This window comes from Streptomyces sp. NPDC054813 (assembly GCF_053611365.1).
This window is the reverse complement of record NZ_JBSHAF010000022.1, coordinates 136,633-192,725: the sequence shown is the minus strand read 5'-3', so window position 1 is coordinate 192,725 and position 56,093 is coordinate 136,633. Positions and strand designations below refer to the sequence as shown.

Genomic DNA, 56,093 nt, shown 5'->3' with positions numbered 1-56,093 from the left:
CCGGGCGGGGGCGGGGCGCCCGGGGGCGGGTGTAACCCACCCCGCCCCGGCGTGGGCCCCCCGCCGTCGCGCGCGGGGGGGGGGGGGCCCCCCCCGCCCCCCGGGCCCCCGCTCGCTGTCGTGTTGCCCGGCGGCCTCACCCGCCGCGGCTCATGCCTCCTCCTGGCACTCGCGGCACTCCTCTTCGGGGCACTCGAGAGTGGTGAGGGTCTGGTCGACCTGCCGGGCGGTCAGCGGAGGCTCCGGCAGCTCATGGGTACACTGCGCACGGAACGCGTCAAGCATCAGGTGCAGGTGGCGGCGCCAGGCGTTGGGGGCGACGGCACGGGTGGCCTGGATGATGCCGGCCTGGGACCAGATCACGAAAGCGAGGTCTTCCGGGGTGACGTCGTCACGGAGGACGCCCTGCTCCTGCGCGTTGCGGAAGATCTGGGCGGCCCGTTCCTGTGTGCGCTCGAAGATTCCCCTGCCGAGCGCATGGACCGGCAGCCGGGCCGAGACCAGGTCGTTGAAGGCGCGGTCGCAGGCCTGCAGTTGACAGAGCTTCTCCAGGTAGTGGCAGAACCCTGCCCAGGTGTCGTCCATGCCCGCGGCCTCTTCGGCCGCGGCCAGTAGATCCGTGAACTTCGCGGTGAAAAGCTCTTCGACCAGGTCGAGCCTGCGGGGGAAGTGCCGGTAGAGCGTCCCGATCGCGACGCCCGCCTCGCGGGCAACACCCTCCAGGGACGCGTCCAGCCCCTGCTCGGCGAAGGCCTTGCGGGCGGCGGCCACGATCGCGTCCCTGTTGCGCTGCGCATCACGGCGCAGTGCCTTGGCCGGTGCCTGAGGCGCGGACAGGACGTGCTGCTGACTCATGCGTCCAGACTAACATGAGGGGCCCCTCGAATTCGGGATGTGGCCATGCTCACGCCACGCAAGCGGTCTCAGCGGAACCGGAAGGCGGCCTCGGGCTGCACGGCGCCTTTCGAACCGGAAGACACCGGCAGCCCGAAAATGGGGCTGACGCCCCTGTCGTTCTCGGAGGCGGTTTGCCGGTCCGGGGCTCGGCAACCCGGGGTGCATGACGTCGACGACTTCTCAACAGGAGCTGTACGGATACCTTGAGGATCGTTTCGCCTGCGCGCAGGCCTGTACGGAATGTGCTCGACTGTGTGCGCTGGGCGCCAGCGTGCTCGATCCGGAGGGCTCGGTCGAGCTGGAGCGGGTACGCCGTACGGGCATCATGTGCGCCGAGGTGTGCGACGCGACCTGCCGGGCGCTGACCGAGGAGAACGTCCAGGACGAGGCCGGTCTGCGCGTCCAGCTGGAGTGGTGCCGGACGATCTGCCTCCAGTGCGCCCAGACCTTCGACAGTCGGCCCGGCGCCGAGAAGAGCGCGGCCGCGTGCCGGGCATGCGCCGCGGCCTGTACGGAGTTCATGGCGGTGATGGCCTGAACGGCCTAGCCTTTCCGCGGGGTGTCACCGCCGACGGGGAGCCGAGATGCCATCGCCTGAGACGCCGTTACGCCGACGGCTGACCGTCGGCACCGTCCTGGGCGGCGCTGCCTTCACCGTCCTGCTGGCGTTCCTGAACTTAGTCACCGGCGTCTACACCTGGCTGGCCTTCGCACCGCCCCGGGCGTTCCCGTTCGACAATCTCGTCGCCGGCTACATCGCCTGCCTCCTGGCGCCCCTGACCGCTCTGGTCACGCTGATCCCGGTGGGCAAGCGCTGGTTGAGCATCTGGTTTCTCGCCCCGCCCGCGGCGTTCTTGGCGACGGTACTGGGTCGGCTTGTGTACGTCCTCGCCGGCTAGGCCGGGGGCTCTCCCGCGCCGCGACGCCCTGGGGGCAGCCGGTTGGGCGCCGCGGGGTGCCGGTCGTGGTGCCGGGTCCGGGGTCAGTCGAGGGTCGGGTAGTCGGTGTAACCGGTGTGGTCGCCGCCGAAGCTGGTGGCGCGGTCGGGGGCGTTGTAGGGGCCGCCCCGGGCGAGGCGGGCGGGCAGGTCCGGGTTGGCGAGGAAGAGGGCGCCGTAGGCGATGAGGTCGGCGGTGCCGTCATCGAGCAGCGTCAGTGCGCCCGGGCCGGTGGGCTCCATGCCCGTGAAGGGGTTGAGGATGAACGTGGTGGGCCAGGCCTTGCGCAGGCGCAGGGTCAGGTCGCGGATCTCGGGGGCTTCCATCTGGTGGAGGTAGGCGAGGTTCAGGGGAGCGAGGGCGTCGACGAGGGTGGTGTAGGTGGCGTCGACATCGGTGCGGTCGCTCTCGTCGATGTCGTTGTACGGGTTGCCGGGGGAGATGCGGAAGCCGGTCCGGTGGGCGCCGATGGCCTCGGCAACCGCCTTGGCGGTCTCGACGGCGAACCGGATCCGGCCCTCGGGGCTGCCGCCCCATGCGTCAGTACGGGTGTTGGAGTTCGGCGCGAGGAACTGGTGGATGAGGTAGCCGTTGGCGCCGTGCAGTTCCACGCCGTCGAAGCCTGCCTCGACGGCGTTGCGGGCCGCGTCGGCGTAGTCCGCGATCGTGTCCCGGATCTCTTCCTTGGCGAGCTCCTTCGGCGTGACGAAATCCTGCGGACCGGCGTGGGTGTAGACCTGGCCCGCAGCCTTTACGGCGGAGGGGCCGACGGGGGTGCGGCCCATCAGGGACGGGTGGCTGACGCGGCCGGTGTGCATCAACTGGAGGTAGATGACGCCGCCTTGGGCGTGGACGGCGTCGGTGACCTTGCGCCAGCCGGCGACCTGCTCGGCGGAGTGGATGCCGGGAGTGTCGGGGTAGCCCTGGCCGATCACCGACGGCTGGGTGCCCTCCGTGACGATCACGCCGGCCCCGGCGCGCTGGGCGTAGTACTCGGCCATCAGATCGGTCGGGGTGTTGCCCTCGCCGTAGGCGCGGGAGCGGGTCATCGGCGCCATCACGATCCGGTTGGCGAGGCGCCTGCCGCCGAGTTCGGTCGCTTCGAAGGCCTTCGGCATGATCATCATCCTTGGTTCACGGGAACACCTGCCGCTGAGGGCGGCCGCTTGCGGACAGGGCTCGGCGTGTGACGGTCCGCCCCTGTCCGAGCCATTTACTGTCCGAACAAGTAAACTCACTGTCGCTTCCAGAAGTGGTGTTGTGATGTGGGTCACTTGCGGGGGTGGTGGGGGCTGTGCTGCGACCCTGAGAAGGCATCTGACCTTGGAGTTTCCATGCGCCTGAGGGTCTTGCTCGCGCAGGGTGTCGGAATCTCTTCCGACGTGCGAGAAATAAATGGTCGGCAAATGTTACCGGCGGCCGTGCGGGTGGCTCAGTCGCTCTCTGTGCTCGTGTGGAGATGGACGGTGATGTCCTGATGTGTCGGGGAGGGCGGCAGTGGACGGGGGTCGTTCGGGCGCAGGCCGTCCACGAAGATGCGCACATGGCGGGTGGCCAGGGCCTTGGCCTGTTCCGTGGGCAGGTACGGCATGGGGCGGCAGACCAGCGCCCCGGTGGTGATCAGGTCCATGTGCGTGACATCGGATCGGATCGCGCCCCGGGAGCGGGCGTGGCTGAGTACCTCGTCCAGGAGCGGCGCGATCCGGCCCTGGAGTTCGACCGCGTCGGGGCTGGTGGCGACCGGCCCGCCGATCAGGGGGAGTACAAGCGTGTCCCGTTCGTCGACCAGGTGGAGCAGGAACCCCTCGACGGCCGCCAAGGGGTCCTGCTCGGCGGTGTCCAGGGCGCGGCGAGCGGCCTCGGCCACCGTGGCGAACCCGTCGAGGACGACCTGCTGGACGAGGGCCTCCCGATCGGGGAAGCGGCGGTAGAGCGTGGCGATGTTCACGCCGGCGCGGCGGGCGATCTCGTCCAGGGGGGCGGCGGTGCCCAGTTCACGGAAGGCGGTGCGGGCGGCGGCGAGGATCTGCGCCCGGTTGCGGGCCGCGTCCGCGCGCAGCCGTGGTCTGCCGCTGTCGCCAGGGGTGCGGGAAGCCACCGTGTGCCCGTCCTTTCTCGGCCGCGCCGACCGGCCGTGATCATCGCGGGTCGACGCGTCGAGGTTACGTCAGTCGGATTCTCGTGAGGCGATAAGCGAAGGATTTCCTGCGCTTGATGTTACGGTGGGCATGCCGTCGTAGACCGACGACGTCCGGACGCACACGCCCGGGCGCGGTGCACGCTCCCGTCGGGTCAGGGCGCCGCGGCCGTTGCCCACAGAGACAGTCGGCGACGTTTCCTTGGAGAAGAGCAGTGGTGTCATCCGCGCAGAAGGCACGATTCGAAGGCAAGGTGGCGGTCGTCACCGGGGGCAGCCGTGGCATCGGCGCCGCGGTCGCCAGGCGCCTGGTCCAGGAGGGTGCGGCGGTGGCCATCGGCTACCGGGGCAACCAGGAGGCCGCGGCCGCCCTGGTCGCCGAACTCGGTGACGGCGGCGGTCGGGCCGTCGCCGTCCAGGCCGACGTCGCCGACCCGGAGCAGACCGGAGCGCTGATCGAGCGGGCGGTCGCCGAGTTCGGCCGGCTGGACGTGCTCGCGTCCTGTGCCGGTATCGAGCACTTCGACGCGCTGGAGAAGATCACGCCGGCCGACTTCGACCGTGTTTTCGCGGTCAACACACGCGGGCAGCTGTTCGCGGTCCAGCACGCCGTCGCCCACCTGGGCGAGGGCGGCCGGATCGTGCTGACCTCGTCGGTGAGCGCGTCCAAGGCGTTCTTCGGGCACACGCTGTACGCCGCGAGCAAGGCGGCGGTGGAGTCGATGGTCCTGAACCTGTCCGCGGAACTCGGACGCAAGGGCATCGCCATCAACGCCATCGCTCCGGGCGGCACCGCCACGGACATGGCGCGCGAGAACGGCGCGAGCTATCTCCACCCCGACCTGGCCGGGAAGCAGGACCTGTCCGAGTGGCTGAAGGTCGGCGTCGCGCTGCGGCGGCTGGCTGAGCCTTCCGAGGTCGCCGCCGCATACGCCTTCCTCGCCTCCGCCGACGCGGCCTACATGACCGGCCGCACGCTGCAGCTCGACGGCGGGATGTTCTAGGACGGCGGGATGTTCTGGACGGACAGTCCGAAGAAACGGCAACGGCGAACCCGCCCCACACCCCGACCATCAGCGGCAGGCCACGAAGCCCCAGCGCCCCGCCCGACCCCGGAAAGCTCTCGCCCATGCACCACGGCATACAGCCCTCTGTCAGCGTGCCGCCCCAGGCGGCCCCGTACCCCCCGGGTGCCGACCCCGCCGTCGATCACGTCCGGCACGCCAGGCACGCGCTGGTCGACTCCGAACCCGGGCTGCCCGCCCCGGTGCTCGCGGCGGCCGCCGGCGCCCGGAAGGCGGTACTCGTGCCGGTGCTCACCGCGCTGGCGATAGGCACCGTGTTCGTCGCCGTGTACCTCGCGGCCTTCCACTCCCCGACGGCCCGTCACCAGCCGGTCGGCATCGCCGCCTCCGACAAGGTGGCCGCGCACACCGAACTCGCCCTCAACAACGCGGCCCCGGACGGGTACACCTTCTACCGCTACCCGGATGCCGCGGCCGCCCGCCGGGCGGTCACCCACGACCAGGTTCCGGCCGCCCTGGTCGCCGACGGCCGGGGCACGCGCCTGCTGGTCGCCGGCGCGCAGGGGCCGTCCACGGTGTCCAGCCTCGCCACGGCGCTGACCACCGCGGTCGGCAAGCCGGTTCCCGTCAAGGACGTACTGCCCCTGGCGGCGGGGGACTCCCGCGGACTGTCGGTGTTCTACGCCGCCTTCGGCGTCGTGCTCGCCGGCTTCCTCTTCGCCGTCTCCTCCTACCAGATAGCGCCACGCCTGGGGCTGGCCGTCCGCGTCGCCTCGATGCTGGTCTTCGCCGCCGCCTCCGGCTTGATGGTGGCACTGATCGGGCACAGCGCCCTGAGCGCGCTGCCCGCCCCGTTCGCGGTGGTCGCCCTCGTGGTGGGCCTGCTGGCGTGGGCCGCCGCCGCGGCCGCCGGAGTGCTGCTTCGGGTGTTCGGGCCGCTCGGCATGCCGGTCGCCTCCGTGGTGCTGCTGATCCTCGGCAACGCCACCTCCGGCGGCATCCTGCCGGCCACCTTCCTGCCCGCCTGGCTCTCCCCGCTCGCCTCGGTCCTGCCGCCGGCCGCGGCGGTACGCGGACTCCGGGGCGCCGCCTACTTCCACGACGCGCATCTCACCGGCGCCGTGACGACCCTGGCCGCCTGGGGCCTGGGCTGCCTCACCCTCCAGTACGTACTGGACCGGGTCGCCGCCCGTCGTAAGCCGGCCGGTTCCGCGGACCTCGCGGTCGCACGCTGACGGCCCGTCACCCCGCCGTCGCAGACCGCCCGGCCTCGCCGCGGATGTCGGCCCCGATCCTGTTCAGGTCTGCTGCGACGTCGCGCGGGCGAGGCTCTCCTCGATGCGGTTCAGGACTTCGACGGCCTCGGCCTGCCGGGCCGGGGTCATGCCCTCGGCGACCCTGGCCTCCAGGTCCGTCCAGACCTGCTCCACCTCACCGCGCAGGGCGTTGCCGGCCGCCGTGGGCTCGATGATGGAGACCCGTTTGTCGGTGGCGCTGGGGTGCCGGCGGACGAAGCCCGCGTTCTCCAGCCGCCTGACGGTACGGGTCATGGTGGCGGCGTCGGAGCCGAGCAGCCGGACGAGGTCGGTCTGCCGCTGCGGGCCCCGGTCCCACAGCTGCATCATGACCAGTTCCTGGCCGGGGTGGAGCCCTACCCGGCGCAGTAGCTGGCCGGCCAGCATGCGGTGCAGACGGGCCACGCGGAGGATCGCGTGATTGAGCGTGCCGGCCGCTACGGAATCCGGCATGTGTACGTCCGCCGGTGCCGTGGTCCCGGCGCTGGGCTCCGGCTGGCTCATGGGGTTCCTCGCGTGACCTGTGCGGTTGATCGAACAGGGAGAGGCTACCGCGAAGCGGTTCCCCAAGAGGGGCGCCGGCCATGCCCCGGAATAGGGGACTGCCCAGTGATCCACGGCCGGAACTACCGTCGGAGCGCGCGTGAGTGGCCGCTTCCGGGTCTTCCACGACCGCCAGTGGCGCGCTCCGTGGTCACTCCTCATCGGCTTTCCTTCCCTAGGAGCCCATCGCCGTGAACAGCGGTCTTCTCACCCCGCCCGCGGCCGGTGCCGGCGGCGCGGCGACCCGACCCCCCGAAGCGTCACTCACCTGGAGGAGGTCAGGGAGCTGGCGGCGGCGATGAGCGTGAAGGAGGCGCTGCACTACGACCCCACGGGCCGCTACCTCCCCATGGGCGGCGCAAAGGGCGGGATCGACTGCGACCCGCTCAGCAGCGAGGCGCGCGGTGTGCTCTCCCGCTTCCTCGCCTTCATCCGGCCGTAACTGGAGAACAACTGCGCGACCGGTGACGACCCCGGTACCACCACGGAACTCATCGAAGAGGTGCTCGGCGAGCTGGGCGTGGACGGCTGCATCGCCCCGGTCGTGCGCACCCTCGACGACCCCCCGGCGGCGCGGAAACGATTCGCCGACGCGTTCGCCGTCGAGGTCGACGGCATCGGACTCGCCGAACTGGTCGGCGGCTGCGGGGTCGCGGAGGCGGTGCTCACGCTCCTGGACCGGGACGGTGTCTCCCGGACGTCCGCCACCGCCGTCATCCAGGGCTTCGGCGCCATGGGCGGCTCCACGGCCCGCTTCCTGCACGAGGCGGGGATCCGGGTGGCCGGGATCTCGGACGTCCACGGCACCGTCGCCAACCCGCGCGGCCTGGCCGTCGACGACATGCTGCGCCACCGCCGGGCGTACGGCGCCATCGACCGCAGCCGGCTCGGTCCGGACGACGTCCTGCTGGAGCGGGACGCCTGCCTGTCGCTCGCGGCCGACGTGCTGGTCCCCGCCGCGACCTCCTACACCGTCCACGAGGCCAACCAGGACCGGGTCGCGGCCCGCTACATCGTGGAGGCGGCGAACCTGCCCGTGACCGCGGGCGCGGAGGAGATGCTCCGCGCCCGCGGCCGCGTCGTGGTACCCGACGTCGTCGCCAACTCGGGCACCAACGCCTGGTGGTGGGTGCTCTACGGCGATGTCGCCCCGACCGCCGACTCCTCCCTGTCCAAGGTCCGGGGAGCCCTGCGCGACCTGGTGACGGAGACGCTGAAGCTCGCCGAGGACGCGGTGTGCACGCCCCGCCAGGCGGCCTGCTACCTGGCCGACGCCAGACGCGATGTGCTGCTGAGCCGGACAGGTGCCTGATGGTCACCACACTGCTGGCCGCCGTGGCGGCGCTCGGCTGGGGCGCGGCGGACTACTGCGGCGCCAGGACCTCGCGGAACATACCGGCCGCGCGGGTCGTGTTCCTCTCCCAGGTGCTGTCCCTCCCGGTGATCGCCGTCTGGCTGGCGGCGATCCGATACCCGCCGCATGGCAGTCCCGTAACTGGTCTTTGACGTGAGGGTGGTTGGTCAGGGCTGGATCCTGGGGACCATCGGTGGGAGGCAGAGTCCCCCTGGTATGTTGCGCCGATGTCAGCGATCAAGAAGTTCCAAGTCACCTTTGACTGCGCAGAACCTGAGCGCCTGGCTCGCTTCTGGTGCGAGGTGTTGGGGTACGTCGTACCGCCGCCACCGGAGGGGTTTGCCACTTGGGACGACTACAAGGGCTCGTTGCCACCTGAGCAGCAGGATTCATGGTTCGCCTGCAGTGATCCCTCGGGGGTGGGCCCGCGACTGTACTTCCAGCGTGTTCCCGAGGGGAAGGCCGTCAAGAACCGGGTGCATCTTGACGTGCGGGTCGGCACCGGCCTCGTGGGCAAGGAGCGCCTTGCCGCACTTGAGGCCGAATGCGCACGACTGGTCCCGCTCGGGGCGGTACACGTGCGAACGCTGTACGACGGCAATGACGCGTGCATCCCGATGCTGGACATCGAGGGCAACGAGTTCTGTATCGACTGAGCATTCCGAGCAGGAGGGGTTGGAGGCCGCCCCCTTGGGCCGTTGGGGGGGCGCCTCCCTTGAGCCTCTCTGGCCGTGTACGGGGCGGGAGTTGTCCCGTGGGGGCGAGGTTGCGCAACCGGCCGACGACGGCGAGTTGGGTGTGCGAGCGACGGCCCGAGGCGGCCGATGATGCCGTTGGCGGCCGACTCGACACCCCTGACGGCAGGGTGAGCGGACGCAGCGCCCGGTCGGACACCCATCTGTCGTCACATCAAGTCCCTTGCGATGCCCGGAAGTTCTGGCATGCCTGCCGTCCTGCCGCCCCGCGCCGGGACGCCGTCCGCCGGGTCCCGGGGACACCGGAATGGGGATCTGTCGGCCTCTCGTTGCCGCTGCGACGCTGAACTGGACCGGTATCAGTCCACCCGGACAGGAGCTGTACGGTGACCGACTTCAAGGTGACACCGGAGCAGATCTCGCTGGCCGCGACGTCGTGCGACAGCACGGCGGCCGAGATCCAGGGGCAGCTCTCGGACCTCAAGACCTACGTGGTCAACATGGAGGGCTGGTGGCAGGGCATCGCCCAGGACACCTTCCAGGCCCTGATGCAGGAGTACGACATCTACTCCCGCATGCTCCACGACGCACTCACCGACATCGCCGGCGGGCTGCGCGGCAACTACGTCAACTACACCGACAGCGAGCAGCAGAACATCACCTCGATCAACAACATCGAGGCCGGGCTGCCGAGCGCCAACCTCAGCTGACTCGTCGTCAAATCAACGGCACCCGAAGGCCCCACTCGGCATCCGCCACCACCAGGGAGTGAATCATGGCAGGAAACGTCGACGGCGCGAACCTCATGGTCAAGGAGGAACTCGCCGGCTCGGGCACGCGCATCAACGGCGTCGCCCAGACCATCGCCGACGAACTCCACGACCTCATCAACAAGCTCCAGCCGGTCCTCGCCGGCGGGGACTGGAACGGCGCCGCTACCTGTCCCTGGGGTCTTTGGGGTCTCTGGACACCCGGCTCCTCCAGCACCTCGTGGACGTCGTGGCCCGCACCGGACACCGCACCGTTGTCTCCATGGGCCCCTGCCACCATGAGGTCACCCTCGGCCCGAACATGTACGGCGAGCCGTTCCTGCCGCAGCCCAGCGTGCTGCCCGACTGCGATCTCCTCATCACCCACGGCGGCAGCAACACCCTGGGCGAGGGGGTCACCGCGGGCCTGCCGATGATCGTCCTCCCGCTGTTCCGGGACCAGTACGACAACGCGCAACGCGTCGCCGACCTCGGCTTCGGCGTCCGGAAGGACACCTACGGCTTCGACCCCGACGCCCTGGTGGACACGATCGAGGACCTGCTCGCCGACGACGACCGCCGGCAACGCCTCGCGGAGGTCCGCGAGAACACCCGTCGCGCACCGGGCCGCGAGGCCGGCGGCACCCTGATCGCCGACCTCGCCGCCTCGCTGACCGGCTCCTCGCCCCCGCCGCGACGGCCGTCTCGACGGTCCCCGTCTCCTTCGCCTTCCTAGGTCCCGCCGGCTCCGGCACGGACCTGTCACACGTGCCGGCGCGCAGATCGCCCCCGCGCCCGTTCGGGGCGCGGCCCGTGGGCCCGCTCGTGGCCACCATCGGCATCGGGCCGGCCCGGTTCGCCGCGGTGTTCCTGGCCGGCTCCGTGTCGGTCCTCGCCCTGGCACCGAAGCGGGTCGCACGGACGTGGGCTGAGCCGGGCGCCACGGCTGACCGGAACGGGCCGGGTCGCGCACTCGCGTCGCCATTCCCAATTTCTGGAACACGTTCTACGGTGTGCGCCGTCAGGACCGCCCGTCGGGAGCCTGGAGGCGCCGTGCACCTCGACCACACGCCCGAGCAGCAGCGGCTGCGCACCGAACTGCGCGCCTACTTCGCCGGCCTGGTGCCGGACAACGCCTATGCCCGCTACGCCGACCCGGCCGCGCAGAAACGCTTCTACCGGGAGACGATCCGCCGGCTGGGCACGGACGGCTGGCTCGGCGTCGGCTGGCCGAAGGAGTACGGCGGCCGGGGCCTGACCGCCATGGAACAGTTCATCTTCTTCGACGAGGCCGCCCAGGCGGGCGTACCGCTCCCGCTGATGGCGCTGAACACGGTCGGCCCGACGATCATGCGGTACGGCACGGACGAACAGAAGGCGTACTTCCTGCCCCGCATCCTCTCCGGCGAAATCGACTTCGCCATCGGCTACAGCGAGCCAGACGCAGGCACCGACCTGGCCGCGCTGAAGACCCGGGCCGTACGGGACGGCGACGAGTACGTGGTCGACGGCCAGAAGATCTGGACCACCAACGGCGACACCGCCGACTGGGTCTGGCTGGCCACCCGCACCGACCCCGAGGCCCCGCCGCACAAGGGCATCACCATGCTCCTGGTGCCGACCTCCGACCCCGGCTACTCCTGCACCGTGATCAACACCCTCGCCTCGCACGACACCACCGCCAGCTACTACGAGAACATCCGCGTCCCCGTATCCCGCCGGGTCGGCGAGGAGAACCAGGGCTGGCGGCTGATCACCAACCAGCTCAACCACGAGCGGGTCACCCTCGCAGCCCACGGCACCATGGCGATCCGTGCCCTGCACGACGTCCAGCGCTGGGCCATGGAGACCAAGCTCGCCGACGGCCGCCGTGTCGTCGACCTGCCCTGGGTGCGCCGCAACCTCGCCCGCACCCACACCCGCCTCGACGCCATGAAGCTGCTGAACTGGCAGATGGTGACCGCCGTCCAGGAGGGCACCCTCACCCCGCACGACGCCTCCGCCGTCAAGGTCTACGGCTCGGAGGCCCGCCGCGACGCCTACGCCTGGCTGATGGAGATCGCCGGTGCGGCGGGCCCGCTGAAGGAGGGCTCGGCCGGCGCGGTCCTCCACGGCGACCTGGAACGTGGTTACCGCTCGGCGGTGATCTTCACCTTCGGCGGCGGCAACAACGAGATCCAGCGCGAGATCATCTCGTGGATCGGACTGGGGATGCCACGGGTCCGGCGTTAGTCTGCGGTCATGGGCGGCGACCCCGGGCTGTTCACCCCGGACTCCGTGACCTGGCAGGTGCACGGCGACCCGATGATGTGGGTCGCCGGTGTCCGCGCGCTCTACCTCCAGGCCCTGCACCCGCGCGCGGTGCGCGGCGTGATGGAGAACTCGGACTTCCGGCGCGACGCCTGGGGCCGGCTGATGCGCACCGCGAACTTCGTCGGCACCACGACCTACGGCACGACTGAGGCCGCCGAGCGGGCCGGGGCCCGGGTACGGAAGATCCACAGCCTGCTGGGCGCGACGGACCCGGACACCGGGGAGCGGTACGGCGTGGACGACCCCGCACTGCTGCTGTGGGTGCACTGCGCCGAGATCGACTCGTATCTGCACGTCCTGCGCCGCTCTGGTTTCCCCCTCACCGACGCCCAGGCCGACCGCTACCTCGCCGAACACCGGGTCAGCGCCCGCCTGGTGGGCCTCGACCCCGCCGCCGTACCGGCCGACCGGGCGGACATGGCGGCCTACTTCCACGAGGTACGGCCGCTCCTCGCCGCCGGAGCCGACGCACGCGCGGTGGACGACTTCCTGCTCCGCCCCCCGACGCACCCGCTCCTGATACCGGCGCGCGAGGTGTTGTGGCGGCGCGTGGCCCACCTGGCGTACGCCTCTCTGCCGCCGTACGCCCACGAGTTGTACGGCAGACCGGCCCCCGAACCCGCCGTCGTGACCCGGCGACTGCGCGCCACCGGCACCCTGCTGCGCGGTGTTCCCGCACGTCTGCGCTGGCAACTCCCGCCCAAACACATCCTGCGCGCCATGGCGAGGCTCGGCCCCGACGCACGCCCGGCACCGTACAAAGTCGGGCATTAGACCGCCATACTGGACGACCAGGGGAGTGTGTCACGGAACGGGCCGGTTCGGCGCGGCCACACCTTGACCGCGACCCCCTGGGGAGGGCGGGGCTGTAGCGACGGGGGGCGACGGCGCGCGATGGCTGACACCAGGCTGGTCCAGGGGCGGTACCGGCTGCTCGACCTGATCGGACGGGGCGGGATGGGCGAGGTGTGGCGGGCCCGCGACGAGTCCCTCGGCCGCCAGGTCGCCGTCAAGTGCCTCAAACCGCTGGGCCCGCACCACGACCAGGCGTTCACCCGCGTCCTGCGCGAACGGTTCCGCCGGGAGGCGAGAGTGGCCGCCGCCCTCTCCCACCGCGGGGTGACCGTCGTCCACGACTTCGGCGAGCACGACGGCATCCTCTACCTCGTGATGGAGCTGCTGGACGGCCGCAACCTCAGCCAGCTCATGGAGGACAACAAGCACCATCCGCTGCCCGTCGGCGACGTCGTCGACATCGCCGAGCAGGTCGCCGCCGCCCTCGCCTACACCCACCAACAGGGCATCGTGCACCGGGACCTGAAACCCGCCAACATCATGCGGCTCACCGACGGCACGGTGAAGCTCTGCGACTTCGGCATCGCCCGCCTCGGCCACGACATCGGCCTCACCTCCCGGCTGACCGGCACCGGCATCGCCATGGGCACCCCGCACTACATGTCACCCGAACAGATCGGCGGCACCGAGGTCGACCAGCGCAGCGACCTGTACTCCCTGGGCTGCGTGCTGTACGAGATCGCCACCGGGGCACCGCCGTTCGACCTCGCCGACGCCTGGGCGATCCTCATCGGCCACCGTGACACCCCGCCCGCTCCACCCCGCGACCGCCGCGCCGAGCTGCCGGGCTGGTTGGAGAAGGTCGTCCTGGACCTGCTGGCCAAGCGGCCCGAGCAACGGCCCTACGACGCCAAGGAGGTGGGCCGCCGGATCACCTCCGGGCGTACGACACCCACGTACGTCCCCACCGTCGTCACCGCGCAGCCCCGACTCGGGTCCCCGGAGACGGCGTTCCGCGAGCCCCGGCTGCCGTCCTGGACTCGCGGTATGACCACCGGCCACAAGGCGACCGGCACCGGCCTGCGCACCACCCCGCCCGACCCCGCGGCCGGGCTCACCGGCGAGTGGACGACCCGCCCGGGCGCCGGCCCCGCCGAACCCCTCCCCGCGGTCCCGGCCCCGGCCCCGGAGGCCATCACCGCGCTGGCCGGGCGGCACAACGCCGGGCTCAGCCTCGGCCGCCTCGGGCGCTGGGCCGAGGCCGGCGAGGTACATCGCGCGGTCGCCGCCGAGCGCGCCCGCCTCCTCGGCCCCGACCACCCGGACACCCTCGCCAGCCGATACGAGATCGCCTTCACCCTGAGCCGCACCGGGCACGCCGCCGACGCCCTGCGCGAGTACACCGAGGTCGCCCGTGCCCGGGAACGCGGGCTCGGGGCCGACCACCCCGACACCCTCGCCGTCCGCCAGGAAATGGCCTATGTCCTTGGTCAGTTGGGCCGCCACTTCGAAGCCCACCAGGCGTACACGGCCGTACTCGCCGTCCGGCAGCGGCTGATGGGTCCGGACCATCCCGACACCCTGCGCTGCCGCCACAACCTCGCCTTCAACCTCAGCAGACTGGGCCGGCTGGAGGACTCGTACCGCATGGCCCACGACGTGGCCGTCGCCCGCGCGCGCGTCCTCGGCCCACAGCACCCCGACACCCTGGTCACCCGCTACGAAGTCGCCTACGCGCTGGGTCAGTTGGGGCGCTGGGAAGAGGCCCTGCGGACCTACCGCGAGGTCGCCGAGGCACGCTCGCGGGCCCTCGGCCCCGACCACCCGGACACCCTCGCCGCCCGCTACGAGGTCGGCATCAGCCTCGGCCGCCTCGGCCGCAGCGCCGACGCGCTCACCCTCTACCGCGCCCTGATCGACGACCGTACCCGCGTCCAGGGCCCTGCCCACCCCGAGACCCTGCGCGCCCGCCACGGCCTCGGCGTCAACCTGGGCCGCCTCGCCCGCTGGGAGGAGGCCCTCGCGGAATCCCGGGACGTATGCGCCATCCGCGAACGCGTGCTCGGCCCCGACCACCCCGACACCCTGGTCAGCCGCCGCGAGGTCGCGGTCGGCCTGGGCTGGCTGGGCCGCTGGACGGACGCACTGACGGAGTACCGACGGGTGGCCACCGCCCGGGAGCGGGTCCTCGGCCCGGACCACCCGGACACCCTGGCCAGCCGAAACGACGAGGCGCACTGTCTGGAGCAATTGGGCAGAGGTGCCGAGGCGGTCGAGCTTTACCGACGCGTGGCGGTACTACGTCAACAGCAGGCATCGGGCGGACGCCTGTAGGACGAGCGCGCCCGTCAGGGGCGCGGGGCTGTGCCCATATACGGCTCCGCCGCGTGGGCGGGACAACCCCCGCAATCCGCACTGTCCGAACGGCCCTCCCCGCACAGCGAACCGGCAAGCCTCTTACCCGCCTAGATCATCATGTGTTACGAAGAACCATGCCCCCTGCCACCGAACCATCCAGGACCTACGACGCCATCATCGTCGGCGGCGGCCACAACGGCCTGGTCGCGGCGGCCTATCTGGCCCGGGCCGGACGCACCGTACTGGTGCTGGAGCGGCTGGCCCGCACCGGTGGCGCCGCCGTCTCGACCCGCCCCTTCACGGGTGTCGACGCACGGCTGTCGCGCTACTCCTACCTGGTCAGCCTGCTGCCCAGGAAGATCGTCCGCGACCTGGGCCTGGACTTCCGGGTCCGCGGCCGCACGATCTCGTCGTACACGCCCGTGGAGCGCAACGGCCGGCCGACCGGACTGCTGGTCGGCGGCGGCGAGCGACGCATCCGCGAGGCGTTCGAACGGCTGACCGGGGGCAAGCAGGAGTACCAGGCCTGGCAGCGGTTCTACGGCATGACCGGCCGGGTCGCCGAGCGCGTCTTCCCGACACTCACCGGACCGCTGCCCTCGCGCGAGGAGCTGCGCCGCCGGATCGACGACAAGGAGGCCTGGCGGGCCCTGTTCGAGGAGCCCATCGGGGTCACCATCGAGGAGACCTTCACGGACGACCTGGTGCGCGGGGTCGTCCTCACGGACGCGCTGATCGGCACGTTCGCCGACGCCCATGACCCCTCGCTGCGCCAGAACCGCTGCTTCCTCTACCACGTCATCGGCGGCGGCACGGGCGCCTGGGATGTGCCGGTGGGCGGCATGGGCGCCCTCACCGACGCACTGGCCGCCGCCGCGCGCTCGGCGGGCGCGGTGCTCGCCACCGGGCACGAGGCGGTACGGATCGAGACGGACGGCCGGGCCGCCGAGGTCACCTACCGCACCGCCGACGGCGAGGGTGTCGTCGCCGCCCGGCACGTGCTGGTGAACGCCGCCCCGCAGGAACTCGCCGCCCTCACCGGCGACCCGGCCCCGGAGCCCGCCGAGGGCGCCCAGCTCAAGGTGAACATGCTGCTGAAGCGGCTGCCCCGGCTGCGTGACACCGCCGTCGACCCGCGCGAGGCGTTCTCCGGCACCTTCCACATCGCCGAGGGCTACGAGCAGCTGGCCACCGCCCACGCCCAGGCGGCGGCCGGCCGGCTCCCCGCCGCCCCGCCCTCGGAGATCTACTGCCACTCCCTGACCGACCCCACGATCCTCGGCCGGGACCTGGTCGAACGCGGCTACCAGACACTCACCCTCTTCGGCCTGCACACCCCCGCCCGGCTCTTCGCCGCCGACAACGACGCCGTACGCGCCGAACTCCTCAGGTCCACCGTCGCCCAGCTCGACGCCCATCTCGCCGAGCCCCTCGTCGACTGTCTCGCCCTCGACGCGGACGGCCGCCCCTGCATCGAGGCCAAGACCCCTCTGGACCTCGAACGCGACCTGCGCCTCCCCGGCGGCAACATCTTCCACCGCGATCTCTCCTGGCCCTACGCCCAGGACGGCGCCGGCCGCTGGGGCGTCGAGACCCGGCACGCCAACGTCCTGCTGTGCGGGGCAGGCGCGGTGCGCGGGGGAGGGGTGAGCGGGGTACCCGGGCACAACGCGGCGATGGCGGTGCTGGAGGGGGAGTGACGGGCGCCTCGCCCGACCCGGTGGACGCCGGAGAATCCGGCAGGGCGGGAATCCGGCAGGGCACAAAACTGACAGAGCGGAAAACCGACAGAGCTGAAAACAGGCGGAGCAAAAGCCGGCGGAGCAGAAATCTGACGGGGCATCAGGAAAACTCTTCCGTCGGCCGGTCGACTGCGGCATCCTGCGCCCATGCAGACGGAGCTGAGCAAGACCCTGGGAGTCGAGCACGCCGTCTTCGGCTTCACGCCGTTCCCCGCCGTCGCCGCGGCCATCAGCCGGGCCGGTGGGTTCGGGGTGCTCGGCGCGGTCCGCTACACCGCCCCCGACGACCTCAGACGCGACCTCGACTGGATCGAGGAGCATGTCGACGGGAAGCCGTACGGACTCGATGTCGTGATGCCCGCCAAGAAGGTCGAAGCCCCGAAAAACAGAACACTGAGTGAGGCCGACGTCGAGGAGATGATCCCGGACGGGCACCGGCAGTTCGTGCGGGACACCCTCGCCAAGTACGGGGTGCCCGAGCTGGCCGACGGCGAGGCGTCCGGATGGCGGATCACCGGCTGGATGGAACAGGTCGCCCGCACCCAGCTCGACGTCGCCTTCGACTACCCGATCCGGCTGCTCGCCAACGCCCTCGGCTCCCCGCCCGCCGACGTCATCGACCGTGCCCACGAACAGGACGTCCTGGTCGCCGCACTGGCGGGCAGCGCCCGGCACGCCGTCAAGCACCGGGACGCGGGCATCGACATCGTCGTGGCGCAGGGCTATGAGGCCGGCGGCCATACTGGCGAGATCGCCACCATGGTGCTCACCCCGGAGGTCGTCGACGCCGTCGCCCCGCTTCCCGTGCTGGCGGCGGGCGGCATCGGCAGCGGCCGGCAGGTGGCGGCCGCACTCAGTCTCGGCGCCCAGGGTGTGTGGCTGGGCTCCATCTGGCTGACCGTCACAGAGGCCGACCTCTCCTCGCCCGCCGTGACGCGCAAACTGCTCGCCGCAGGCTCCGGCGACACCGTCCGCTCCCGGGCCCTCACCGGGAAACCGGCACGTCAGCTGCGCACCGAGTGGACCGACGCCTGGGACGACCCGAACGGCCCCGGCACCCTCCCCATGCCGCTGCAGGGCCTGCTGGTCGCCGAGGCCGTCACCCGCATCCAGAAGTACGAGGTCGAACCCCTGCTCGGTACCCCCGTCGGCCAGATCGTCGGCCGGATGACCAGCGAACGCAGCGTCCAGGCCGTCTTCGACGACCTCACCCGCGGCTTCGAGCAGGCCGTCGACCGCATCAACCGCATCGCCGGAAGGAGCGCCAAGTGACCAGCACGCCCCCCGCCGGATTCTGGGCCCAGGCCGCCAGCGAGCCCGACCGCACGGTGCTCGTCGCACCCGACGGCGAGGAGTGGACCGCGGGCCGTCTGCACGCCGCCGCCAACAGACTCGTCCACGGACTGCGCGCCGCGGGACTGGAGCGCGGCGACGCCTTCGCGGTCGTGCTGCCCAACGGGCCCGAGTTCTTCACCGCGTACCTCGCCGCCACCCAGGCCGGCCTCTACCTCGTGCCCGTCAACCACCACTTCGTCGGCCCGGAGATCGCCTGGATCGTCTCCGACTCCGGCGCCAAGGTGCTGCTCGCCCACGAACGGTTCGCCGGCCCCGCCCGGCACGCCGCCGACGAGGCCGGTCTCCCGGCCACCCACCGGTACGCCGTCGGCGAGGTCGAGGGCTTCCGGCCGTACGCCGAACTCCTCGACCAACAGCCCGAGTCGGCCCCCGCGGACCGTGAGCTCGGCTGGGTCATGAACTACACCTCGGGCACCACCGGCCGCCCCCGCGGCATCCGCCGCCCGCTGCCCGGCAGGCTCCCCGAGGCGGCCTACCTCGGCGGCTTCCTCGGCATCTTCGGCATCCAGCCCTTCGGCGACAACGTCCACCTGGTCTGCTCGCCGCTCTACCACACGGCCGTACTGCAGTTCGCGGGCGCGTCCCTCCACATAGGCCACCGCCTGGTCCTGATGGACAAGTGGACCCCCGAGGAGATGCTCCGCCTGATCGACGCACACCACTGCACCCACACCCATATGGTCCCCACCCAGTTCCACCGCCTGCTCGCCCTCCCCGAACAGGTGCGTTCCCGCTACGACGTCTCCTCCATGCGGCACGCCATCCACGGCGCCGCCCCCTGCCCGGACCACGTCAAGCGGGCGATGCTCGACTGGTGGGGGCCCAGCGTCGAGGAGTACTACGCGGCCAGCGAGGGCGGCGGCGCCTTCGCGACCGCCGAGGACTGGCTGAAGAAGCCCGGTACGGTCGGCAAGGCCTGGCCGATCAGCGAACTCGCGGTTTTCGACGATGACGGCAACCGGCTGCCGCCCGGTGAACTCGGCACCGTCTACATGAAGATGAACACCGGCGGCTTCTCGTACCACAAGGACGAGGCCAAGACGGAGAAGAACCGCATCGGCGACTTCTTCACCGTCGGCGACCTCGGCTATCTCGACGAGGACGGCTACCTCTTCCTCCGCGACCGCAAGATCGACATGATCATCTCGGGCGGGGTCAACATCTACCCCGCCGAGATCGAGTCCGCGCTCCTCTCCCACCCCGCCGTCGCCGACGCCGCCGCCTTCGGCATCCCGCACGACGACTGGGGCGAGGAGGTCAAGGCCGTCGTCGAACCCGCTCCGGGACACGAACCGGGACCCGACCTCGCCCGCGCCCTTCTCGCCCACTGCGCGGAACAGCTCGCCGGCTACAAACGGCCCAAGACCGTCGACTTCATCACCGAGATGCCCCGCGACCCCAACGGCAAGCTGTACAAGCGGCGGCTGCGCGACCCCTACTGGGAGGGCCGCACCCGCCCGGTGTGAGCCCCGACGGCCTCAGGGGTGCCGGCGAGGACGGTCCTCCAGGAACCCCGCGAGGCCGGCGGCATCGGTACCGATCTTGCGGTAGACGCGGGACAGCAACTGCCGTACGCCCTGCTCGGTGAGGCGCAGCTCCTTGGCGACCACGGCCACCGGGTGCCCCTGCACGGTCAGTTCGGCGGTACGGAGTTCCTGGGCGGTCAGTGTGTCCGCCTGCACATAGCGCAACGGCAGCGGGCGCAGCCCGGCCGCCGACAGCTCACCCCTGGCGCGGGCGGCGAGCGCCTCGGCCCCGCAGTGGACGGCTCCTTCCAGGCCCTGGTAGAGCCGGTCGGCGGCCTCCTGGAGCCGCCCGTTGCGGGACAGCGCGGCACCGTGGCCGACCTGGGCGCGGGCGAGTTCGTAGGCGGCCGGCGACTGCTCCAGGCGGCCGACGGCCTCCGCGTACAGATCGACGGCCGCGGGCCCGCCGGTCACCTCGGCGAGGGTGTGCAGGGCCTGGCCGATGGCGGAGGCGGCCCCGAAGTCCCGGGCGCGCCGCACGGCTTCCTGGGCGTGACCGATCGCCTCCTGGGGGGCGGTGGGGGCGAGCGCGGAGGCCAGATGCAGCTGCCAGGGGCACCAGGAGGGGTTGCGCCAGGCCCGCCCGTCCAGCCACTCGCCGACCGAGGACAGCAGCAGCGCCGCCTCGGCATGCCGTCCCTCCGCCAGCAGCAGCTCCGCGTACACGGTGCGGGGGTCGGGATAGGTGACGGCGTTCGGGGCCGTCTCACCGAAGTGGTGCCGGTCGGCGAGTGCACGTGCCTCCGCCACCCGCCCACGGGCGACCAGGGTCTGGATCAGGATGCCGACGGCGAACCACTGGGCGGGCACGGCCCCTTCCACCCTGTCGGCGATCCGCAGACCCTGCAGTTCGAGGTCCTCGGCCTCGGCCAGGCAGCCGCGTCGGTAGCGGATGTAGCCGGCGAGGGTGTGGCCGAGGGCCAGATGGGAGCCGCACCACCCCTTGGCCACACACTCGGCGATCCCCTTGCCGAACAGCTCCTCGGCCTGGCGCGGCTGGTCCCCGTACATGAAGACCAGCGCCACCGAAGCGGGTACCTCGAAGCCCCGGTTCTCGTCGGTCCAGCTCATGCCGCCGTGCAGGGCCTTCTCGGCATACCCGAGGGCGGTCTGCCGCGGTTCGCCGCGCATGATCGCGTCCCAGGCCCGCAGGCCCAGGATGTAGCGCTCCTCAAGGCTGCGGCCGGGCAGGTGCTCGGCCAGCCGCGCCAGCCTCCGCGAGCGGGCGGGTGAGTCCCGGTCGTCGGTGCGGAACATGCCCCATACGAACTGGTCGGCCTGCATCCGCAGTTTGACGCGCGGATTCGGAGCCTGCCTCGCCTCCTCGGTGGCCACCCGCTCCGCCTCGGCCATCTGGTCGGTGTGGGCCAGAGCCTGCGTCAGCCGGAAGACGACGGAGGCGCGCAGATCGGGGTCGACGTCGGGCTCCGCCAGCGCCTGCCGCAGATGCCGCACCGTGGCCGTGGGTTCGATCAGGAAGGTGGCGCAGGCGAGTTCGTGCAGGATCGCGGCGCGGTCCTCGGGAAGGGGTGGCTCCTGCAGCGCGCGGGTCAGCAGCCGCCCGGCCGCCTCGGTGGCCCCGGCACGAAGGTATTCACGGGCGGCCTCGCGCAGACACTCGACCGTCTCGGTACTGCCGTCGCAGGGGACCTCCAGCAGATGGCGGGCGGCGCTGGCCGCGCCGTATCCGGCGGCCAGGACCGCCTGTGCGGCGGCGTCGTGCAGTCCGGCCCGGAAGTCCGTGCCGATGGACTCGTAGATGGTCGTGGCGATCAGCGGATGGACGAACTCCAGCTCGCCCTCGGGGCCGTGGCCCTCCGCCAGGATCCGGGCCGCGCGCAGTTTCCGGGTCGCCTCCGCCGCGGCCTGTTCGCCGAGGATCGCGATGGTCGCGGCGAGCCGCGGTGCGAAGGGCGACCCGAGTACGGCCGCGGTATGAGCGAAGCGGACCGTCGCGGTGCCGAGCCGTTCCAGGCGCGCGATCAGCCCCGGGCCCTTGATCGCCGCGGCCAGTTCACGCATCACCGGCAGGTCGTCCTCGGTGCCGCCCAGTTTCCGCTCGGCGAGTCCGATGGCGAGCTCCACCGCTTCGAAGGGGCTGCCGCTCGTGGCCTCCCAGCACTCCTTGCAGAACTGGTCCTCGGCCGCCTCCCCGATCTCGCTCCTGACGATCTGTGCCACGCCGTCCACGGTGAGCGGCGCCAGGCCGTGCGGGCGGTCCCCGTGGTCCGCGACGAGGGCACGGAGTTCGCCCGCCTCGGGCGGCAGCTCGTCGGGCCGGTAGGCGACCACGATCAGCAGCGGCAGGTCCTCGACCCGGGAGGCGAAGGAGGCGAGCCAGGTCAGGGACTCGGTGTCCGCCCAGTGCAGGTCGTCCAGGAGCAGGACGACGGGCGCCTGCTGCACCGTGAGACGCGTCATGACCCAGTCGAGGCCCTCGCGGACCCCGGTCGGGTCCGGTGCAGGGACGGCCCCCCGTGCCTCCAGGCCGAGCACGGCGGCGACGATGTCGTACCAGCTGCCGAGGAACGCGTGGAGTTGCGCTTCGTCCATCCTCGCCAGCGAGGGCTGCATCAACTGGCGTACGACGCGGAACGCCGACCCCTGCTCCGACTCGCCGCCCCGGCCCGACAGCACGGTGAGCCCGGATGCCGCGGCCCGGTCCCGGGCCTCCGTGACGAGCGCGGTCTTGCCCAGTCCGGCTCGGCCGGTCAGGGCGAGCAGTCCCCTGCGCCTCGCGCGCGGCACACCGTCCGTGGTCCCTCGAAGTTCCCGAAACGCGGCGTCGAGGGACTCCAGTTCCCGTTGGCGTTCGATCAACGTCCTCCGGTCGGTGATCGATTGCCGAGGCTCCGTCGCCATGTGCCGTACCGCTTTCTGTCGTTCGGCCCAGGGGAGCCGAGCGTACGCCCAGGCCAGGTACGGCAGGCCGGATTGGGCACCATAGGGTGAATCATGAACTGAGAGAGGGATAATCTCCGATCTCCGGGTATGGGGCTGGGATGGTCAGGTCCCTGTGGCGCCGTCACCGGGGTGTGTCGGGGGCCTACGAAGCGGCGGGCACCGACACCACGTCCGCGTACCGTGGCACGGTCCGGGACCAGTGGTAACAGCCCCGGATCCAGCCGATCATGCCCTCCACGTAGCCGACGCCCGCGGGGCTCAGCTCCGGCTCGACCTCGGCGTAGAGCCTCTGGAACTCCTCGATCGTGGCGTTGATCTGCTGGATGGCCAGGACGACGGCGGCCTGCAGGGAGCACCGGTGCTCGCGCTGGCGGGCCAGGGCCAGATTGATCATTCCGCCCGCCCGCTGTTCCTTCACCGCGGAGAACAGGTCGGGTATCCACACCGCCGCGTCGGCCGACAGCCGGCCCAGCCGCTGTACGACGGGGTGGTGGAGTTCGGCAGGGGAGAGTTCGTGCGGCTGGGCGGCCTCGCACAGCGGGTAGAACGGCTCGACGCCCGCGGTCAGCGACCGTATCGAGGTGCAGTCACCCGCCCGTACGAGGTAGGGCTGGGCCTGCGCCACCGCCTCGTACAGCAGGCCGTGCACGTACTCACGGCTCTTCCAGGCCCACCGCGCGGCCTGTGCGGGGGTGCACCGCTCCCGGACCTGTCGGTACAGGTCGGCCAGGGCCGCGCCGAGGGCAGTGCCGGGCGGCCGGTCGTCCCGCAGGACCGCGATGCTCTCGCAGAGCATGGGGACCAGCCTGCCCGGGGAGCGCCGGCCGACGTCCTCGGCACAGTCGTCGAAGATGAACTGGTAGGCGATCTGGATGGCCACGATCTGGAGCAGGGCGGAATCCATGGTGGGACTGTTGTAGGAGGCGAGTTCGGCGGGTCGGGTGTAGGCGATCATCGCCGTCACACCGGGTTCGCCGGCCAGACCCCACCTGCTCAGCCAGGCGTCGACGCCGGCGGCGGCCTCGGCTTCGTGGGGGTTGCGCCGGAAGGGAAAGGGCATGTGGAGGTGGGTGTCGATCAGGTCGCGGAGGTTGGCGACCGGGGGTTCGTCCAGTACACCGACCGTGATGTCCTCATGTGTTGCCGACAACGTGATCACCTGCCGTTCGGGTGTCCGAGACATGCGGGGTGGCCACGGCTCGGGGGGCGGGGGAGTCGGCGCGGGGCGTCGCGCCTGACGGCATGCGGGAGCGGGCTTCGCAGGTCATGACAAGGGAACGCGGACCCAGCGTGATCGCGGGCCGGGGGGGCTGTTCGGCGGCGCCGGGCAGATGGCGCAGGCGCCGGCGGCCGGCGATGGTCGCGAGCGCCAGGGTGACCTCCACCATGGCGAACTCGTCGCCGAGGCATTTGCGGTTGCCCGCGGAGAACGGCATCGTCGCGCGGCGCTGCGCGGCGGTGGGCCGCCCCGGCAGCCAGCGGTCGGGGTCGAAACGCTCGGGGTCGGGGAACCACGACGGATCGTGATGCAGGAGGTAGGGGCTGTAGAGCACGGTGGCCCCCGCGGGCAGCCGGCACCCGGCGAGTTCCGTCTCCCGGGTGGTGACGCGGGTGAAGAGCCAGCCGGGCGAGGAGTGGCGCAGCGTCTCGGCGACGACGCACCGGGTCTGGACGAGGCGTGGCAGGTCGTCGGGGCCGGGCCGGCGGCCGTCGGGGAGGACGGCGTCGAGCTCGGCGTGCAGCCGGCGCTCCGCCTCCGGGTGGCGGGCCAGCAGGCTGAAGGCCGCGGCCAGCGCCAGTGCCGAGGTCTCGGCGCCCGTGAGCAGCAGCGTGATCAGGTGGTCGTGGATCTCCTGGTCGGTGATCGCCGCCGATCCGTCCGCGCCGCGCGCGGCCGCCAGCAGCGTGCCGAGCACGTCGTCGCGGTCGGCGCCGAGCCGGCGCCTCGCGATCGCCGTGTCGATGATCGCGTGCAGGCGGGTCAGGGCGATCCGATAGCGGCGGTTGGCCGGGGTCGGAATGCGGAAGAGGACGTCGACCGGGACTACCGTGCGGAGGAACAGGCCTCGGACGACGTCCGCGAGACAGTCCCGCACCTCTGCGGTCGTCCTGTCGTCCAGGGAGTCGGAGAGCAGGACCCGGCTGATCACCCGGGTCGTGAAGGTCAGCATCGCCTCGGTGACCGGCACGGTCCCGCCCGCCTGCCATCCCTCGCACACCGACTCGGCCTCCTCGGTGACGAGGTCCGTGTAGGCGGCGACATGGGAGGGCCGGAAGGCCGGTTGCAGCAGCCGGCGCTTGGCCCGGTGGGTCGGCTGGCGGCAGGTGACGAGACCGTCGCCCATGAGCTTCCCGAGCCGGTCGTAGAGCGGGCCCCCTTTGTCGAAGGTGTGCGGATCCATGAGCACCTCGTGGGTCAGCTCCGGGTGGCACACCATCCAGGCACGCTGGGGGCCCAGTCGTATCTCGACCAGATCTCCGTGTGCGGGCAAAGAATTCAGAAATGCCAGCGGCCGCCGGTAGAAGGCGATACCGTGACCGAGGAGAGGGAATATGCCGGGAGCAGTACCTGTCGTCCATGTTCGTTTTTGTTCAGGCACGGCGTCGTTCATGGAAACCTCCTGCCCGGTGCTACACGTGAAATGAGTGAACCTGCCTCGGGTCGAACGTCCGAGACAAGTCCTGCCCAGGTTTCACGTTCCGCGGTTTCCCGAAACCTTTCTCCAGAGGGGCGCACGGGAGCACGTTGAAGCAGAATCCCGATCGTCTGAACGACTGTTGATGCAGTGCGCGTCGACCGGGATTTCCTTGTGTCACTCACGTGCGGTCCCGCCCCATGAGGAACGGGACCCCACGCACTCAGCTTTCGTGCACCCGGACGGATTTCAACGCCGGGGACGAAAGGATGTCCTTCTCGCAGAACCGCGCCGTCACCCATCTCTCGGCCGAGAACAGCCGGGTCTGGTCGCTGTGGTGCGGCGAGTTCGGGTTCGAGGACTGGGAGTACGTCAGCAGGGTGCGGGCCACCGGGCACCGACTGCCGTCCCAGCCCACCGCCTGGATGTGACTGGAGCCGAACGCGACGTCCGTGTAGCCGCCCTGGCCGGCGTTCCAGACCGGCTCGATCTTGTTCCAGACGCCCAGCGCCTCGGTGCCGCCCGGGACCGGGATCCGCCGTCCGTCGCGCACGACGAACTGGTGCTCCCCGAGCCGGGAGTCCAGCGGGACGCCCGCCGCCCGGAGTTCGGCCACGGCGTCGGCGAGGGCCGTGGCGAAGCCGGGGGCGGCGGTGTCGAGCGTGTTCGGGGTGTGCACCGGGTCGGCCGCCGAGAACGGCACCCGCCACCGCTGGGCCGTCGGCACCGCGGCCGTCAGCTTCCGCCAGAAACGGTCGAAGAGCAGGGCGCCCCGGCTGCCGGTGTCCATGGTGCGGTTCCAGGCCGCGAGTACCGGGCAGGCGGCGGAGACGTCGACCGCGGTGCCGTCACTGCCCGTCGCCGTACCGCCCGGCAGCGCGGCACAGGCCTGCGCCGCGGCGGCCGCCGCCAGGTCGCCGACCGGCACCCGGTTGGCGAACTCCTGGTCCTGGAGGTCCCGGACGGTCAGCCCGCCCCGCTCCGCCATCGCGGCCACATCCTCGATCGCGCCCCGGGTGCGCGGTGTGCGCTGCGTGCCGACGTCGCCGAAGATCCGCTCGTACCCGGTCAGCGGCCGGTCGGCATTGGTCAGCCAGGCGCTGTCGTTGGAGTTCTCCACGTACGGGGCGTCCTGGAGGACGGGCATCCGGGCGGGCCCGAAGATACCGGGCTGCACGGCGTCGGCGTCCCTGCCGGGCGTGCAGCCGGCGCGCGAGCCGTCGAGCACCGCGAGCCCCGCCAGCGGATAGGTGATCCTGCCCAGATCGGTGGAGCAGCGGGCCGCGAGGTCGTCGGTGATCCGGGGCAGCACCTGCGACTGGGTGTACAGGGTGTGCCCGGCGGAGTCCGCGGCGACGGTGTTCACCCACGGGAGCCCCTGGTGCCGGTCGAGGGACGCCCGGACGTCCGCCGCGGAGCGCGCCCTGCCGAAGCCGAGCGAGGTGTCGGCGAACCGGAAGTTGGCGGCGTTGGGGTCGTTGAACGCGTACGCCGTCGTGGCGGTCCAGGGCAGCGGCGGATCGCCGTCCGGGTCGGCGACCACCGGGCCGTACCGGGTCCACCACTGGGTGCGGGTGACGGGGGCGCCGTCCTTGACCGCCACGGTGACGGTCCGCCTGGTCATCCGCTGCGGTCTGCCGTCCACCAGATAGACGGTGGGGTCGGACGGGTCGAGCGTGAGCCGGGTCAGGTTGAAGGGGACGCCGGTCGCGACGGTGTGACTCCAGGCCACCCGGGAGTTGTAGCCGATGGCCACGGTCGGCGTGCCGAGCAGGGACGCGCCGGCCACGTTCAGCTGGCCCGGAATGGTCTGCTGGGACTGCCAGAACCGGCGTCCGCCCTGCCACGGGTAGTGCGGGTTGCCCAGCAGCAGACCCCGGCCGTTCGCGGTGGTGGCGCCGCTGAAGGCGACCGCGTTCGATCCCAGGTCGGAGATGGCGGACCGGTCCTGTACGGCCTTGATCAGGGCCTCGGCGTCAGCACTCCGCTCGGGGGCCGGGGCGCCGGTGGGGGGCGTCGCCCCGGTGATCTCGTCCACGGCGCCGCCCTGGCCGCCGAGCACGGAGAGGGCGTAGTAACGGGTGGCCACGTCCAGTGTCGTGACCGGCCGCACCCAGGCGGCGCCGGCGCAGGCCGGGTCGGTGATCCGGTGCTTCGCCAGCCAGGTGTTGTATCCGGCGGCGAACCCACGTACCAGGTCCTTCACCTGCCGGCTCGGGCCCAGCGGCGCCGGTTCGGCGAGCAGCTTCGCCACCGTGCCGGACTGCCGTACGCCCCGGAAGTAGAGGTCGCTGGAGAGGTTGTCCCCGGCCGAGGAGAGCGAGAGGTCGGTGGCCGCGGTGGCACCGAAGAAGCGCGAGCGGTCGCCGCGTACGGTCGCGAAGCCGTCGGCAAGGGTGCAGACCTGATCGGCCGCCTGCGCCCAGCCGGTGCCGAAGCCCAGGTCGGCGTAGTCCTCGGCGAGGATGTGCGGAATGCCGTACTCGGTGTAACGGATGACGGCGGACAGACCGCCGTGCGAGGGACGGTCCTGAGGAGCGGGCCGCTCGGCCGCGGCGGCCGGTAACGCGGCCGGGGCGGTGAGCAGGGCGACGGCTGCGACGAGCAGCCGTCTCGCGCGGGTGGTGCGCATCTGTGTCTCCCAACGTCGTTGCGGGACAAAGCGGTTGAGCCCGGTCGCGCGGGGGTGCGGTGCCACGGTGCTTGACCTCTCCCGGCGACGGGCCGAGGATCATGAGTCATGACGCAGGGACAGGGCAGCACGGTTGACGGGGTGCTGCGGCGCAGCGCCCGGCGCACCCCCGCACGGGTGGCGCTGGAGTACGGCGAACGCCGGTGGACGTACGGGGAACTCGACGACGCCGTCTCCCGGGCGGCGAGCGTCCTGCTCGACCAGGGCCTCACCCGCGGCGACCGGGTCGGCACCTACGGGCACAACTCGGACGCCTACCTGATCACGTTCCTCGCCTGCGCCCGGGCCGGCCTGGTGCACGTGCCGGTCAACCAGAACCTGACCGGCGACGACCTCGCCTACATCGTCGGCCAGTCGGGCAGCTCACTGGTGCTCGCCGACCCGGGTCCCGCCGGCCGGCTCCCGGACGGGGTGAGGGTGCTGCCGCTGCGGGACGCCGACGGCTCGCTCCTCGCCCGGCTCGCGGACGCGCCGCCGTACGACGGTCCCGAACCGCGTACCGAGGACCTCGTGCAGTTGCTGTACACCTCGGGGACCACGGCGCTGCCCAAGGGCGCGATGATGACCCACCGGGCGCTGGTGCACGAGTACCTGAGCGCGATCGCCGCCCTCGACCTGAGCGCCGGGGACCGGCCCGCGCATGCGCTGCCGCTCTACCACTCCGCCCAGATGCACGTGTTCCTGCTGCCCTACCTGGCGGTCGGCGCGACCAACATCGTTCTGGACGGGCCGGACGGTGACACCCTCTTCGACCTGGTCGAGGCCGGACGCGTGGACAGCCTCTTCGCACCGCCCACCGTGTGGATCGGGCTGTCCAACCGGCCCGACTTCACGTCGCGTGACCTGAGCGGACTGCGCAAGGCCTACTACGGGGCGTCGATCATGCCGGTGCCCGTCCTGGAGCGGCTGCGCGAACGGCTGCCGAAACTGGCCCTGTTCAACTGCTTCGGGCAGAGCGAGATCGGGCCGCTGGCCACCGTACTGGCGCCCGAGGAGCACAAGGGGCGGCTGGACTCCTGCGGCCGTACCGTGCTGTTCGTGGAGGCGCGGGTGGTCGACGAGGACGGCGAGGACGTGCCCGACGGCACCCCCGGCGAAGTCGTCTACCGTTCCCCGCAGTTGTGCGAGGGGTACTGGGAGAAACCCGAGGAGACCCAGGAGGCCTTCCGGGACGGCTGGTTCCACTCCGGCGACCTCGCGGTGCGCGACGCCCACGGCTACTTCACCATCGTCGACCGGGTGAAGGACGTCATCAACTCCGGTGGCGTACTGGTCGCTTCACGACAGGTCGAGGACGCCCTCTACACCCACGAGGCCGTCGCCGAGGCCGCCGTGATCGGGCTGCCCGACGAGCGGTGGATCGAGGCCGTCACGGCGGTCGTCGTGGCGCGCGGCGAGGTCGGCGAGGCCGAGCTGATCGCCCATGTGAAGGAGAAGATCCCCGCCTTCAAGGCGCCCAAGCGGGTGCTGTTCGTGGACGCGCTGCCCCGCAACGCCAGCGGGAAGATCCTGAAGCGGGAGCTGCGGGAGCGGTTCGGTGAGGCCTCGTGACGACCCAAGACGACTGGTTCCATACCTTGCCCGGCTTCCGGTACCACGTCCGCCGTTCACCGGTGGCGTGCACATAGCAGACATGCGCTGCTGTCTCCCCGTCCCCCTCGGCGCACTCGCGGGCATCCCCGGCCCCTGCGAGATGCTGCGCTCCGGTTTCCTGCTCGCACCCGCCCTGCTCAGGTCCGCCACCGCCCCCGCGCCCCGTCACCCCCGCTCCCTCGCCGCCGTCCACCTGGAACTGGTCACCCTCACCGAGGACCGCGCCGTCATCACCTGGCACACCGCCCTGCCCGGCACCGACGACGGCACCGGCCGTTTGCTGCCCGCCGTCACGGAGGGAGAGGTCGTCTACGGTACCCATCCCGCCCACCTCAACCGCACCGTGGGCGAGGACCGCCCCACCGCCCACCACCATGTCGAACTCACCGGCCTGGAGCCGGGCCAGACGTACTACTACCAGGCCTGCTCCCGGGGCGTGCCCGCCACGCCCACCGCGCTGCACCTGGTGCGCGGCAACGCGGCCGGCACCTCCCGGCACGGCCTCGGCTCGCCCGGCGGCCCCTACTCCTTCACCACCCCGCAGCCCCCGCCCGGCCGCCACCTGCTCTCCCTCGCCCTCTGCAACGACCTGCACATCGGCGAGACCGTCGCCGGTCTGGTGGCCGGCGTGCCCTTCTTGCGCGGCGTGGCCCAGCGGGCCGGACTCACCGCCTACCCGGAGCTGATGAGCCGCGCCGTGGTGGACGAGGCCCGCCACCGCGGGGCCGAGCTGCTGCTGGCCGCCGGTGACGTCTCCGCCGGCGGCGGCCCCCGCGACCTGGCGGAGGCCAGAGGGATCCTGGACGGCTTCGGCACCCACCGGCGGGACTACTTCGTGGTCCGCGGCAACCACGACCGCGACGCGCGGGAGGGCGACGGCTTCCGCCGCGCCTTCGGTACGCCGGACGGTCCCAGCTACTTCGAGCACGACGTGGGCGGGCTGCGGATCATCGGGCTCGACACCTACGACAAGCGCGGGAACGGCGGTGACGCGGGCGGTCTCGGGGCCGAGCAACTGTCCTGGTTCCGCCGCCGGCTGCGGGCACACCGGGAACAGCCCACCGTGGTCTTCGGGCACCATCCGCTCACCGTCCGGGACGCCCTCTTCCCGGTGAGCCCCGGACAGCGCCTCGGCCGCCGCCAGGCCCGTGCGATCCTGCAGGCCTATGCCGCCGCCCCGGGTGTGTTCCTGCACCATGCCGGCCACACCCATCGCAACAAGCGCACCCATGTGCCCCTCGCCCCCCGGGTGACCCTGCAGGAGGTCGGCGCCGCCAAGGAGTACCCCGGCGGGTTCTTCCTGCTGCGCATCCACTCCGGCGGCTACGCCCTCAACTTCTTCCGGGCCCGTCGCACCGAGGCCCTGGAGTGGAACGAGCGCAGCCGGCGCCAGGCCGGGGGAGTCTGGCCGTACCATGCGCTCGGCCGTACGGTCGCCGACCGCAACAGCGTGACCGTCCGTGACCTGACCGGCATCAGCCGCCCGGCACAGCCGTCCGCGCCGCCCCGTTCGCCCCAAGGGATGACGGCCGACCCGAACCCCCGCCTGGATGTGGCCTGAGACACGGCGCCTCCGTAGCGTGGACGCATGTCGACCCTGTGGGAACTCATGCACGACTGCATCCCTGACGACCACGCCCGCCAGGTCACCTCCCGCTACTACCTCGACGAGGCCATGAGCTCGCCGCGGGCCCCGGACCGGGTGGTCGACCTCGGATGCGGGCGGGGCACCTCGGCCGGGCTCTTCCGGCGGCACGCCCCGGACGTGCGGTGGGTGGGGCTCGACATCCGCGACTCCCCGGAAGCCGCACAGCGCTCACCCGGCGGCGACCCGGTGGTGTACTTCGACGGCGTCAACATGCCGTTCCGCTCCGGCGCCGTGCCGCTGGTCTACTCGCACCAGGTCTTCGAACACGTCGCCCGGCCCAGGGAACTGCTCGCGGAGGTGGGCCGGGTGCTGCGTCCGGGCGGACTGTTCATCGGCAGCACCTCCCAGTTCGAGCCCTACCACTCCTTCAGCCTGTGGAACTACACCCCTTACGGCTTCCGGGTACTGGTGGAGGAGGCCGGGCTGGCCCTGGAGGAGATCCGGCCCTCGCTGGACGGCGTGACCCTGATCATGCGCACCTACCACTCCTCGCGGAAGAAGGAGTACGGCCGGTTCTGGCAGACGGAGTCGCCGCTCAACACGGAGATCGACACCTGGGCACGCAAGAGCGGGCGCCACACGGCCCTGGTGAACCTGCGCAAGCTCACGTTCTGCGGCCAGTTCGCGTTCCGGGTGAGCAAGCCGGCCCCGCAGACCTGACGCCGCCGCCCGCGCGGGTGGGCCCCGCCGAACTCCGTTGCCGTACCGCGCCGCCGTCCTCCATGATCGATCCCATGCCAACCTTCACCGCGGCGGACGGGACCCGCCTGGCCTACCACGTCCGGGGCGAGGGCGAACCGCTCGTCGTGCTGCCCGGCGGACCCATGCGCGCCTCCGCCTATCTCGGGGACCTGGGCGGGCTGACAGCCCACCGCCGACTGATCCTGCTCGATCTGCGCGGCACCGGCGACTCCGCGGTGCCCGCCGACCCGGAGTCGTACCGCTGCGACCAACAGGTCGACGACGTGGAGATGTTGCGGACCCACATAGGGCTCGACCACATGGACGTACTGTCGCACTCGGCGGGCGCGAGCCTGGCGATCCTGTACGCGGCGGCCCGTCCGCACCGGGTACGTCGGCTCGCGCTGATCACCGGCAACCCCTCGGCCCTCGGCCTGCGGACCTCCCCGGAGGAACGGCTGGCGGCGGCCCGGCAGCGGGCCGCGGAGCCCTGGTTCGGCGCGGCGTTCCCCGCCCTGGAGGCGTGGCTGAACGGTACGGGGGACTTCGACGAGGCGTTCATGCCCTTCTTCTACGGCCGTTGGGACGACACCGCCCGGGCCCATGACGCGGCCGCCGAGGAACAGACCAACGACGAGGCCGGCGACCGCTACTTCGCCGACGGCGCCTTCACCCCCGACGTCACCCGGAGCGCCCTGCGCGCGCTCACCGCCCCCGTCCTGCTGTACGCGGGCGAAGTCGACGGCGGACCCAGCCCCGCACTGGTCCGGCGCGCCGCCGCGGCCTTCCCGAACGCCGAGGTCATCGTGCAGCCCGGTGCCGCCCACTACCCCTGGCTCGACGACCCCGAGGAGTTCGTCCGCCGTACCGTCGGTTTCCTGGACGCCTGAGCAAGGCTCAGTTCCGTGGCCCGTACGCCTTCAGGAAGCGGTCGCGGAACTGGTTCATCGCCCAGATCGGGGCGTCCCCGGCCGGCTTCAGACCCGGCGTCCAGCCCCAGCCGGCCACCCGGTCCAGGACCTTCGGGTCATGGGCGACGATCGTGATCGGGACGTCCCGGCGCGGGCTGCCCGCGACGACCTCCGGGCGGGGCTGATGGTCGCCGAGGAACACCAGGACCGTGTTCACGTCGGCATAGCGGCGCATGAACCCGATCAGGCTGCGCAGGGAGTACTCGACGGAGCCCCGGTACTCGGTGCGCACGCTCTCCGTGTCCTTCCAGACCTCCGCCGGGTCCTTGCCCGCCTTCTGGATCGGCCCGAAGACCGAGCCGTCACCCAGTTCCTTCCAGTCGATCATGCGGGGCAGGGGCGCCCAGGGCTGGTGGCTGGAGGCGAGGACGATCTCCGCCATCATCGGGCGCCGGTTCTTTCTGCCGAACTCCCGGCGCTCGAATGCCTCCAGCGTGAACTGGTCGGGGACCGGGCTCCAGCTGAAGTACGGGCCGCGGTAGCCCAGGTGGGTGGAGTCGTAGGAGCGGTCGAGGCCGAAGAACCCGGCCTCCGGCCAGGCCCGGCGGACGCCCGGGACGACACCGACCGTGCGCCACGCACCGGTCTTGCGGAAGTACTTGTTGAGGGTCATCCGGTCGCCGGAGACGAGGTGGCGGTAGCGCTGCTGGTTGTTGATCCACAGCCCGGACAGCAGCGTGGCGTGGCACATCCAGCTGCCCGCTCCGATCACCGGCGACCGCAGCCAGCCGCTGCGCGCGGCGAAACCGGCCGCCTTCAGGGAGGCGGTGCCCTCCGCGAGGACCGCGCCGACCTGCCGGGCCATCGCCGGGTCCTCGATCGCCGTGCGGCCGTAACTCTCGACGAACGTGAACAGCACGTCCTTGCCGCGCAGTCCTGTGAGCAGCTGGTCCGGTGGCGTCCCGGCGAAGGCGTCGACGCGGGCCTCCGTCTCGAAGACCCGGGCGTCGGCGAGCCCGGCGCGGACCGCCCGTACCCGGTCGTCCACCAGCTGCGCGTCCAGCGTCGAGGCGACGGGGGCACCGCCGGCCTGCAGGCCGAAGATCGCGCAGGTGACCCAGGCGACGGCGAGGGCGAGGATGGCGTGGCCCGCGGGCGGGCGGCTGCGTGCCATCCGGTCGGCGAGCCGCACCATGGCGAGCACGGTGAGGACGAGCACGGCCACGACCAGCAGCAGCGCTCCGGCGATCGCGAGCACCTCACTGGTCCGGCCGAACGACTCGCGTACGAAGTCCGCGGCGTCGTCCAGCAGGATCCAGTCGAGCACCAGGTCGAAGGGGCGTTGCAGCACCGAGTAGAACCCCATGTCCAGGCACTTCACGAGCGTCAGTACCCCGAGCAGCACGCCCGCCACCGCCGCGGTGACCCGCCGCGCCCGTCCGGGCAGCACCAGTAGTACGGCGGTGAGCACGATGCCCTCGACCGGGATCCGCAGGAACGCCGGCGGCGTGAGCAGGTCGAGCCGGTTCGGCAGCGCCAGGGCGCCCAGCGGCACGGCGGCGGCCAGGACCGTCGTCCCGACCGTGACGCTCCGGGCGAGACGCTGGTGTCTTCGCCGTCGGCCTTCGGTACCGGCCGGTCGGGGCTGCGCGGGCGGGGCCTTCGGCGGGGCTTCGGTCTCCGGCGGCTGAGGAGGCGTGAGGTGCGACACCGGAGGTCCTTCCGAGTGGCCGTCGTGACACTGCGCGCGTGATCCATGTCGAATCGTGCGCACAGAGTACGGCCCCCGGGCCGCCCCGCCGCGGTGGCACACCCGCACGTCCTACCGGTCGGCGGCCACCGCCACCTCCCGCGCCCACCGGTAGTCCGCCTTGCCACTCGGTGACCGCTGGATGGACTCGGCGATCACCAGCTGGCGGGGGATCTTGTATCCGGCCAGCTGGGTACGGCAGTGGGTCTGGATGTCCGTGAGAGAGGGCTGATCGGCGCCCTCGCGCAGTTGCACCACGGCCGCCACATGGTTGCCCCACTGGGCGTCCGGCACCCCGGCCACCAGCGCGTCGTAGACGTCCGGATGGGACTTCAGCGCCTGCTCGACCTCCTCCGGGTACACCTTCTCGCCCCCGGTGTTGATGCACTGCGAGCCCCGGCCGAGCACCGTGACGACGCCGTCCTCGTCGACCGTGCCCATGTCGCCGAGGAGCACCCAGCGCCGGCCGTCCTTCTCGAAGAAGGTCTCGGCCGTTTTCCGCGGGTCGTTGTAGTAGCCGAGCGGGACATGGCCGCACTGTGCGACCCGGCCGATCTGGCCCGCCGCGACCGGCTCATGGGTGGCCGGATCGACCACCTGTGTACGGGAGTTGACGCGGACGCGGAACCGGCTGCCGGCCCCGGAGTCGTTGGTCGCGGTGCCGTTGAAGCCGGACTCGGAGGACCCGAAGTTGTTCAGCAGCATGCAGTTCGGGACGAGTTCGCTGAACTGCCGGCGCACGGTCTCGGAGAGGATCGCGCCGGAGGAGGAGACGCTGAACATGGAGGAGCAGTCGGTGCCCTTCAACGGCCCTTTCAGGGCGTCGATCAGCGGGCGCAGCATCGCGTCGCCGACCAGCGACATGCTGGATACCTTCTCCTTCTCCACGGTCCGCAGCACCTCCTCGGGCACGAACTTGCGGTGGATCACCACCCGTTGCCCGAAGTTGAAGCCGATGAAGGTGGTGAGTGTCGACGTGCCGTGCATCAGTGGGGGAGTGGGGAAGAAGGTGATCCCCGCGCCGCCCGCCGCGACCCGCTCCGCCAGCTCCTCCGGGCGCTTCACCGGCTCGCCGGTCGGCGCGCCACCGCCCAACCCCGCAAAGAACAGGTCTTCCTGACGCCACATCACACCCTTGGGCATCCCGGTGGTGCCGCCGGTGTAGATGATGAACTGGTCGTCCGCCGAACGCGCCGGGAATCCCCGTTCGGGCGACCCCGCCGCCTCGGCCTCCGCGAAGGACAGGGCCTTCGGGCCCGATTCCGCCTCGCCCACCCGCACCAGGTGCCGCAGCTTCGGCGCCCGCGGCAGCGCCGCCGCCACCCGGTCGTCGAACTCCGCGTCGAAGACCAGCGCGACCAGGTCGGCGTCCTGGTAGAGGTAGGCCAATTCCTCTTCGACGTAGCGGTAGTTGACGTTGACCGGCACAACCCGGGCTTTGAGGCAGCCGAGCACCGTCTGGAGGTACTCGACCCCGTTGTAGAGGTGCAGCCCGAGATGCTCGCCCGGGCGGATCCCGCTGTCGACCAGATGGTGGCCGATGCGGTTGGCGGCCGCGTCCAGCTCCGCGTAGGTCAGCCGGCGCTCCGCACCCGTGCCGGGGTGGTCGAGGTACACGAGCGCCTCGCGGTCCGCGGCCACGTCGACGACCGACTCGAACAGATCGGCAAGGTTGTACTCCACCGCTCCTCCTGACCCCGGCAAACCATGGCGAAGAAAGGCGCACTTGTCGGTTCGCCGGTCATCAGAGCAAAGGGCGCGGCAAGTGGGAAGGGTTCGCGCGAAGAAATCTGACTGTCTGTCAGAAAACCCTTGAAGTGACTCCCGCCCTACTGCAACCTGTTCTCGTTCCGGCAGAGGGGAGAGGTCCATGGGTGGGACGGAACACCTCACCGTACGGCGCGAGGGCGCCACACTGGTGCTCACGCTCAACAGGCCCGAGGCCAAGAACGCGCTCTCGATCTCCATGCTCGTCGGCCTGTACGACGGCTGGATCGAGGCCGACGAGGACGACGAGGTCCGCTCGATCGTGCTCACCGGAGCCGGCGGCGCCTTCTGCGCCGGGATGGACCTCAAGGCGCTGGCCGGACAGGGCATGGCGGGCGAGCACCTCCGCGACCGGCTGAAAGCGGACCCGGACCTGCACTGGAAGGCCATGCTCCGCCACCATCGCCCGCGCAAACCGGTGATCGCCGCCGTCGAGGGCTACTGCGTCGCGGGCGGCACCGAGATCCTGCAGGGCACCGACATCAGGGTCGCGGGCGAGTCCGCGACCTTCGGCCTGTTCGAGGTGAGACGCGGGCTCTTCCCGATCGGCGGCTCCACGGTCCGGCTGCAACGCCAGATCCCGCGCACCCATGCCCTGGAGATGCTGCTCACCGGACGGCCGTACACCGCCCGCGAGGCCGCCGGCATCGGGCTCGTCGGCCATGTCGTCCCGGACGGCGGCGCGCTCGACAAGGCCCTGGAGATCGCCGAACAGATCAACGCGTGCGGGCCGCTGGCGGTCGAGGCGGTCAAGGCGTCGGTGTACGAGACGGCGGAGATGACGGAGACCGACGGGCTCGCCTCCGAGCTGAAGCGGGGCTGGCCGATATTCGATACGGCGGACGCGAAGGAAGGCGCGCGTGCGTTCGCGGACAAGCGGGCGCCCGATTACAAGCGTGCGTAGAGCCGCGTCGGCCTGGGGCGGTCCGGAAGCTGCGGGCCGTATGTCGCTGGTCGCGCCCACGCGGCGGAGCCGCACATGTCGCAGCCCCGCGCCCCCCAAGGGGCGCTAGTCACCGACCTTCTCAAAGGAGGCAGCCCGGATGCCTGAAGTCCTCAAAGCGCCCCTCGTCGTCGAGTTCCCCTTCACCCGTTCCCTCGGCCCGGTCCAGAGTGCGTTCCTCACCGGCCTGCGGGAACGTGTCGTCCTCGGTGTGCAGACCGGGGACGGCCGCATCCTCGTCCCACCTGTCGAGTACGACCCGGTCACCGCCGAGGAGATCCGCGACCTGGTCGAGGTCGCCCCCACCGGCACCGTCACCACCTGGGCCTGGAACCACGAGCCCCGCCGCGGCCAGCCCCTGGACACCCCCTTCGCCTGGGTCCTGGTCCGCCTCGACGGCGCCGACACCGCCCTGCTGCACGCCCTCGACGCCCCCGGCCCCGAGGCCGTCCGCACCGGCATGCGGGTCCGGATCCGCTGGGCCGAGGAGCGGTCGGGTGCCATCACCGACATCGCCTGCTTCGAACCGTACGACGGTGAGGCGGCCGAACCGACCGGACACAGCGGTGAGTTCGAGGACGCCGTGCACGGCATCGTCGCCCATGCCCGCCTCGACTACACCTACTCGCCCGGCCGCGCCCAGTCCGCCTACATCGACGCCCTGTCCACCCGGCGGACCTACGGCGAGCGCTGCCCCTCCTGCCGCAAGGTGTACGTCCCGCCGAGGGGTGCGTGCCCCACCTGTGGGGTGGCCACAGTGGAACAGGTCGAAGTGGGTCCCCAGGGCACGGTCACCACGTTCTGCATCGTCAACATCAAGGCGAAGAACCTCGACATCGAGGTGCCGTACGTCTACGGGCACATCGCCCTCGACGGCGCCGGCCTCGCCCTGCACGGCCGGATCGGCGGCATCCCCTACGACCAGGTGCGGATGGGCCTCAGGGTCGAACCGGTGTGGACCGAGGGGGCCCGCTTCCCCGACCACTACCGGCCCACCGGCGAACCCGACGCGGACTACGACACCTACAAGGAGCTGCTTTGAATCCTCCCCCGCCTGACGGCCGGGGATTCCTGGCTCACGCTGCTCAAGCGCTCAGCGAGCGACCAAGTCTTCCGCGATCAGCACCAGCCGGGTTGAAACCAGCCCGGGCATATGAAGTTTTGAAGGGAGTTGCTATGCGGGCTTGGTTCTCGCTCCGCGTCCGACGACTCTACCAGTGGGAGTGCCGGTGATACGCGAGATCGCGGTCGTCGCCTACGCGCAGACCGACCACCGGCGCACCAGCGAGGAGCTCTCCGAGGTCGAGATGCTCATGCCGGTGCTGCACGACGTCCTCCAGCAGACCGGGCTGCGCACCGCCGACATCGGCTTCACCTGCTCCGGCTCCAGCGACTACCTGGCCGGCCGTGCCTTCTCCTTCACCCTCGCCCTGGACGGCGTCGGCGCCTGGCCGCCGATCTCCGAGTCGCACGTCGAGATGGACGGCGCCTGGGCGCTGTACGAGGCGTGGACCAAGCTGCTCACCGGGGACGCGGACACCGCCCTCGTCTACTCGTACGGCAAGTCCTCACCGGGCTCGGTCCGGGACGTGCTCACCCGCCAGCTCGACCCCTACTACCTGGCCCCCCTCTGGCCGGACTCCGTCGCCCTCGCCGCGCTCCAGGCGCAGGCCCTCATCGACGCGGGCGAGACCGACGAGCCGGCTCTGGCCGCCGTCGGCGCCCGCAGCAGGGCGGACGCGGAGGCCAACTCCCATGCCCAGCTGCGGGGTTCGGTGCCGCAGGGCGACTACCTCGTTCGGCCGCTGCGCGCCGGCGACTGCCCGCCCATCGGCGACGGGGCGGCCGCGGTGATCCTCGCGGCCGGGGAGCGGGCCCGCGAGCTGTGCTCCCGGCCAGCCTGGATCCGGGGCATCGACCACCGTATCGAGGCGCACGGCCTGGGCGTCCGCGACCTGACCGACGCACCGTCCGCCCGGCTCGCCGCCGAGCGGGCCGGCGCCTTCGAACGGCCCGTCGACACCGCCGAGCTGCACGCGCCGTTCAGCTCGCAGGAGGTCGTGCTCCGCAAGGCGCTGCGGCTCGGCGACGACGTGCGGGTCAACCCGTCCGGCGGCGCCCTCGCCGCCAACCCGATCATGGCCGCCGGGCTGATCCGCATCGGCGAGGCCGCCGCCCGCATCCACCGCGGCGACTCCGACCGCGCCCTCGCCCACGCCACCTCCGGGCCCTGTCTGCAGCAGAACCTGGTCGCCGTACTCGAAGGGGACCCACTGGAGAGCCCCTCTCAGGAAGGGGATCCGCGATGAGCAAGGAGCCCGTGGCCGTCGTAGGGGTCGGCCAGACCAAGCATGTGGCGGCCCGGCGGGACGTGTCGATCGCCGGGCTGGTCCGGGAGGCCGCACGACGTGCCCTCGACGACGCCGAGTTGGACTGGGCCGACATCGATGCCGTTGTCATCGGAAAGGCCCCCGACTTCTTCGAGGGCGTGATGATGCCCGAGCTGTACCTGGCCGACGCGCTCGGGGCGGTCGGCAAACCCATGTTGCGGGTCCACACGGCGGGGTCCGTCGGCGGCTCCACGGCACTCGTCGCGGCCAACCTCGTCGCCGCCCGTGTCCACTCCACCGTGCTGACCCTCGCCTTCGAAAAGCAGTCCGAGTCCAACGCCATGTGGGGACTGTCCCTGCCGATCCCCTTCCAGCAGCCGCTGCTGGCGGGCGCGGGTGGTTTCTTCGCCCCCCATGTGCGGGCCTACATGCGGCGCAGCGGCGCCCCCGACACCGTCGGCTCGCTGGTCGCCTACAAGGACCGCCGCAACGCCCTCAAGAACCCCTACGCCCACCTCCACGAGCACGACATCACCCTGGAGAAGGTCCAGTCGTCCCCCATGTTGTGGGACCCCATTCGCTACTCGGAGACCTGCCCGTCCTCCGACGGCGCCTGTGCCATGGTCCTCACCGACCGGGCGGGGGCCGCGCGCTCGCCGAAACCGCCCGCCTGGATGCTGGGCGGCGCCATGCGCAGCGAACCCACCCTGTTCGCGGGCAAGGACGCCGTCTCGCCGCAGGCGGGCAAGGACTGCGCGGCCGACGTCTACCGCCAGGCCGGGATCGCGGACCCGCGCCGGGACATCGACGCCGTCGAGATGTATGTGCCGTTCTCCTGGTACGAGCCCATGTGGCTGGAGAACCTCGGCTTCGCCGCGGAGGGCGAAGGCTGGAAACTCACCGAATCGGGTGTCACCGAACTCGACGGGGACCTCCCCGTCAACATGTCGGGCGGAGTGCTCTCCACCAATCCGATCGGCGCCTCCGGCATGATCCGCTTCGCCGAGGCCGCCCTCCAGGTCCGCGGCCTGGCCGGAGAACACCAGGTGGACGGCGCCCGCAGGGTGCTCGGGCACGCCTACGGCGGCGGCTCCCAGTTCTTCTCCATGTGGCTGGTCGGCGCCGCGGCCCCCGACTCCTGAAAGGACCCCCTCACGTGGCCTGTTGAGTGCCGGGACCGAAAGCTAGGCTGGCCGCGGACGACGAATTCGGGAGGAGCACGGACGTGGCCGAGAGCACCATCCAGCAGCAGTCGGTACTGGGCTGGGACAAGCCGGAGCTGGACCTCAGCGAGGCTGAGTGGCAGTCCAGCAGCCGTGGCCTGGGGGATGTCCAGATCGCCTTTGTCGAGGGATTCATCGCGATGCGCAACAGCGGCCGTCCGCAGAGCGCTTCCCTCATCTTCACCCCCGCCGAATGGGGCGCCTTCGTGTCGGGGGCCCGGGAGGGCGAGTTCGACCTGACCTGAGCACCGCCCCCCGGTTCCGCGGCAGAGAGGTGAACCGGGGGGTGTTCCGCAAGGATTTCCGGACACGTGACCAGCAGCGCCCTTCCGGGGCCGCCGCCTGAGACAGGCTGGCCCCGGACAGGGAAGGTCGTATTCCGGAGGTGAGCAACGATGAGCACTGCGCCGGTCATCGCCGCGGTGGACGGTTCGGACGACAGCCTGCGCGCCCTGGACTGGGCCCTCGACGCGGCCCGGCGACGGGACGCGCCGCTGCGGGTGGTGCATGTCCGCCAGTACGCCGCCTGGGGACAGCCGGACGTCATGGTCGCCGGAGAGAGCGACGCGGCCGGCGACCCCGTCCTCGACGAGGTCCGTGACCGGCTGGCCGCCGGCAGCGGGGGACCGGCCGTCGAGTACGTCGCCATGGAGGGCGCCCCGTCCGCCTTGCTGCCCGAACTGGGCTCCGACGCCCAGCTGTTGGTGCTCGGCTCCCGGGGCCGCGGCGGCTTCGCCAGCCTGATCCTCGGCTCCAACGGCATGGCCGCCGCCCGCGACGCCGGATGCCCGGTGGTCGTCGTACCCCGGCCGGGGCGCGAGGTCCCCGACGAGTTCCCCGCGCGGCCGGGGCCCCGGGTCGTGGTCGGCGTGGACGTGGACAGCCCCGACGACGCCACCCTCGCCTTCGCCTTCGCGGAGGCCGCGTGGCGCGGTGCCCGGCTCCAGGTGGTCGCCGCCTACCCGTGGCCGGTCCAGTTCTGGGCCACCGCCGGGGAAGTCGCCCCGCCGGCCCTCGACCAGGACGAGATCGAGCAGGAGACCCGCACTCTCGCCGAGGGCTTCCTCGCCCCGCACCTCAAGGAGCACCCGAAGGTACCCGCCGAGGCCCTCGCGCTGCCCGGCGACGCGGCCGGCGCCCTGGTCGCCGCCTCCAAGGACGCCGAACTGGTCGTCGTGGGGCGCCATCGCCGGCGCCTGCTGGCCCCGACCCGCATGGTGGGCTCGGTCACCCAGGCGGTCCTGCTGCACGCGGCGAGCCCGATCGCAGTGATCCCGCCGCCATCGTCCGAAGAGTCCTGAAGTGTCCTGTCAAGCCCCTTGGGTCAGTAACCGTCAGTAGGGAGCGGATCACGCTCTACGGGCGTACGCTGAGCTGCCTGCAAGCCACGGTGCGCGCCCGCTCCCCGCGCTCGCGCATCACCGTGGCAGGGGGTGGTCATGGGACAGCGGGTCCTTCGGAACCGACGGACGCTCTACGAACGTGAGAGCGAACTCGCCACCGTCGGGGAGGCGTTGGCGGAACTCACCGGCCTGAGCACGAACGGAGCGGCGCCGGCCGACCGGCCGCTCGGCGCGCTGCTCGCCTTCGCCGGCCGTGCCGGCATCGGCAAGACCACGCTCCTCGCCGAGGTCCGCCGCCGCGCCGCCGCCCAGGGCTGCACCGTGCTCTCCGCCCGCGGCGGCGACCAGGAACAACGCGTCGCCTTCCATGTCGCCCGCCAGCTCCTGCAGCCCCGCCTCGCCGGCGCACCGGAGGCCGAACTCCGTGCCTCACTGGGCAGTTGGTACGACATCGTCGGCCCCGCCCTGGGCCTGTGCGCCCCCACCGAGGGCGCCCCGCCGGACCAGCAGGGCCTGCGCGACGGCCTCGACTGGGTGCTCACCCACCTCGTGGTGCGTCAGGCGCCGATGGTCCTCGTCCTCGACGACGCGCACTGGGCCGACCCCGAATCCCTCGGCTGGCTCGCCGCGTTCGCACCCCGGGCCGAGCAACTCCCGCTGCTCGTCGTCGTCGCCTACCGGCCCGACGAACTCCCCGACCACGCCGAGTCGTTGCGCGGACTGCCCAGTCGGGCCGGCGGCCGCCCGCACGACCTGGAACCGCTCAGCGCCGACGCCGTCGCCGGCCTGGTCCGCGAGAGCCTCGGCGCGCACGCCGACGACACCTTCTGCCACGAGTGCTGGGCCGTCACCGCCGGCAACCCCTTCGAGACCGTCGAACTGACCGCCAAGGTCCACGACCGCGGCCTCGACCCCACCGAGGCCGGCGCCCCCCTGCTGCGCGACCTCGCCGCCGCCGTCAAGGGCAGCGGCCTGATCGCCCGGCTGGAACGCCTCGGCCCCTCCACTGTCCGGTTCGCCTGGGCCTGCGCCGTGCTCGGCACCGAGATCCATCCCGCGCTCGCCGCCGCCGTCGCCGGCCTCGGCCACGAGGAGGCCGCGGACGCCGCCGACGCCCTGCGCGGCGTCCGTGTCCTCACCGGCGCCGAGACCCTGGAGTTCGTCCACCCGCTGATCGCCACCGCCGTCTACCGGGCCATCCCGCCCGGCGTCCGGGTCGCCCTGCACGGCCAGGCCGCCTGGTGCGTCACCGACGACGGTCAGGCCGCCGCCACCGCCGCCCGCCACCTGCTGGAAACCCACCCCGAGGGCGACACCTGGGTCGTCCAGCGGCTGCGCGCCGCCGCCGGCGAGACCCTGCGGGCCGGCGCCCCCGACGCCGCCTGCCGCTACCTCGCCCGCGCCCTGCGCGAACCCCCGCCCGCCAAGGACCGCGCCGCCGTCCTCTACGAACTCGGCAGCGCCTCCCTGCTCACCGAACCCGCCACCACCGTCAACCACCTGCGCGCGGCCCTCGCGGAACCCATCGCCGAGCCCGAGCTGCGCCAGAACATCGTCTACCGCCTCTCCCAGGTGCTCGCCCACAGCGACCGGCTCGCCGAGGCCTCCGAGACCCTGGCCCGGGAGATCCGGGTGACCGGCGACGCCCGGGTCCGGCTGCGGATGCTCTCCGAACAGTTCATGTGGGACGCCTTCCGCGCCGACGAACCCGACCACCCCTCCCGCTCCCGCCGGCTGGCCCGGCTCGCCGACCGGCTCCAGGGCCGCGACCTCACCGAGCGGTACATCATCGGCCTGCGCACCTGGGACGCGGTCCAGCGCGGCGAACCCGCGCAGGTCGCGCTCCACCACGCCGAGCGCGCCCTCGCCGGCGGCCTCGGCTGGGCCGAGTCGGACCGCGGTTTCGAGGTGCCCGTGCTGGTCGCCCTCGCCTTCATGTACGCCGACCGGCCCGACCGCACCGAGGAACTCTTCGCCACCGGCACCGCCGACTTCGAACGCCAGGGCTGGCGGGGCGCACACCTCTCCTTCGCGTACACCCTCCACGGTTATGTCCGCTACCGGCGCGGCCGCCTCGCCGAGGCCGAGGACCTGGTCCGCTCCGGGCTGCGCATCGCCGAACGCGTCGGTCCCGGCACCCCCGTCTATTGGTACGCAGTCGGCACCCTCGTGCAGACCCTGCTCGCCCGCGGCCGCACCGACGAGGCCACGCAGGTCGCCGAGGACCACTCCTTCCACGAGCCGTTCCCGGCCGCGGTGGTCTTCCCCGACGCCCAGACGGTCTACGGCGAACTGCTCCTCGCGCGTGGCCTCACCCAGGACGCGGTGGCCGAGCTCTCGGCCGCCGGCCGACGCCTCGAACCACGCGGTATCCGCAACCCCGCGTGGTGCCCCTGGCAGCTCCACCTGGCCCGCGCCGAGAGCCACGACGCACCCGACCGTGCGCTGGCCACGGCCCTGGAAGCGGTCGGCCGCGCCCGCCAGTTCGGCGCCCCGTCGGCGATCGGCCAGGCCCTGCGCACGGCGGCGGAGGTCACGACGGGCCCGGCCCGCCTGACCTACCTGAAAGAGGCGGTGACCCACCTGGAACGCTCCCCGGCAGCCTACGAACTGGCGTGCGCGCTGGTGGCCCTGGGCACAGAGCTCCACGACCCCACCCACCTCCGCCGGGGCCTGGAGACGGCCGAGCAGTGCGGGGCGGACGGCCTGGCGGACGAGGCGCGAGCCCAACTGGCGGCGGCAGAGACGGCGACTTTGTAGCAGCCGTCGGCGACGACGTACCCAGAGGTGCGGGGCCGCCTCCGATACATCGCGGGCTTGGTCTGTCCCGAGTCTCGTGGTGAGGTCGTCCGCCGGCCACGGACGGCACGGGATGCGGGACGGTGCGTTTCGTTGGAACGTTGTCGTGTTCGAGGGTGCCGCCCCGCATGCCTGGAGCGCGATGGTGTCCGCCCACGGGTTGAGGAGAAGGAATGAGCGGCCTGCTCTCGGAGATTCTCGAGGCCCACGGCGGCGTGCAGCGGTGGGAGCGGCTGACGACCGCGACGGCCACCATCGTCAGCGACGGCGAACTCTTCGCGTCCAAGGGCCTGCCTCAGGACCTCCAGCCGCGCCGAATGACCATCGGCCTGCACGAGGAACGCGCGTCGGTGAGCCCCTTCGGCTCCCCCGAACAGCACACCGACTTCACGCCCGGCCGGGTGGCGATCATGCGGAGTGACGGCACGGTCGTCGCCGAGCGTCTCGACCCGCGCAAGTCGTTCTCGGGGCACGTCCTGGACACCCCCTGGGATCCGCTGGACCGTGCCTACTTCAACGGCTACGCGCTGTGGACGTACCTGACCACACCGTTCTTCATGATCATGGACGGCATGGCCGTGGAGGAAAAGGAACCATGGACCGAATCGCCGACCGAGGCCTGGCGCCGTCTGCGGGTCACCTTCCCGGACGCCGTCGCAAGCCACAGCACGGTCCAGGACTTCTACTTCGGGGACGACCTTCTCCTCCGACGGCACGACTACCACGTGGACATCGCCGGCGGCTTCGCGGCCGCCCAGTACGTCACCGACTTCGAGGAGGGGGACGGCATCAGGTTCCCGACCAGGCGTCGCGCGTATCTGCGCGGGCCCGACGGACGTCCCGACCACGATCACGTCATGGTGAGCATCGACCTGAGCGACGTGCACTTCTCCTGACGTTCCCGAGGAGGCGCGGCGGTGGGGAAAGCGCCGCGGCCCCGTACCATGGACCGCATGTCGTTCCTCCGTCGCCGCAGCGCCACTCCCGCCGGCCCCGACTTCGACGTACTGGCCATGGACCCGGGCGACTGGCCCGGCAACCTCGGCGCCGGGCTGCTGCCCGCCCCCGACGGCACCTGCCAGGGCGTCTTCCTGCGCTACGACCTCTTTGGCGGCCGCGGCCCCGCGATGATCATCGGCAACCTCCCCGAGGGCTCCCCGGCCCGCGAGGTCACGGAGGACGAGGTCCCCTTCGAGGTGGGCCAGCTCCTGCTCGCGCTGGAGAACGACGAGGACGTCACCGTCGTCGGCACCGAGGACATGCCGGTGCTGCAGGGTGACAACCTGCTGATCGTGCGCCGCCTCAAGCTCTCCGAGAGCCGGATCTCCTGCGTCCAGTTCGACCGCAGCGACGGCGTCCTCGTGACCATCGCCGCCTGGGACCGCCCGATCACGGACGACCTGTACGCCCTGCTGAAACCGCTCCCGGCGGAGCTGTTCCAGCAGGGCTGACGACGGTTACCGCCGCCCCCACCGGCTGGCGGGCGCCACCGTCACGTCGGCGGCGCGGACGAACTCGACTCGGTGGCCGTACTGGATCTCGTAGTACAGGTCCTTGCCGACCACGACCCGGTGCGAGGCGGTGTCGAAGGTGACCGCGTAGTAGTACTCGCCGGGCACCGCGTCACCGACCACGTACTCCTGGCCCGCCGGGATGGTGTACGGCAGCGCCGACACCGCCTGCGCGGGTACCCCGGAGGGGTAGGCGGCCGCCTCCGGATAGGCACGGCCGTACACCGGGATGCTGGTCAGGCCAGCCTTGGGCGTCACCACCAGCCCCGCCGCGGTCACCGCCGTCGGCGCCTTCGCGGGGTTCTTGAACCAGGCCTTCTGCCCCAGGTACCAGATCGCCGTCCAGTCACCCCAGGTGTCCGCCACCGCGTACTGCTGGCCGGTGGAGACCCGCGAGGAGAGATCGTTCACGTCGGCCGTCGGCGTCCTGCCGAGGCCGATGTCCTTGATCAGGGCCGAGCTCTCGTCGTGGTCGGAGTACAGCCGTACCTCACTGGAACCGTGCGCGGCGCACGGCTGGCCGCTGGTGACACAACCGGTGTACGTCGGCTGGTTCGTGGCGTAGTCCGGCAGGATCGTCACCAGACCGCCCTTCTTGCCCGCCGTGCGCTTGAAGGGGTGCTCCAGCAGCTCGAAGTAGTGCCGCCAGTCCCAGTACGGGCCGGGGTCGGTGTGCATCCCGGGGATCGTGGAGGTGGTCGGCCCCGGCACGTTGTCGTGGCCGAGGATGTGCTGCCGGTCCAGCGGGATGCCGTACTTGGTGGTCAGGTACTTCACCAGCCGGGCCGACGACCGGTACATCGCCTCCGTGTACCAGGCGTCCGGCGCGGCGAGGAAGCCCTCGTGCTCGATGCCGATCGACTTGGCGTTGATGTACCAGTTGCCCGCGTGCCAGGCCACGTCCTTCGCCTTGACGTGCTGGGCGATCAGACCGTCGGTCGAGCGGATGGTGTAGTTCCAGGACACATAGGTCGGGTCCTGGACCAGGTTGATGGTCCCGTCCCAGGCGCCTTCCGTGTCATGGATGACGATGTACTTGATGCTCTGCGAGGCCGGCCGGTCGCCAAGGTCGTGGTTGCCGTAGTCGTTGTCCCCGAATTCTTCGTAGGGCGCCGGGATCCATTCGCACGACACCGTTGTCGGGCATTCCGTGTCGTCCGCCGCCACGGTGCGCAGCCCGGTCAGCTTCAGCTGCGCGCTGTCGGCCTTCAGCTCCGGCCGGGCGGCGAGGGCGACGAGCTGTCCCTCGTCGGTGGTGCGTTCCTCGCCCGTGTGGAGGACATCGAACACGTCGTTCGCGTACGCCGCCGCGGTCGCCGAGTCGTCGGCGCCGGAGAAGCGGGCGATCGCGCCGTACCAGTCGGCCGGGTCGGCGCTGAGCGGCTGGTGCAGGGAGTGCTGGGCGGACGCGAGCAGGGCGGCGCCGCCGGCCACGTTCGCCGCCGGGTCGGTGCGCAGCTCCGCCGCCGGGATGCCGGTCAGCCCGGCGGCCCGGACCAGGGTTCTGAGGCGGGCCGGGAGCGCGGAGTTCGCCGGTACCTTGACGCCGGGGTGCAAGGCCGGGCGGGCGCTGTCGCCGCGGGCGTCCTCGGTGCCGTCGGCGAAGTGCTCGGTGGTGGTGGCCAGCGCGGTGCGCGCGTCGGTGAGGTGCATCGGGCCGTAGCCGCCCGTCACACTCGGCGCGCCGCCGTGGGTGTCCCAGCGGGACTGGAGATAGGAGACGGCCAGCAGAACGCTCTGCGGCACGTGGTACTCGGCGGCAGCGGACGCGAACGCACGCTGGAGCAGTCCGGCGGACGACGAGGTCTCGCCGGGCGGCGGAGCGGCACCCAGCAACGGCAACAGCAGCGCCGCGGAACCGACGGCAGCGGCCGCCCTCCGCATATGTCTGCCGCCACGAGTGGGTGCTGGCTCGGTGACGGATCCTCGCAATGCGGCCTCCTGGGGCGATCGAGCGCGGCGGGGCGTGCGGGGCTGAGCGTGGCTCAGTGGTACCGGCTTGCCGACGATCCGTCAATCATGCCCAGAGGAGGGAGAATTCCCATGTCATACGATGATCGTGGGAGTTTCGCGCCGGAGGCTCCCGGCCTGCGCGGCGTCAGTGGCGTACACCTGTGAACGGTACGGCCATCCGAGAAATCCGCGGCGCGCAGCTGCCCTGAGCGCACCGCGGATTTCTCGTCCCCGTCAGCGAGTGCCGACCGCCGCGCGCACGGCCCGGCGGGCCAGCTGGCAGTCGTCGTGCAGCCGCCGGAGCAGCAGCCGCTGTTCCTCGCCGGTCGGCGCGGCACCCGGATGGGCCGTACCCTGTGCCGCCGGGGTCGCGTCGTGCATCGAACGCTGCACGGCGGTCTCGTAGGTCCGGATCTCCCGGGTGAGGACCAGCATCAGGTTCACCAGGAAGGCGTCCCGCGACGCGGGCCCCGCCGACTGGGCGATCTGGCTGATCTGACGACGCGCCACCGGAGCGTCCCCGAGCACCGACCAGAGCGTCGCCAGGTCGTACCCCGGCAGGTACCAGCCCGCGTGCTCCCAGTCCACCAGCACCGGACCGGCCGGCGACAGCAGGATGTTCGACAGCAGGGCGTCGCCGTGGCAGAACTGGCCCATCCCCTGCCGGCCCGCCGCGACCGCGATGCCGTGCAGCAGCTTCTGCAGGTCACCCATGTCCCGGTCGGTGAGCAGACCCAGCTCGTGGTACCGGGAGATACGGGCCGCGTAGTCCACCGGGGCGTCGAAGGTACCGGCCGGGGGCCGCCAGGCGTTCAGCCGGCAGATCGCGCCCAGGGCGGCCCGGATGTCCGCCCGGGGCGGAGCCTCCGCCGGGTGACGCTGTACCGCCGCCACCCGACCGGGCATCCGCTCGATCACCAGCGTGCAGTTGTCCGGGTCCGCCGCGATCAGCCGCGGAACCCGGATCGGAGGCCGCTGCCGGACGAACGAGCGGTATGCAGCTATTTCGTGGCGGATCCGCTCCGCCCAGGCGGGGGAGTGGTCCAGTAGACACTTGGCTACGGCCGTGCTGCGCCCTGTCGTCCCGACGAGGATCACGGACCGCCCGGAGCGCCGCAGCACCTGCACCGGAGCGAACTCCGGGCAGATCCGGTGCACCGACGCAATGGCGGTGCGCAGCTGTGCGCCCTGGGGGCCGGACAGGTCGAGTCTCCCGCTGAGCGGTTGGGTGCCTGGCCCCGCGGCGCGCCGTTGCCGGCCCACGACCGGTACGGCGGCCCCTGTACGCGCGGGGTCGAGATAGGGTCCGCTGCCCGCCGGGCGGGGGCGCAGCGTCCGGGGCGGGGCGGACACGGAGGACGATGCTGCGTACATGGGCGATACAGATCCCTTCGTGTACCTGCGGTGCCTGCCTGAGAAGTCCTGCGAGAGGTCCTCGGCGCCCACCCGGCCCGGCCGCCCGGGCACACCCTGGGGAGTGTGCCCGTCGAGTGGTGACCGGGTCGGGGTGGCGCGTTCCTACCTGACACCCGTTGCCCAGTGGCACACCATCTGGCGCACCCTGGCGAACCGTGGCGAATAGTCGCCCGGCAATCGTCACGGGGCTACTGTCAACTCAGCCGAGAACCTGGGGGCTTGACGTGAGCGGACAATCCAACACCCGTCTCTCGGACCTGTTCGGCCTGGCCGGCTGGTCCAAGGGCGAACTCGCGAGGCTGGTCAACCGGCAGGCGGCGGCGATGGGCCACCCCCAGCTGGCGACCGACACCTCCCGGGTGCGGCGGTGGATCGACACGGGAGAGATCCCGCGCGATCCGGTGCCGCGGGTGCTGGCGGCCCTGTTCACCGAGCGTCTCGGCCGTGTCGTGACCATCGAGGACCTCGGTCTGGTACGGCACGGGCGTACGGGAAAACGGCCGGACGACGGGAACGTGGAACATCCCGACGGCATGCCGTGGGCGCCCGAACGAACCGCCGCGGTCCTCACCGAATTCACGGGAATGGACCTCATGCTCAACCGACGCGGCTTGGTGGGCGCGGGTGCCGCGCTCACCGCGGGATCCGTACTCAGCAGCGCCATGTACGACTGGCTGCACACCGACCCCACCCTGAAGGCCGACGCCCCCGTCCTCGACGACCCTCTGCACGCCGACCCCGCTGGGTTCGACCGCTACGAGGCCGCCCCCATCGGATCCGAGGAGATCGAGGAACTGGAGCGCTCCGTCGAGGTGTTCCGTGCCTGGGACGCGGCCCGCGGCGGCGGGCTGCAGCGCAAGGCCGTGGTGGGACAGCTCAACGAAGTGGGCGGCATGCTCGCCTACCGTCACCCCGACCATCTCCAGCGACGCCTGTGGGGCGTCGCCGCCAACCTCGCCGTGCTCGCGGGCTGGATGTCGCACGACATCGGCCTGGAGCCCACGGCCCAGAAGTACTTCGTCATCGCCGCCCACGCGGCCCGTGAGGGCGGTGACCGGCCGCGTGCCGGGGAGGCGCTCTCCAGGGCGGCTCGCCAGATGGTGCACATCGGCCGGCCCGACGAGGCGCTCGACCTGATGAAACTCGCCCAGTCCGGCTCGGGCCACGAGGTGCTGCCGCGCACCCAGGCGATGTTCCACACCATCGAGGCGTGGGCGCAGGCGTCGATGGGCAAGGGCCAGGCGATGCGCCGTACCCTCGGTCAGGCGGAGAGCCTCTTCGTCTCGGACCGCAGCGATGTGCCGCCGCCGAGCTGGATGCAGATGTTCAACGAGGCGGATCTGTACGGCATGCAGGCCCTGGCCTACCGCACGCTGGCCGACCATGACCCGAGCGCGGCCGTGCACGCCCGGCACTATGCGGACAAGGCCCTGACTCTGAGGGCCGACAGCATGCAGGAGCGGTCGAAGATCTTCGACTTCCTCTCCATGGCCTCCGCCTGCTTCATCGCGGACGACCCCGAACAGGCGGGCCACTACGCGCGGTTGGCCCTGGTGTCGATGGGATCGAACTCCTCCCACCGCACCTGGGACCGGCTGCGCCAGATGTACCGGCTCACCGCCGAATACTCCAGCTATCCGAGGATCCAGGACCTGCGCGAGGAGATCAAGCTCGCCCTGCCCAAGGCCAGGAACAGGGGGACGAACAACAGCGCACAGGCATAGGGGGCCTGTGCGCATCCAGGCGCACCGGTCGATCCGGGTGGCGGCAGCCGCCCTTATTCACTCACCTTGGCGATGAGCACGCAGGCCTCGTCCTCGCGCTCGGTCTCGCCGAACTCCTCGAGCACGGCCCTGACACAGTCCTGGGCGGTGGGTGCCGCCCCGAACCGCGGGGACAGGCCGAGGAGACGGTCCAGGGAGTCCGCCGCGCTGTGCCCGGGCAACAGTCCGTCGGTGTGCAGCAGGAGCAGATCGCCCGGTTCCAGGGTCACTTCGGCCTGCCCGTAACCGGCTCCCGAGGTGGCGCCGAGCAGTACGCCGTCCGGCGCGCTCAGCACGCACCCCGTCCCGTCGCGGAACAGCAGCGGGGCGGGGTGCCCTGCCTGGGCCCAGGTCAGGGTGCGGGTCGTGGGGCGGTAGCGGCAGCAGACGGCGCTGCCGAGCGCGGGTTGCACGGTCGCGTCGAGCAACTGGTTCAGCAGGGACATGAGGTCCCCCGGCTGGGCGCCGGCCATCGCCATGCCGCGTACGGCGCCCAGCAGCATCGCCATGCCCGAGGCGACGGCGACACCGTGCCCGGTGAGGTCGCCGACGCTGAGCAGGGTGTCGCCGTCGGGCAGGTCCAGCGCGTCGTACCAGTCGCCGCCGAGCAGGGCGCTGGCCCCGGACGGCAGATGGCGGGCGGCGGCGTCGAGGGTGCCCGGGCCCCCGCGTGGCAGCCGCAGCGCACTGCGCCCCGGCGGCAGCACGGCTTGCTGCAGTTCGGCCGCGAGCCGCTGCTCGGTCCGGTCCTGCCGGTGCTGATGACGCATCGAGTCACAGGTCTCGCGCACCGTACGCTGGCTGCGCCGCAGTTCGCTGACGTCCCGCAGCACGGCCCACATCGAGGCGGTGCTGCCGTCGCCGCCGAGCACGGGCTCGCCCATCATGTGCACGGTCCGAACGTTCCCGTCGGGCCGCAGGACGCGGAACTCTCCGTCGATGGGCTTGGCGTCGACGAGGCAGTCGGTGACCATCGCGGTCAGTCCGGGCCGGTCCTCGTCCAGGACCATGGCGGGCAGTTCGTCGAGGGTGAGCGCGGGCGCGGCCGGGTCGCGGCCGAGGATCTGGTAGAGCTCGCCGGACCAACTGGCCTCGTCCGTCAGGAGGTTCCACTCCGCGCTGCCGACCCGGCTGAGCAGCGAACCGTGCGGGATGTCGGCCGGCGCCGACCGCTGCACAGGCCCGGGCGGCAGCGCCGCGGGGCCGTCCCGCAACTGCGCCAGGTGCTCGTCCAGATCGTTGAGCTGATGCAGGGCCAGGTCGTACAGCGCTCGCTGCCAGCGGTCCCGGGGGTCCGAACCGTCGCTCCGGGTGTCCCGTCGTACGGCGTCCACGTCACCCTTGAGCCGCCGCGTCTGCGATATCAACGCCTCGACCGAGCCGCGCCCGGGCGGCTGGGCGGCGGGGCGGTCCGCGGAGACATGGGACGGCATGACGCACTCCGATGCGGGGACGGTACGGCCAGGACGGGCGGGGGACCGGTTACGACTGTTGCACAGCCTGCGACGCCCCGTAAGGGATTTGGCAACACCCGATACGGTGGTGCTTCTGGCATATGCCAGAGTCTTCACGGGCTGGTGGACCGCTATGAAAGACGTACGCGGCCGGGTGGGGCAAGTCGTAGGCGGACTACGCGACTTGACTTACTTTCAAGGGTCCTCATGTCGCGCTCGGGCGACTGTTCGACGTGCCTGTGTTCACAGTCTCGGGGTCTCGGCCAACCGCGGCAACTCTGTCCGGATTTCGCGTCATGCGAGGGGCACCTATGGAGTCCTACAGGCATGGACATCACTTTCGAGCAACCCGCCCGCGCCCGGCTGATCACCGCCGAGGACCAGGAGGTCCCGGTGCCCGCCACGCTCCGGTACACCTCCGGTGATCCGCTGGCCGTGTTCGTCGACTTCCCCGCCGAGGTCACCCTCGGCGGCGAGGAGGTCACCTGGACCTTCGCGCGCTCGCTGCTGGACCAGGGTCTCGATGTCCCCGCCGGGCGCGGGGACGTGCACATCTGGCCCTGCGGCCGGGGCCGTACGGCCGTGGAGTTCCACTCGCCGCACGGGCTCGCCCTGCTCCAGTTCGACACCCAGGCGCTCGTCCGCTTCCTGCAGCGCACCCACGAGGTGGTGGCGCCGGGGGAGGAGGACGTCGAGGCGGTCGTGGAGCGGGGTCTGAGCACGCTGTTCGGCGGTGTGTGAGAGGGATCCGGCGCTACCGACGCGTACTTTGACTTCTGTTCACTCCGCCTCACCGCTCCGGTCCGGACCCTGATGAATGCCCCGTGCACCCTTGCGCACGGTGTGTCACAGGGGCACACCGGTGACGAGGACGGGGCGAATGACACCGATCAGCCGAAGAGGCTTTGTGGGGTTGGGCGCTTCCGTGGCGGCGGGCATGGCGGTGGGCGCCGCCGGCCCACGGACGGCGGCCGCGGCCCGGACCACGGCGACCGGCACGATCTCGGACGTACGGCACGTGGTCGTCCTGATGCAGGAGAACCGCAGCTTCGACCACTACTTCGGGCGCCTCAAGGGTGTCCGCGGCTTCGCGGACCGCAGCGGCATCACCCTGAGCGGCGGCTACCCGGTCTTCAACCAGCCCAACGGCTCGGGCCGCCAGTATCCCTGGAAGCTGAGCGCGACCCCCGACGCCGGCGGTCAGGACGGTGAGACCCTGGCCCAGTGCAACGGCGACCTGCCGCACTCCTGGTCCTCCCAGCACTCCGCCTGGAACAAGGGCCGCCTCGACAACTGGGTCGCGGGAGTAGGCAACGTACGGTCCCTCGGCTATCTGGACCGCTCCGACATCCCCTTCCACTACGCGCTCGCCGACAACTACACGATCTGCGACGCCTACTTCTGCTCCACCCTCAGCGCCACCGGCCCCAACCGCACCTACCTGTGGAGCGGCAAGGTCGACCCGGCCAGCTATGACGGCGGTGACGAGTCCGGCCTGACCTGGCAGAACTACGCCGAGGCGCTGCAGAACGCCGGAGTGACCTGGAAGGTCTACCAGAACGCCCAGGACAACTACGGGGACAACGGCTGCGCCTACTTCAAGAACTTCGCCGGCGCCAAGGCGGGCAACCCGCTGTACGACCGGGGCATGGCCTCGGTCCCGAAGGCGACGGGTTCCACCCCCGACGACATCGCCGCCGCCATCAGGGCCGACGTCGTCGCGGGCACCCTCCCGCAGGTCTCCTGGGTGGTCGCCAACCAGGCCTTCTCCGAACACCCCTACGCCCCGCCCGGCGACGGCGCCCACTTCGTCAATCTGGTCTACCAGGCCCTCGCCGCCGACGAGGACGTCTTCGACTCGACCGTCCTGTTCCTCAACTACGACGAGAACGACGGCTACTTCGACCACGTCCCGCCCCCGGCACCGCCCGCCGGCACGGCCGGTGAGTTCCTGAACGGCGTGCCGTACGGCTTCGGCTTCCGCGTCCCCATGATCGTCATCTCGCCCTGGACGCGCGGCGGATGGGTCTCCTCCGAAGTCTTCGAGCACACCTCCGTGCTGCGCTTCCTGGAGACCTGGACCGCGGCCCTCGGCAAGCCCGCGAGCTGCCCCAACATCAGCGCCTGGCGGCGCACCGTGAGCGGTGACCTGACCGGCGTCTTCGACTTCGCCAACCCGGTTCACGGCGCCGTCTCCCTGCCCCCGACCAACGTCATCGGCTACGCCACCTGCGGTCCGCTGCCCAACCCGGTGCCCACCACCAACGCCCTGCCCGCCCAGGAGTCCGGTACCCGCCCGGCCCGTGCGCTGCCCTACCAGCCCAACGGGTACCTGGACCACCTGGAGTTCGGGACGTCCGGCACCATCCGCGCCTGGTTCACCATGGCCAACCAGGGCGCCCCGGCCGCCCGGGCGGCGCACTTCTCCCTCCACCCGAACGCCTACCGGGACACCACGCCCTGGCAGTACACGGTGGCCGCGGGCGGCACCGCCTCCGACTACTTCGACATCGGCACGGGGTTCGGCGGCGGCAAGTACGACCTGAGCATGGTCGGCCCCAACCGCTTCCTGCGCCGCTTCCAGGGCGACGCCACCAAGGCCGGCAAGTCGGCCGAGGTGAGCACCCGTTACACCGTGGAGCCCGGCACCGGCAAGCTCGCCGTCTGGTTCAAGATGACCAACTCGGGCTCGGCGCCGGTAAAGTTCACCATCACTTCGAACAACTACCGCACCGACGGCCCCTGGAGCTATCAGGTCGCCGCCGGTGCCTCGGTCGAGGACTACTTCAACGCCGTCGCCTACCAGGGCGGTTGGTACGACTTCACGGTCACGGTGGACTCCGACGCGACCTGGTCGCGCCGCTTCACCGGCCACCTGGAGACCGGCTCCGCGAGCGTCAGCGGCTGACGTCCCTGGCGTACAGGTCCGGGCGCGGGGCGGGGGCGGCCGCCCCCCCGCCCCCCCCCCCCCCCGCCCCCCCCCCCCGCGCGGCCCCCCCGCGGGGACCGGTTTCGCCGCCAAAGCCACGGGCCGGGTACCGGGCCCGGGCGGG

The 56,093-nt window shown here is 71.6% G+C and carries 45 protein-coding genes; 32 read left to right on the top strand and 13 right to left on the bottom strand.

All coding sequences use genetic code 11. The annotated features are described in order from the left end of the window. Positions 1–150: 150 nt before the first annotated feature. Positions 151–855 (bottom strand): TetR/AcrR family transcriptional regulator, encoded by a 705-nt coding sequence (locus tag ACWGJB_RS36075; protein ID WP_453384260.1) that lies wholly within the window; start codon positions 853–855, stop codon positions 151–153. Between the two features lie 205 nt (positions 856–1,060). On the opposite strand from ACWGJB_RS36075, the gene ACWGJB_RS36070 reads away from it, so the two are divergent. Together ACWGJB_RS36070 and ACWGJB_RS36065 are read left to right on the top strand one after the other, a co-directional pair. Beyond that, positions 1,061–1,435 carry a ferredoxin gene (locus ACWGJB_RS36070; protein ID WP_453384259.1) on the top strand — a complete coding sequence of 125 codons (375 nt, stop codon included), beginning with the start codon at positions 1,061–1,063 and terminating at the stop codon, positions 1,433–1,435. Positions 1,436–1,481: 46 nt separating this feature from the next. Then, positions 1,482–1,796 (top strand): hypothetical protein, encoded by a 315-nt coding sequence (locus tag ACWGJB_RS36065; RefSeq protein ID WP_453384258.1) that lies wholly within the window; start codon positions 1,482–1,484, stop codon positions 1,794–1,796. 83 nt (positions 1,797–1,879) lie between these two features. On the opposite strand, the gene ACWGJB_RS36060 is transcribed toward ACWGJB_RS36065, so the two are convergent. Both ACWGJB_RS36060 and ACWGJB_RS36055 read right to left on the bottom strand, forming a co-directional pair. Then, positions 1,880–2,953 (bottom strand): alkene reductase, encoded by a 1,074-nt coding sequence (locus ACWGJB_RS36060; RefSeq protein WP_453384257.1) that lies wholly within the window; start codon positions 2,951–2,953, stop codon positions 1,880–1,882. A 314-nt stretch (positions 2,954–3,267) separates the two neighbouring features. After that, positions 3,268–3,933, bottom strand: coding sequence for a TetR/AcrR family transcriptional regulator (locus ACWGJB_RS36055; RefSeq protein WP_453384256.1), 666 nt, complete (start codon positions 3,931–3,933; stop codon positions 3,268–3,270). A gap of 257 nt (positions 3,934–4,190) precedes the next feature. On the opposite strand from ACWGJB_RS36055, the gene ACWGJB_RS36050 reads away from it, so the two are divergent. After that, positions 4,191–4,976: an SDR family NAD(P)-dependent oxidoreductase gene (locus ACWGJB_RS36050; protein ID WP_453384255.1), complete on the top strand. Its 786-nt coding sequence runs from the start codon at positions 4,191–4,193 to the stop codon at positions 4,974–4,976. Between the two features lie 125 nt (positions 4,977–5,101). Then, positions 5,102–6,232 carry an ABC transporter permease gene (locus ACWGJB_RS36045; protein ID WP_453384254.1) on the top strand — a complete coding sequence of 377 codons (1,131 nt, stop codon included), beginning with the start codon at positions 5,102–5,104 and terminating at the stop codon, positions 6,230–6,232. Positions 6,233–6,295: 63 nt separating this feature from the next. On the opposite strand, the gene ACWGJB_RS36040 is transcribed toward ACWGJB_RS36045, so the two are convergent. Continuing rightward, complete coding sequence (locus tag ACWGJB_RS36040) at positions 6,296–6,796, bottom strand: MarR family winged helix-turn-helix transcriptional regulator (RefSeq protein ID WP_453384253.1); 501 nt, start codon at positions 6,794–6,796, stop codon at positions 6,296–6,298. A gap of 139 nt (positions 6,797–6,935) precedes the next feature. Between ACWGJB_RS36040 and ACWGJB_RS36035 the strand changes: the two genes are divergently transcribed. From ACWGJB_RS36035 to ACWGJB_RS35980, 12 genes are all read left to right on the top strand, one after another. Further along, positions 6,936–7,277, top strand: coding sequence for a Glu/Leu/Phe/Val dehydrogenase dimerization domain-containing protein (locus ACWGJB_RS36035; RefSeq protein WP_453384252.1), 342 nt, complete (start codon positions 6,936–6,938; stop codon positions 7,275–7,277). 60 nt (positions 7,278–7,337) lie between these two features. Beyond that, positions 7,338–8,147: a hypothetical protein gene (locus tag ACWGJB_RS36030; protein WP_453384251.1), complete on the top strand. Its 810-nt coding sequence runs from the start codon at positions 7,338–7,340 to the stop codon at positions 8,145–8,147. Then, on the top strand, positions 8,147–8,341 hold the full coding sequence (locus ACWGJB_RS36025) for a hypothetical protein (protein WP_453384250.1): 195 nt from the start codon (positions 8,147–8,149) through the stop codon (positions 8,339–8,341). The genes ACWGJB_RS36030 and ACWGJB_RS36025 overlap by 1 nt, the downstream gene beginning before the upstream one ends. Before the next feature lie 75 nt (positions 8,342–8,416). Next, positions 8,417–8,845, top strand: a complete 429-nt coding sequence (locus ACWGJB_RS36020) for a VOC family protein (protein ID WP_453384249.1) — start codon at positions 8,417–8,419, stop codon at positions 8,843–8,845. Positions 8,846–9,270: 425 nt separating this feature from the next. Continuing rightward, positions 9,271–9,594, top strand: a complete 324-nt coding sequence (locus tag ACWGJB_RS36015; protein ID WP_453384248.1) for a WXG100 family type VII secretion target — start codon at positions 9,271–9,273, stop codon at positions 9,592–9,594. Between the two features lie 244 nt (positions 9,595–9,838). Beyond that, positions 9,839–10,369, top strand: a complete 531-nt coding sequence (locus ACWGJB_RS36010) for a glycosyltransferase (RefSeq protein ID WP_453384247.1) — start codon at positions 9,839–9,841, stop codon at positions 10,367–10,369. 317 nt (positions 10,370–10,686) lie between these two features. Next, entirely contained in the window at positions 10,687–11,865 is a 1,179-nt protein-coding gene (locus tag ACWGJB_RS36005) for an acyl-CoA dehydrogenase family protein (protein ID WP_453384246.1), read from the top strand. Between the two features lie 9 nt (positions 11,866–11,874). Further along, on the top strand, positions 11,875–12,720 hold the full coding sequence (locus tag ACWGJB_RS36000; protein ID WP_453384245.1) for an oxygenase MpaB family protein: 846 nt from the start codon (positions 11,875–11,877) through the stop codon (positions 12,718–12,720). Between the two features lie 120 nt (positions 12,721–12,840). Beyond that, on the top strand, positions 12,841–15,075 hold the full coding sequence (locus tag ACWGJB_RS35995; RefSeq protein ID WP_453384244.1) for a tetratricopeptide repeat protein: 2,235 nt from the start codon (positions 12,841–12,843) through the stop codon (positions 15,073–15,075). 158 nt (positions 15,076–15,233) lie between these two features. Further along, positions 15,234–16,799 (top strand): phytoene desaturase family protein, encoded by a 1,566-nt coding sequence (locus ACWGJB_RS35990; RefSeq protein WP_453384243.1) that lies wholly within the window; start codon positions 15,234–15,236, stop codon positions 16,797–16,799. Positions 16,800–16,988: 189 nt separating this feature from the next. Further along, positions 16,989–18,113, top strand: a complete 1,125-nt coding sequence (locus ACWGJB_RS35985) for a nitronate monooxygenase (RefSeq protein ID WP_453384242.1) — start codon at positions 16,989–16,991, stop codon at positions 18,111–18,113. Then, positions 18,110–19,663: an acyl-CoA synthetase gene (locus ACWGJB_RS35980; protein ID WP_453384241.1), complete on the top strand. Its 1,554-nt coding sequence runs from the start codon at positions 18,110–18,112 to the stop codon at positions 19,661–19,663. The genes ACWGJB_RS35985 and ACWGJB_RS35980 overlap by 4 nt, the downstream gene beginning before the upstream one ends. Before the next feature lie 12 nt (positions 19,664–19,675). Here the strand turns inward: ACWGJB_RS35980 and ACWGJB_RS35975 are convergent, their stop codons facing one another. From ACWGJB_RS35975 to ACWGJB_RS35960, 4 genes are all read right to left on the bottom strand, one after another. Further along, entirely contained in the window at positions 19,676–22,585 is a 2,910-nt protein-coding gene (locus ACWGJB_RS35975; protein ID WP_453384240.1) for an ATP-binding protein, read from the bottom strand. Positions 22,586–22,769: 184 nt separating this feature from the next. Then, on the bottom strand, positions 22,770–23,777 hold the full coding sequence (locus ACWGJB_RS35970) for a (-)-alpha-amorphene synthase (RefSeq protein WP_453384239.1): 1,008 nt from the start codon (positions 23,775–23,777) through the stop codon (positions 22,770–22,772). Further along, positions 23,761–25,239: a cytochrome P450 gene (locus ACWGJB_RS35965; protein ID WP_453384238.1), complete on the bottom strand. Its 1,479-nt coding sequence runs from the start codon at positions 25,237–25,239 to the stop codon at positions 23,761–23,763. The genes ACWGJB_RS35970 and ACWGJB_RS35965 overlap by 17 nt, the downstream gene beginning before the upstream one ends. A gap of 247 nt (positions 25,240–25,486) precedes the next feature. Continuing rightward, positions 25,487–27,895, bottom strand: coding sequence for a penicillin acylase family protein (locus ACWGJB_RS35960; RefSeq protein WP_453384237.1), 2,409 nt, complete (start codon positions 27,893–27,895; stop codon positions 25,487–25,489). 108 nt (positions 27,896–28,003) lie between these two features. Here ACWGJB_RS35960 and ACWGJB_RS35955 point away from each other — a divergent pair, with 108 nt between their 5' ends. The 4 genes from ACWGJB_RS35955 (at position 28,004) to ACWGJB_RS35940 (ending at position 32,767) form a co-directional block, all read left to right on the top strand. After that, positions 28,004–29,506, top strand: a complete 1,503-nt coding sequence (locus ACWGJB_RS35955; RefSeq protein WP_453384236.1) for an acyl-CoA synthetase — start codon at positions 28,004–28,006, stop codon at positions 29,504–29,506. Positions 29,507–29,573: 67 nt separating this feature from the next. Then, positions 29,574–31,109 (top strand): fibronectin type III domain-containing protein, encoded by a 1,536-nt coding sequence (locus tag ACWGJB_RS35950; RefSeq protein ID WP_453384235.1) that lies wholly within the window; start codon positions 29,574–29,576, stop codon positions 31,107–31,109. Positions 31,110–31,136: 27 nt separating this feature from the next. After that, positions 31,137–31,856, top strand: a complete 720-nt coding sequence (locus ACWGJB_RS35945; RefSeq protein WP_453384234.1) for a class I SAM-dependent methyltransferase — start codon at positions 31,137–31,139, stop codon at positions 31,854–31,856. Positions 31,857–31,930: 74 nt separating this feature from the next. After that, the gene (locus tag ACWGJB_RS35940) at positions 31,931–32,767 is read left to right on the top strand and encodes an alpha/beta fold hydrolase (protein ID WP_453384233.1); all 837 of its coding nucleotides are present in this window, start codon (positions 31,931–31,933) and stop codon (positions 32,765–32,767) included. 7 nt (positions 32,768–32,774) lie between these two features. Here the strand turns inward: ACWGJB_RS35940 and ACWGJB_RS35935 are convergent, their stop codons facing one another. Continuing rightward, the gene (locus ACWGJB_RS35935; RefSeq protein WP_453384232.1) at positions 32,775–34,499 is read right to left on the bottom strand and encodes a sulfatase; all 1,725 of its coding nucleotides are present in this window, start codon (positions 34,497–34,499) and stop codon (positions 32,775–32,777) included. A gap of 111 nt (positions 34,500–34,610) precedes the next feature. Beyond that, on the bottom strand, positions 34,611–36,221 hold the full coding sequence (locus tag ACWGJB_RS35930) for an acyl-CoA synthetase (RefSeq protein WP_453384231.1): 1,611 nt from the start codon (positions 36,219–36,221) through the stop codon (positions 34,611–34,613). Positions 36,222–36,408: 187 nt separating this feature from the next. On the opposite strand from ACWGJB_RS35930, the gene ACWGJB_RS35925 reads away from it, so the two are divergent. From ACWGJB_RS35925 to ACWGJB_RS35885, 9 genes are all read left to right on the top strand, one after another. Beyond that, positions 36,409–37,209 (top strand): crotonase/enoyl-CoA hydratase family protein, encoded by an 801-nt coding sequence (locus ACWGJB_RS35925; RefSeq protein WP_453384230.1) that lies wholly within the window; start codon positions 36,409–36,411, stop codon positions 37,207–37,209. 139 nt (positions 37,210–37,348) lie between these two features. After that, on the top strand, positions 37,349–38,290 hold the full coding sequence (locus tag ACWGJB_RS35920; RefSeq protein WP_453384229.1) for a Zn-ribbon domain-containing OB-fold protein: 942 nt from the start codon (positions 37,349–37,351) through the stop codon (positions 38,288–38,290). Between the two features lie 187 nt (positions 38,291–38,477). Next, positions 38,478–39,557, top strand: coding sequence for a thiolase domain-containing protein (locus tag ACWGJB_RS35915; RefSeq protein ID WP_453384228.1), 1,080 nt, complete (start codon positions 38,478–38,480; stop codon positions 39,555–39,557). Beyond that, the gene (locus ACWGJB_RS35910; RefSeq protein WP_453384227.1) at positions 39,554–40,720 is read left to right on the top strand and encodes a thiolase domain-containing protein; all 1,167 of its coding nucleotides are present in this window, start codon (positions 39,554–39,556) and stop codon (positions 40,718–40,720) included. The genes ACWGJB_RS35915 and ACWGJB_RS35910 overlap by 4 nt, the downstream gene beginning before the upstream one ends. An 83-nt stretch (positions 40,721–40,803) precedes the next feature. Then, positions 40,804–41,046, top strand: a complete 243-nt coding sequence (locus ACWGJB_RS35905) for a DUF397 domain-containing protein (RefSeq protein ID WP_450766598.1) — start codon at positions 40,804–40,806, stop codon at positions 41,044–41,046. A 150-nt stretch (positions 41,047–41,196) separates the two neighbouring features. Then, positions 41,197–42,102 carry a universal stress protein gene (locus ACWGJB_RS35900; protein WP_453384226.1) on the top strand — a complete coding sequence of 302 codons (906 nt, stop codon included), beginning with the start codon at positions 41,197–41,199 and terminating at the stop codon, positions 42,100–42,102. Between the two features lie 138 nt (positions 42,103–42,240). Then, positions 42,241–44,904 carry an ATP-binding protein gene (locus tag ACWGJB_RS35895; protein WP_453384225.1) on the top strand — a complete coding sequence of 888 codons (2,664 nt, stop codon included), beginning with the start codon at positions 42,241–42,243 and terminating at the stop codon, positions 44,902–44,904. Between the two features lie 212 nt (positions 44,905–45,116). Then, complete coding sequence (locus ACWGJB_RS35890; protein ID WP_453384224.1) at positions 45,117–45,839, top strand: hypothetical protein; 723 nt, start codon at positions 45,117–45,119, stop codon at positions 45,837–45,839. A gap of 57 nt (positions 45,840–45,896) precedes the next feature. After that, on the top strand, positions 45,897–46,394 hold the full coding sequence (locus tag ACWGJB_RS35885) for a hypothetical protein (RefSeq protein ID WP_453384223.1): 498 nt from the start codon (positions 45,897–45,899) through the stop codon (positions 46,392–46,394). A gap of 6 nt (positions 46,395–46,400) precedes the next feature. Here the strand turns inward: ACWGJB_RS35885 and ACWGJB_RS35880 are convergent, their stop codons facing one another. Both ACWGJB_RS35880 and ACWGJB_RS35875 read right to left on the bottom strand, forming a co-directional pair. Beyond that, positions 46,401–48,386 (bottom strand): N-acetylmuramoyl-L-alanine amidase, encoded by a 1,986-nt coding sequence (locus ACWGJB_RS35880; RefSeq protein ID WP_453384222.1) that lies wholly within the window; start codon positions 48,384–48,386, stop codon positions 46,401–46,403. A gap of 255 nt (positions 48,387–48,641) precedes the next feature. Then, on the bottom strand, positions 48,642–49,781 hold the full coding sequence (locus ACWGJB_RS35875; RefSeq protein WP_453384221.1) for an aminoglycoside phosphotransferase family protein: 1,140 nt from the start codon (positions 49,779–49,781) through the stop codon (positions 48,642–48,644). 266 nt (positions 49,782–50,047) lie between these two features. On the opposite strand from ACWGJB_RS35875, the gene ACWGJB_RS35870 reads away from it, so the two are divergent. Beyond that, positions 50,048–51,547 carry a DNA-binding protein NsdB gene (locus ACWGJB_RS35870; RefSeq protein WP_453384220.1) on the top strand — a complete coding sequence of 500 codons (1,500 nt, stop codon included), beginning with the start codon at positions 50,048–50,050 and terminating at the stop codon, positions 51,545–51,547. Between the two features lie 53 nt (positions 51,548–51,600). Here ACWGJB_RS35870 and ACWGJB_RS35865 read toward each other — a convergent pair whose 3' ends face one another. Further along, on the bottom strand, positions 51,601–53,019 hold the full coding sequence (locus ACWGJB_RS35865) for a PP2C family protein-serine/threonine phosphatase (RefSeq protein WP_453384219.1): 1,419 nt from the start codon (positions 53,017–53,019) through the stop codon (positions 51,601–51,603). 348 nt (positions 53,020–53,367) lie between these two features. Between ACWGJB_RS35865 and ACWGJB_RS35860 the strand changes: the two genes are divergently transcribed. Next, the gene (locus ACWGJB_RS35860) at positions 53,368–53,781 is read left to right on the top strand and encodes an SsgA family sporulation/cell division regulator (protein ID WP_351707504.1); all 414 of its coding nucleotides are present in this window, start codon (positions 53,368–53,370) and stop codon (positions 53,779–53,781) included. Between the two features lie 139 nt (positions 53,782–53,920). Continuing rightward, complete coding sequence (locus tag ACWGJB_RS35855) at positions 53,921–55,948, top strand: phosphocholine-specific phospholipase C (protein ID WP_453384218.1); 2,028 nt, start codon at positions 53,921–53,923, stop codon at positions 55,946–55,948. Positions 55,949–56,093: the final 145 nt, after the last annotated feature.

Coding starts and splice junctions, on each gene's coding strand:
- ACWGJB_RS36075 (WP_453384260.1), bottom strand. CDS start 855: ATGAGTCAGCAGCACGTCCTGTCCGCGCCTCAGGCACCGGCCAAGGCA.
- ACWGJB_RS36070 (WP_453384259.1), top strand. CDS start 1,061: ATGACGTCGACGACTTCTCAACAGGAGCTGTACGGATACCTTGAGGAT.
- ACWGJB_RS36065 (WP_453384258.1), top strand. CDS start 1,482: ATGCCATCGCCTGAGACGCCGTTACGCCGACGGCTGACCGTCGGCACC.
- ACWGJB_RS36060 (WP_453384257.1), bottom strand. CDS start 2,953: ATGCCGAAGGCCTTCGAAGCGACCGAACTCGGCGGCAGGCGCCTCGCC.
- ACWGJB_RS36045 (WP_453384254.1), top strand. CDS start 5,102: ATGCACCACGGCATACAGCCCTCTGTCAGCGTGCCGCCCCAGGCGGCC.
- ACWGJB_RS36040 (WP_453384253.1), bottom strand. CDS start 6,796: ATGAGCCAGCCGGAGCCCAGCGCCGGGACCACGGCACCGGCGGACGTA.
- ACWGJB_RS36025 (WP_453384250.1), top strand. CDS start 8,147: ATGGTCACCACACTGCTGGCCGCCGTGGCGGCGCTCGGCTGGGGCGCG.
- ACWGJB_RS36020 (WP_453384249.1), top strand. CDS start 8,417: ATGTCAGCGATCAAGAAGTTCCAAGTCACCTTTGACTGCGCAGAACCT.
- ACWGJB_RS36000 (WP_453384245.1), top strand. CDS start 11,875: ATGGGCGGCGACCCCGGGCTGTTCACCCCGGACTCCGTGACCTGGCAG.
- ACWGJB_RS35995 (WP_453384244.1), top strand. CDS start 12,841: ATGGCTGACACCAGGCTGGTCCAGGGGCGGTACCGGCTGCTCGACCTG.
- ACWGJB_RS35990 (WP_453384243.1), top strand. CDS start 15,234: ATGCCCCCTGCCACCGAACCATCCAGGACCTACGACGCCATCATCGTC.
- ACWGJB_RS35985 (WP_453384242.1), top strand. CDS start 16,989: ATGCAGACGGAGCTGAGCAAGACCCTGGGAGTCGAGCACGCCGTCTTC.
- ACWGJB_RS35975 (WP_453384240.1), bottom strand. CDS start 22,585: ATGGCGACGGAGCCTCGGCAATCGATCACCGACCGGAGGACGTTGATC.
- ACWGJB_RS35965 (WP_453384238.1), bottom strand. CDS start 25,239: ATGAACGACGCCGTGCCTGAACAAAAACGAACATGGACGACAGGTACT.
- ACWGJB_RS35960 (WP_453384237.1), bottom strand. CDS start 27,895: ATGCGCACCACCCGCGCGAGACGGCTGCTCGTCGCAGCCGTCGCCCTG.
- ACWGJB_RS35955 (WP_453384236.1), top strand. CDS start 28,004: ATGACGCAGGGACAGGGCAGCACGGTTGACGGGGTGCTGCGGCGCAGC.
- ACWGJB_RS35945 (WP_453384234.1), top strand. CDS start 31,137: ATGTCGACCCTGTGGGAACTCATGCACGACTGCATCCCTGACGACCAC.
- ACWGJB_RS35940 (WP_453384233.1), top strand. CDS start 31,931: ATGCCAACCTTCACCGCGGCGGACGGGACCCGCCTGGCCTACCACGTC.
- ACWGJB_RS35925 (WP_453384230.1), top strand. CDS start 36,409: ATGGGTGGGACGGAACACCTCACCGTACGGCGCGAGGGCGCCACACTG.
- ACWGJB_RS35920 (WP_453384229.1), top strand. CDS start 37,349: ATGCCTGAAGTCCTCAAAGCGCCCCTCGTCGTCGAGTTCCCCTTCACC.
- ACWGJB_RS35910 (WP_453384227.1), top strand. CDS start 39,554: ATGAGCAAGGAGCCCGTGGCCGTCGTAGGGGTCGGCCAGACCAAGCAT.
- ACWGJB_RS35900 (WP_453384226.1), top strand. CDS start 41,197: ATGAGCACTGCGCCGGTCATCGCCGCGGTGGACGGTTCGGACGACAGC.
- ACWGJB_RS35895 (WP_453384225.1), top strand. CDS start 42,241: ATGGGACAGCGGGTCCTTCGGAACCGACGGACGCTCTACGAACGTGAG.
- ACWGJB_RS35890 (WP_453384224.1), top strand. CDS start 45,117: ATGAGCGGCCTGCTCTCGGAGATTCTCGAGGCCCACGGCGGCGTGCAG.
- ACWGJB_RS35885 (WP_453384223.1), top strand. CDS start 45,897: ATGTCGTTCCTCCGTCGCCGCAGCGCCACTCCCGCCGGCCCCGACTTC.
- ACWGJB_RS35875 (WP_453384221.1), bottom strand. CDS start 49,781: ATGTACGCAGCATCGTCCTCCGTGTCCGCCCCGCCCCGGACGCTGCGC.
- ACWGJB_RS35865 (WP_453384219.1), bottom strand. CDS start 53,019: ATGCCGTCCCATGTCTCCGCGGACCGCCCCGCCGCCCAGCCGCCCGGG.
- ACWGJB_RS35860 (WP_351707504.1), top strand. CDS start 53,368: ATGGACATCACTTTCGAGCAACCCGCCCGCGCCCGGCTGATCACCGCC.
- ACWGJB_RS35855 (WP_453384218.1), top strand. CDS start 53,921: ATGACACCGATCAGCCGAAGAGGCTTTGTGGGGTTGGGCGCTTCCGTG.